This is a genomic window from Marinobacterium sp. MBR-111, from assembly GCF_040547585.1.
Classification (GTDB): domain Bacteria; phylum Pseudomonadota; class Gammaproteobacteria; order Pseudomonadales; family Balneatricaceae; genus Marinobacterium; species Marinobacterium iners.
This window is the reverse complement of record NZ_JBEPQA010000007.1, coordinates 112,823-168,340: the sequence shown is the minus strand read 5'-3', so window position 1 is coordinate 168,340 and position 55,518 is coordinate 112,823. Positions and strand designations below refer to the sequence as shown.

Genomic DNA, 55,518 nt, shown 5'->3' with positions numbered 1-55,518 from the left:
TTGGTTCGAGAAAGATGGCCCTCCGTTTATAGTTACCCCAAGATTAGTTTCGGGGCCATCTCATTATGCCCAAGACTGTAAGTCGCTTTCGATAACTCAGGACAAAGCTGCCTTTGATTTTCTCATCGGAACGCGCAGTCATGAAACTGCGAAGGGCTGCCGTAAAATCACCGAAGTCAGGATTCGTTGCCAAGCGCTGCACTTAATCAAGGAGAAACAGTATCGGTTTGTTGGTGGCTTCCAGCTCTTCGAATGCGGCTTCAACAACCTGCTTTCCTGCTCTCGGCTGACTGCCATGACAGCAGTTACAAACGCCATGGTCGGAGATGATTTGTCGCGCCAGAAATCGACATAGGCCATCTATATATCCTGTTCCTTCACCAGTGGCGCGATATCACGCTGGACAAATTCCGTCTTGCCCCGCTTGCGAGGTGCAACTACACCAACCTGATGGGCCGCTCGGCGAACTCGGTCGCCATGAAACTGTGCAACCTGGCCAGTCTCGATCCGGCGATCACCGCATCAGGCCGTAAGGGTCTGACAGGTGCCTCAAAACTGGACCGAGTCATCTGGGACGAATTTCATGCCGATTGGGAGGGACTGGTATTGGAAAGCAGCCGAATAAAAGCCGAACTGGAACAGACCTCAGGCGATATAACGGAAACTGAATCCGCCAGTGAGGAACTGATAGACGACTTTACAGGCGAAACCCGCCGTCAAATCGTGCAGCAACGCATCAAGCAGTCGTTTTTCCGCCGCGCTGTGCTGTCGAGTTATCACCACCGCTGCTGCGTCACCGGCCTCTCGGAACCACGCCTACTGATCGCTAGCCATATCGTCCCGTGGAGTCAAGACAAAACCAACCGACTCAACCCCAGCAATGGGCTTTGCCTATCTGCGCTATATGATCGGGCCTTTGATCAGGGATTGATGACGTTTGATGAGGATTGGCGGGTTGTGCTGTCGGCCCAACTCAAACAGCCAGAGCCTGCCATGCAGCGCTTTTTCCAGGCGGTCGAGGGGCAAAAGATTGTGATGCCTGAGCGGTTTAGTCCTGATCCCGGATTGATGCAGCAGCATAGGGATCAGATTTTTGTGGGAGGGAGACTGATCTGATGGACATGGGGTTTGTTCTGCTTTGCGCACAGAGCGGACATGAGTTGGGTTGAAAGCCACATGGCCTTCAACCTTAGCCGATTTTGCAAAAGTGCTCTTTAGCTCGTGTAACCGTAGGTTTCATGCTCGCACTGAGGCTCTGAGTTGTAGATAGGCTGCCTTGTTTTCATCTGTCACTGTGTCTCCTCTGTTCTGTGTTAGAAGAGAGTCCAGGTTTGTCATCATATACCGCTCAATAGCCGCACGATTATCAGTCATATAACGATTTAAATCAGACATTTTAGGTGGTGTGTTCAGTCTTTCTTGGCGGTCACTGTAATGTAGCAAAGCCAATTCATGATTTTCCCAAAAAGACTCTACAGCTTGAAAGTCAGGATGAATACGTCCATCATCCATTTGAGCCAGAGGCTTACCCGCCAGATAATTGTCCACCATATCCTGCAAGCTAAAATCAGAAAAGCCTACTCCTCCACCAAATCGTGTGTCGAACTCCGAGTAGAGACCGGAAACAAGAGTATTCATCTCTTGATATAAGATCTGATTTTCTTGCTTCATATACCTTTCTGCGGCCATTTCAAATAACCCGGAAATATCGTTCCATATTGTGTAGTCCTGTATTTCTTGAGCATCTGGGGCGTATTTGTTAAATTCAACCCATAGACCTGACATATCTTCATCCACGACCATCGCATTTTCATAGTCTTCGCTAGAAGGAAGTGAAGATCCGTACCAGACTTCCATTGGTCTGAATGAATTATCGATCTGGTCACTTCCATCTATCCAGGCATTTTTCATACGATCGACCAGCTGACGAACTTCATCTGCTACAGGTTCATCCTGGCTGGACAGCCATCCATCCAAATCGGAGGGAAACTCAACCAGTTTGGACAGGCTTTTTTCAAGCTCGGCTATTTTCTCTTGATTTCGATTCCAAAACAGCTCCACTGACTCGGCCACGTCCGGAGACATATTACTTGGCAATATAGGTTGACCATCCTCTTGATCAAGAGAGCCCCTGAATAGGGTACTGAACATCCCTGCGTCGAGATCAAGGTCTTCGAAAGAATCAGCTAACGTGAAAATCTGATCGAGATATTCGATTGTGAGTTGTCTACGCTCGGTTAGCCATTGCTGCTGATAATCCGCAGCCTGTAAACCTGTTGCTGTACCTTCCGTTTTGTATGCTTGCCATTGTGCGTTTTCGCGTTCGCTCCAGAAAGTGACTTCTGCCACCCAGTCCTGATCAGCATCTTCAGACAACAAGTTTTTAGTAGGACCGGCTCCCACCATAGTGTCCTGATCGATTAGGCCATCCTTCTTCAATGCCTGAAGCTCTTTAACCACACTTTTGGCAGGCTCATCAATGTTTAGATGAATTTCTCGTTTTGGACCATTGTAGATTCCCTTCCATGTTACCGGTGTAATATAAGACATATAGGCCTCCAGTCCTTAGTATTTTTTATGTATATATTTAATGGTCACTAACCAAACCAACCTTCCCCAGTAGCTTCTTTATATACCGGGCTTGCATTTTTATTTGTAAAATCGATCAATATTTCAAGAATCTTCGAAGGTTCTGTTCCTTTAGATTTCTCGGAATCGTAAAGCTCTTTCCTGGCTGTTTTAAATATAGCCGCGTTTCGATTAAAAGCAGCTTCAAAATCCTGGGTAACCAAGCGTCCAGAAGTTGCGAGCCTATGAGGACCATTCAGGTTTTCGCGGATAGACTCCAAACTAACAAACATGGTTGTTACCGAGTTCACCATCATGTTTGACATTTCGTCCGCAAAAGAAGAGTCTACATTCCCCTCGTTAATGAGTCTCTGTTGGGCCTCGGTCCTGGGTGGTATTTCGTTCAGAGTGGAAGCATTCTCCACAAAGGTCTTTACAGCACTGGAAATAGTCACTTGATCGGCATATTTTGCCGTATTGGCATCAGTGGCAGGCAGAACATTGCCGCTTTGCTTACCACCTACGGATGATTGAATGTCATTGTAGGTCAATACGTTATAGCCGGACTGAATGATCATATCGCGCTCCTTGCAAGTAATCTTAACGTTTATAAAGCACAATCCATGCCGTAATCCTTACGGATAAAGGAAATACCGTGAAATCGCTGAGTCGCGTTTTTTACTAACTTATCCCTCCCTTTTATCTTCAGATTCTAATGTCTGAAAGGGCCAGCAAGCACTGACCCTCTTCATGCCCGCACCTCAGACATCAGTTTGCTCAGCCAAAGCAAGGGCGTCATCTAACTCAACGCCCAAATAGCGGACAGTGCTATCCAGCTTCGAATGACCGAGTAGTAGCTGGACAGCCCTCAGGTCATGCGTACGCCTGTATATCAGAGTGGGTTTGGTTCTTCTCATCGTGTGTGTGCCGTAGTCACAGACATCCAAACCAACACTTGTAACCCACTGATCAACGATGCGGGCATACTGTCGTGTAGTCAGATGGCGGTTGGGAACGACCCTGCTGGGGAACAGAAAGTCACTGCTTATTAGCCGTTTTTGGCCGATCCAGTCGCGTAGAGACTCTCGGGTCTCCTCCGTGATTTCGAACTGTACTGGTTTACCTGTTTTCTTTTGGATGATGATGGCTCTACTCTGGATCGTTGTACCGTGGCTGATATCTTTGACTTTGAGATTCATCAAATCACAACCACGCAGCTTACTATCGATCGCGAGGTTGAACATCGCCAGGTCTCGGGTTTTGCCGGAAAGCTCAAGACGTATCCGAATGCCCCAAATTTCTTTCAGCTTCAGAGGGCGCTTTGGGCCCATCAGCCTCCCCTTGTTCCAAGGTGGGTTCAGGTGCCTCTCATCAATACTATAATTGCTCATTGTCTTATCCTCTTGATAATAGAGGGTAAGTATTGATCAAGATGGTCCAGTCCAGCTGTACAATGCTCCTTCTGCGTATAGGGCCCTGTGTACTCATATTGCAAGGTGTTATACTGCACTCAGGCAACTGCTAAAGAGGAGGTGCCACCATGGCAACAACATCGTTTGACAAGAGCTTTGTGGTCACGGATCAGGAATCCATTGATCGGATCCATTATGACTTGGCGCACCCCCGCCTGATCAAGGTTACCAAACGCGACTACAAGGCCGAAAGTGCGAAGGGTATCAAGTTATTAAAACGACGATTGTCCAGCTCGGAGACCTGCTGAGAGAGCTTGGGGTAACCAACTCAACCAAGCTTCTCGGCACTTTCTCCTGCCCTCGTAACCTTGATGTCGAAAACTTTCTGACCAGCCCGGGCAAAGCAATTCGCTTTGAAGAAACGGGTAATGCACGAACCTATCTGATTTTGGATGAAGCAACCGGCGACCTGCTGGCTTATTTCTCCGTTTCCTTTAAAGAGCTGATCCTTGAAGGTACAGGGCTCAGCAAAACCAAAATACGCTCACTTGACGGTATCAGTAAAAACGCGGAGCGCATCCGGTCCTTCCTGATTGGCCAGCTTGGCAAAAATATGGCTATTAACGGTAACCCTATTGGGCTGGCTGATATTTTAAACGAAGCCTATGCCGTCTTTGCAGCGGCAAAACAGTTGATAGGTGGTCGTGTCATTATTTTGGAATGTGAAAATATTCCAGAGCTGATTGCCTATTATGAGCGGCATGGTTTTGCATTGATTGAAACTGTTACAGGCGACTCAGATCTCAGAACACTCTATATCCATATCGTGGAGTGATCGCAGAGGATCGCAACTGCCGTTTGGTCCGCTTTGGGCCAACATCGGGATTCCTGGCAAATGAATCAGGGTCTGCTCGTCGGGGTAGCCCGTTCATATCCATTATGATGAGCCCATCCTGAGCCCGATACGCCGACCATCCGATAGTGTCCACCTATTTTTAAGTGGACACTTTTGATTCATTAGACCGACGGTGTGTGGTTGATGTCGTGCTTTTGGTCTGCGCAGAGCCTGCCCAGACAGCCAAAGCGCCATAGTGCACCATACCATGAGGATCGCCAGGTCAGGAGGCCCGCCACCAGTACGGCGGCAAGCTGAATAAGTCCTATCCAGACTATGATGGCGATGGATAATTGCCAAGTTGTGGTACAGACCCAAAGGGCCGCCAAGAGGTGCAGGCAGGCTACCGCTTGGAACAGGTACCGGCGTCGGCCGGGTTTTTGACACCGGCCGTACACTGCTTGGTAATGACTGTCGATCGCCATGGCAAACTGAACAAACCCCAGAAAAATCATGATAAAGGCGAGTATCATCATACCGTACTTGCTCCGGTTGCTATTGGTGCTCTGGAGTTGTTGTGGTGAGTACCGCCTTTGCCGTTTTTGATGCGTTTGAGTGTATGCTGTCGTACCCAGAAGGCAGACATGAGTAATCCAAAACCGGTTATAAGCGCGATCAGATCGAAGCCGATTCTTGGCCAGTCATGAGCTACCAGTCCAGCCCAGAGTCCTACGGGTGAGGTGAGTCCATCCAGGATGGGTATACAGATAAACAGAGTGGCCGCCAAGCTCAGCTGAATAAACCAACCGTGCTGTTTACGTGCCAAATATGCATGCAGCAGAGTTAGCAGCCAGGTCAGAAATAACACGCGTATTTCCCAAAGGTCACGAGACTCCATATCTGCTGGCAGCAAGCGATTTGCCCAAAAATAGCTACCTATGGCGACCATCAAACCAGCAATTGCAGCAAGATTAAGCATACTGACCAGTTCATACCCCACTGACCCCGCCTGTTTTCGAGTACGCTTGACCACCCATAAAACGGCACCGGTTGCGACCATGGCACTACCAAGTATGCCAGCGATGAAAAACAGCATACGGGTGAGCACATCGGCAAAGCGGGCTTCGTGTGTAACCTTCAATACAATGAACACAGCGGTTGCCAGAGAGCTCGCCATTGACTGCACGGCTGTTTCACCCAGGTTCGCATCTTTTTGCCGGTTGCCATTCAAGTCATAGGTCAGCTGGCGCCCGGTGCGTCCGCCGAACAAGCTGTCACGTGTAGCGTTGGTCACCTGAATACGGGCATTGGCTGTCATCGGTTGTTGTATGTTGAGGCTCGCAACAGGCCCGTCAAACAGGAGCTCGGCATCGGCGAGAATGCCGGCCAAATCCGGCCTCACCACTGCTGGCCTTGTGTGTGTTGAAGGGTTGACGTGCTCAAACTGGCTCGCTGCAACCGTCGTTGGGCGACCTCCGTTCTGAGTGCCTGGGTTACTGTTCCAGAACAGCAGCGTCGATGACAGCAGTACCAGCCCTGAGAACGTGATCATGATGTGGAAGGGAAGAGCCAGTACGCTGCCGATGACATGCCCATCGATCCAGGACACCGTGCGCTTGCGGGGACGGAAGGTAAAAAAGTCACTGAAGATCTTGCGGTGCATGATGACACCACTGATGATCGCGACCAGCATCAGCATGCTGGCCACACCGACGATCGCGCGCCCAACATCCCGTGGCATGGCGTAGAGTTCAAAGTGAAAGTCATAAAGGAAATTACCGCCGGCTGTTTCACGCAGGACCAGCACTTCACCGTTTGACGCATCGAGGAGCGCACGGGGCCCCCGCCGACGCTGCTCGGCCTCACCTTCGGCGATCCAAGATACCCCTGTTTTGGGGTTCCGCTCTGATGGCAAGCTGATGCTCCAGCTTTTCCCCCAGGGTGCCAGCAGCGCCAATCGGTTCCAGGCACTATTGGTTGCAGTCGCGGTATCAACCTTGTTGGCAATGTGGCCTTCAGGCTGCATCCAGTGAGTGATTTCAGTGCGATAAAATGAAAGTGTGCCGGTGACGAAGACGGCAAACAGCAGCCAAATCAGGATCAGACTGCTCCAGGTGTGTAGCCAAGTCATGGATTGGCGAAAAGGCCCTTTCATGCGGTTACTCCTCCCTGAATGGCAAACCATCCTGCCCAGAGCACTGCATTGCCGGCAGCAATAGCGAAAGCGGTTTTTAGATGACTGCGGAAGCCGAATGCAGCCAAAATCAGCAACAGGTAGATTAGAAAAAAGCTGATATTGACCAGAAATCGATGGTCACGAGGTTCTAGGTTAGCAAAATACGCCAGCCACAGGCTGATAATAGCGGCTAGAGCATAACCACCCACTGCGGCACTCACCACGCGTGTGGTAAGCAGTAGTTGTTCCTTCAAAGTTGCATACTCCGTAATCGCCTTCAGCTTGGCGAGTGTGGACTAATGGACGATACTTCAGTTGGACGGTGCTGCGTGATATTCCGCGAGGACTTGCTCCAGCCAGCGGGTAATTCTGTTGTCAGTCTGCTCCGGTTGAATATCTTCATCCAGAGCGAGTCCGAAGAAGGCTTTGCCATCCGGTGTCAATGCGCGTGAGGCTTCAAAGGTATAACCTTCAGTGGGCCAGAAGCCGACAAAGCGGGCGCCAGTGGTTGCCAGGCGTTCATGTAACCAACCCACTGCATCGAGGAAAAACTCACCGTAGCCGAGTTGGTCACCGAGACCATAGAGAGCCAAAGTTTTACCCTGCACCGGGAAGGCCGCAATTTCGTTATCACGTTCTTCCCAGTCCTGTTGAATACCACCGAAATCCCAGGTCGGTATGCCCATGATGATGAGGTCGTAGTCCGCGAGCAGATCAGCGGTCACCTCATTGATGTTGATCACCTCAGGCGTCAGTCCATGGGACTCCAGTACAGACGACATGCGATAGGCCGCATCTTCTGTATTGCCGGTGTCCGTACCAAAAATAATGGCTGTAAAGGGGAGTTCGTTCACGTTCAGATTCCATCAACAAGCGATGTTAGGGAGGGTGGTGCGAAGGTGCCTGCAGCGGGAGCCCGAAGGGGTAGGCTCATGGCTGCAGGCGGTTAAATCCGCGTAGGATTCCACACTTAGAAATCGACAGTTAATCCCATGTTGAGACGTCTGCCATCCAGCACGACCCCGTAGTCATCGTTGGTGACCTCCTTATCCAACAGGTTGTACACACCCGCCTTTACACGGGCAGAGGGTGTCAGTTGATACACCAGGCCGGCATCGACAAAACCATAGCCAGGCGTGCCATCGGACATGCTGGTGCGGCCCATGTAATCGGTGGTTTTGCCACGGTAGTTACCTTGCATCCACAGGTTCAACTGCTCAGACTGCTGCCAATCCAGACTGGCGTTGAACATGTGCTTGGGTATTTTGTTCAGAGGCTCGCCTTTGAACTCACCGGTTTTCTGCTCCGAGTCGGTGTAGGTGTAGCTGGTACTGAGTCCCAGTGTAGGTGTCAGCTCATAATCCAGTGTCACCTCAATGCCGTGCATCTCTGCTTCATCAATGTTTTTGCGAGTACTGAGGAAGTTATAGTTGTTGCCCTCGTAGGCACAAGCCCAGGTTGATGGATCGTTGCGGTCCCCGTTGGGAGATGTACAGAAGCGGTCCTCAGCAATTTTGTCTTTGTAATTGGTGTGGAACAGCATCAGACTGGTGTTGAGCCCTGTTGTCATACTGTCAAATACAAATCCCATTTCGTAGCTGACACTTTTTTCAGGCTCAAGATCTGGGTTGCCGATAATCAGGGCGCGGGGATGAGGCGCTGGTGAGCCACCACCGCCGGTACCCCGCCCAAACCCTGCCGTCGCCTCAGCCAGTCCAGGTTGTTTGTAGCCAGTGGAAATACCGCCTTTCAACGCCCACTCCGGTGTTAGGCGGTAATTGGCGTAGATGCGGGGTGAAAGGTGGCCGCCAAAAAGTTCGTCATCGTTGTAGCGCAAACCGGTTGTCAGATTGAGTTTATCAGTGAGCGACCAGTCTACCTCAGTAAAAACGGCCGCAATCCAGCGATCAACGTTCCTTACGGCGCCCGGAACATTGGATGTGAGCAGGCCATTGGTCTCGTCAGTAAAGTCCTCGATTTTGTACTGGCCACCAAAAGTGAGTGTATGGGCCCCCATAAAATACGTTGCTTGGGAGTTAAGAGTGGTTACTTCTTCCTTTTTTTCCCGGTCTTGAACCAGTTCAGAAATATCCTGTTGCAGGAAGGTGCTCAAGAAGAGATTGCCATAGCGGCCATCATGAGAAAGCACGTATACATCCTTGTCATAAGTACGTGTTGACCCAGTTTCCGTGCCAGCGACGCTTTTGCCAGGTGTTGTGGTGCTTTCCAGACGTGAAGAATCATAGCTAAAGGCAAATTCGTTCTGCTCATTCGGCGTCAGGAACAACTTGATACCACCTTGCTTGCGCGATGTATCCGGCTTACTTGCCGCCCCGTCGCCACCACCAGCAAAATCACTTTCATCCAAACCCAGCCAACTGCCATTCACCTGAGCGCTGAGAATACCTGGCAGAAGTGCACCAGCAGCGTACAAGTTGACCTGCTGCTCATCGTTGCTGAGGTCATTCATAGACTTGGTGTACTCGGTACTCAGTGTGCCTGACCACTGCTCACCGCCGCGACGCGTAATGATATTAATTACGCCACCCATGGCTTCAGAGCCATAGAGGGATGACATGGGACCGCGAATTACTTCAATTCTATCGATCATGGAAATAGGCGGCAGTGCGATTTGTTTGCCACCATCAGAGCCGTTGGTATTCACCGCACGGCCGGCTGAAATCGGTTTCCCATCAATCAGGTAAAGTGTGTAGCTGTCGTCCATCCCACGGATACTGATGTCCTGCATGTTGCCGCCGCCTGTCACATAGAGGCCTGGGATGTTCTTTACAGCATCCACAATGCTGTTATATGACTTCTTTTCCAGTTCTTCCCGGGAAATCACGGAGATACTTGCAGGCGCATCCATGATGTTCTGCTCGAAGCCAGCCGCAGTAACAACAACCTTATCCTGGTCGATGGGCTCAGCTGCCTGTGTTGAAACACTGATGGCTGCAGCTACCGCAACAGTCAATAAATGAGGAGGGAAGCGATACATACTCTGTCCTTAATACAATATTGAGAATGGTTATCGATACGGGTGAATGCTACCGTTACTGATAATTATTTACATATGTTAATGAATATATTTACATAACTTTACACTTCGTTCGGGAACTCATGAGTGCTCATGCTTCTTAGGAGGTAGATGGTGTTTCATTGTATGAGACTGTGTTGTTGGGGAACGACCTGCCGTCAGGGTCAGCCCTGAAACAAGGCCCCAACATTCCAGTTGCGATAAGGTGAGCCAGCAACTTGCTATGTACCCCATGAATCATCCGGTTGCTGTGGTATCCTCTTTGGATTCAGTATATGTATTCAGACATAAGGAAGTGCCGCCCTGCCCAGCTGCTTTGTGTTTGTCAGTCACTCACATTAGAATATGCAAAACGACTAATGAACAATCCAACGCAATAGTCACGCCGTAACTAATCAAATCGGTTCATTACTTTACCAAGCAGGAGCTTACTGTGCTGTCACAACGCTACACCCGTCTGGTCACCACACTACTGATGTCGATGGTCATGGTTACCCTGATGACGTTTGTGATCACCGCCATCAACACCGGTTTCACCGAAGGCTTCTCGTCACGTTGGGGCATGGCGATTCTGATTGCCTGGCCGATCGCGTTTCCGCTGATTTATGTGCTGCCCAAGCGCATGCAGATGCTGGCCGGTCGGATTTGCAGCCTGCCTCATTAAATCAGTGTACTGAGTTTGCCCCTCGAGCCTGCACCTTGCAGGCTTTAGTCCCCTTGGCACAGCCTAACCTTCGATCCATCCAACTGCCCTTTCTTATCACGTTGGCCCAGGCCAGAGCTTTTAATATATAAAAGCTATCGAACCATTAATTACGATTAATTTCACACATTCAAAGCCTCTCGATACCATAGCTCCATATTCGAAATGCACTGAACGCCGAACAGGAGATTCCACAGGACAGGCGGACGGTCGCAACATATAACTTTACCGAGAGATGACGCACATGTTGGATACCAATCTGAAGCAGCAGTTGAACACCTACCTGAAGAACATTGTTACCCCGATCGAGCTGACACTGACCACCAATGATAGCGACAAGTCCAAGGAACTGGCGGATCTGACACATGAGATCGCCGAGCTGTCTGACCAGATCAGTGTGAAGGCTGGCAGCGATCGTCGCGAGCCGAGCATGGCCGTTGGTGCCGCCGGTCAGGCACCGCGGGTCAACTTTGCCGGTATCCCCATGGGCCACGAATTTACCTCGCTGGTACTGGCATTGCTGCAGGCCGGCGGTCATCCGTCCAAGGCCGATGCCGCACTGCAGGAGCAGATCAGCAACCTGAAGGGCGAATTCCACTTCGAGACCTACATCTCACTGTCGTGCCAGAACTGCCCGGACGTGGTACAGGCACTGAACCTGATGGCGGTGCTGAACCCGAACATTACCCACACCATGATCGATGGTGCGCTGTTCCAGCAGGAAGTTGAAGAACGTCAGATCATGGCCGTGCCGTCCGTCTACCTGAACGGCGAACACTTTGGTCAGGGCCGCATGACGCTGCCGGAGATCATCAACAAGCTGGATACCGGCGCGGCCGAGAAGAAAGCGGCTGAGCTGAACGAGCGCGAGCCTTACGAAGTGTTGATCGTCGGCGGTGGCCCGGCCGATGCCTCGGCAGCGATCTACGCCGCACGCAAGGGCATCCGCACCGGTGTGGTCGCCGAGCGTTTCGGCGGTCAGGTGATGGATACGGTCGGTATCGAAAACTTCATCTCCGTGCCCTACACCGAAGGCCCGAAATTGGTCGCCAGCCTGGAACAGCACGTCAAGGAATATGAAGTCGAGGTGATCACCGAGCAGTCAGCGGCAAAATTGAAGAAAGGCGAGCTGATCGAGGTGGAGCTGGCCAGCGGTGCGACCCTGAAAAGCCGCAGCGTGATTCTGGCCACCGGTGCCCGCTGGCGTGAAATGAACGTACCGGGCGAGCAGGAATACCGCGGCAAGGGCGTGGCCTACTGCCCGCACTGCGACGGTCCACTGTTCAAGGGCAAGAGCGTGGCGGTGATCGGTGGCGGCAACTCCGGCATCGAGGCTGCGATCGACTTGGCCGGTATTGTTAAAGACGTGACCGTGCTGGAATTCTCCGACACCCTGCGCGCCGACAGCGTGCTGGTGAAGAAGGCGGAGTCTCTGCCCAACATCACCATCATCAAGCAGGCGATGACCACCGAAGTACTGGGTGACGGCAACAAGGTGATCGGCCTGAAGTACAAGGACCGCAAGACCGATGAGTCTCATGTGGTGGATGTGGCCGGCATCTTCGTGCAGATCGGTCTGGTGCCGAACAGCGAGTGGCTGAAGGACTCACTGGAGCTGACCGAGCGCGGCGAGATCGTCATCGACAGCCACGGCGCCACCTCCATGCCGGGTGTGTTTGCAGCCGGTGATGTGACCGCGACACCGTACAAGCAGATCATCATCTCCATGGGGTCTGGCGCAACCGCGGCCTTGGGTGCCTTTGATCACCTGATCCGCAACTGAACTCTATCTCTCTTCAGCGTTTTGCTGACTTGCACCGCCCTTCGGGGCGGTTTTTTTGTTTGTGGTCCGTCAAGAAATCAGTATGTTCTTCCGCTTGAGGTAGTGCTGAATATGATCAAAGGTCGCGATCACAAAATCGGCTTCCTCGATAATCAGATTGAGCCGCTCCAGGCGCTCTGCTGCCTGCTCGGGATAGTGATGTGCAAACTTGTTGCGCAACACAGCAGCAGTACCGAACTCTTCTGCTGAACGAATCGCACCCAGTTTTTCCATCAGCAGAGTCTTGTCCCGGTTGGATTTATCCGAAATATCTTCCTGTTCAACATAGGCAATCCCCCTGAACAAATGGTCCTGAATCATGGCTACCGTCTGGGAATACCTTAAAATCAAGGCATCAATGGATTCTTCCTGTTCATCCGTCAGATGTTCCAGCTGCGCCTCTGCCAGAGGGAACAGAGACCGGACCTTGTTTACGGAATAGGTCAGTTTGCCAATCCGTTGCTCGCAAGCTGCAATATTGGTTGCCAGAATGCGTTGTTCCTTGTTCAAAGCTGCACTCCTTCTCGTGCTATGGCGTGAATGGGCTCGTCCGGCGTATCACGCTGTTTTACCAGCAAATCAATATGGGTATCACAGGCACCGCTGATGCGGTATTCCAACAGTAGCCTTTGCTTCAGCGACAACGGTTGGCTGGTTTCAAAAAACAGATCAATATCCCCGCCACGGCGGTTTACATCCGCCCGGGAGCCAAACAAATAAATTGTCCCTTCAGGATCAACCGCTGTCAGCAACTGCCGAATGGCCTGCTCTTCCCGAGTCGTTAATCTGTATTGAGTTGCCATACGAAATGTCCTGCCTAAACCGTTCTGAAAGCAGTATAGCGACCTTTGCATTTGGCTTCACAGACGCAGCATCACCTGATCACCACGGCAGTCCACTTCCAAAGCGCTCAATCAGAAAGTCGCACAAAAGCTGCAGTCGTGGCGAGCGCTGTCGCGCCTGTGGATACACCAGCCAGACGCCGCTGTAGGGGTAACGGTACTGTTCCAGCATCGAGATCAGCTCACCACGTCGCAGGGCCGGCTCGACGTAATAATCAGGCAGTTGGGCGATCCCCAACCCTTTGCTGACCGCATCCAGCAACGCAGGGCCAGAATTGGAACGCCAGTTGCCGCTGGCTTTCAGCTCCTTGCGCTGGCCATTTTCACTGAACAGCCAGAAGCTGTTGGACCCCATCAGGCAGTTGTGTCGACCCAGCTCGGACAGTGTGTGCGGCATGGGGTGACGCTGCAGGTAGCCGGCGCTGGCACAGAGGTATTCGCGTCGGTCGCACAGTCGCCGCGCCAGCAGGGAGGAGTCTTTCAGCGTACCCATACGCACGGCCAGGTCATAACCTTCGCTGATCAGGTCGGTCTGGCGGTTGGTCAGGTGCAGGTCGAGGTTGATTTTCGGGTATTGCAGCATGAAGTCGTTCAGCTGCGGCGCCAGAAAGCGCTCACCGAAGGTGGTGGCGCAGGTCACTCTGAGCGTGCCCGAAGGTTCCGCCTGAAAGCTGGACAGCTCTTCTTCCGCCGCGCTGAAACCCTGCAGCAGTTCACGGCAGTGCTGAAAGTAGTGTTCGCCCGCTTCACTGAGGCGAAACTTCCGCGTGGTGCGATACAGCAATGGCGTGCTCAGTTCGGCCTCCAGTCGGGCTACCAGCCGGCTGATATGCGAGGGCGAAACCTTGAGTTTGCGTGCCGCCGCCGAAAAACTGCCCTGCTGTACTACCTCGACAAAGGCTTCGATTGCTTCCCAGTGCCGCATTCTATGTTCCCCGCCCGTCTGATATAGATCCTGTATGCCAGAATTATTGCAGCTGAGCAAAAATACTTTTCGATTGCTGTCATTATCACGGAGCAGATCTGGGGCTACACTTGAGCCATCACGTTTATCTCAAATCTGTATTCGACTCGGGAGATCACCATGAAGTCACGCGCCGCCGTTGCCTGGGAAGCGGGCAAACCCCTCACCATCGAAGAAGTGGACGTTCAGGGCCCCAAGGCCGGTGAAGTGCTGGTACGCATCGTTGCCACCGGCGTTTGCCATACGGATGCCTTTACACTCTCGGGTGCGGACCCTGAAGGGATCTTCCCATCGATTCTGGGCCATGAAGGTGCCGGTGTGGTGGAAGAAGTGGGCCCGGGCGTCACCACGCTGAAGCCGGGGGATCACGTTATTCCGCTCTATACTGCCGAGTGCGGCAAGTGCAAGTTCTGCCTCTCCGGCAAGACCAACCTGTGTCAGGCAGTACGCGCCACTCAGGGCCAGGGCCTGATGCCGGATGGCACCAGCCGTTTCTCCATCGGCGGCAAAACGCTGTTCCATTACATGGGTACATCCACCTTTTCCGAGTACACCGTGGTACCGGAGATTTCATTGGCGAAAATCCATGTCGATGCGCCACTGGAGAAAGTCTGTCTGCTGGGTTGCGGCATTACTACCGGTATTGGTGCAGTGCTGAACACAGCGAAGGTTGAACCGGGCTCCACCGTCGCGATCTTTGGTTTGGGCGGCATCGGTTTGTCCTGCATCCAGGGCGCCCGCATGGCCAATGCGGCGCGCATCATCGCCATCGACGTTAACGAAGACAAGTTCGAGATGGCACGCCAGTTCGGTGCCACCGACTGCGTCAACCCGAAAGACTTCTCCGATCCGATCCAGCAGGTGATCGTCGACATGACCGACGGCGGCGTGGACTACTCCTTCGAGTGTATCGGTAACGTTCAGGTTATGCGTTCTGCACTGGAGTGCTGCCACAAGGGTTGGGGTGAATCCATCATCATCGGTGTTGCCGGTGCCGGTGAAGAGATTTCCACCCGTCCGTTCCAGCTGGTGACCGGTCGCGTCTGGAAAGGCTCCGCCTTCGGTGGCGTCAAGGGCCGCAGCCAGCTGCCGGGCTACGTTGAGGACTACATGAACGGCAAGATCGAGATCGATCCGTTCATCACCCACACCATGGGTCTGGAGGACATCAACAAGGCGTTTGACCTGATGCACGAAGGCAAGAGCATCCGCTCGGTGATTCTGTTCGATCAGTAATCAAGGAGGGTCCCATGACTCAAGCAGCCCCCGAGCTGGTCGCCAGCAACAAATGCTTTGACGGTTGGCTCAAGCGCTACAAACACAGTTCGACGACGACCGGCACGGAGATGGTGTTTGCCATCTACCTGCCACCGCAGGCACAAACGCAGCCGGTACCGGTACTGTACTGGCTGTCGGGCCTGACCTGTACGGATGAGAACTTCATGCAGAAGGCCGGTGCCCAACGCGTTGCCGCCGAACTGGGCGTCGCCATTGTTGCGCCGGATACCAGTCCGCGTGGCACCGACCTGCCCGGCGAGCATGACAGCTACGATTTCGGCTCCGGTGCCGGTTTTTATGTGAATGCGACCGAGGCGCCCTGGTCTGCTCACTATCGCATGTACGATTATGTGACCGACGAGCTGCCGGCGCTGATCGAACAGCATTTCCCAGTAACCCAAAAACGCGCCATCAGTGGTCACTCCATGGGCGGTCACGGTGCGCTGATCTGTGCTTTGAAGAATCCGGGCCGATATGTATCGGTATCGGCTTTCGCGCCGATCAGTAATCCGACCAACTGCCCGTGGGGCGAAAAGGCGTTTTCAGGCTATCTGGGCACTGATCGCGAGGCATGGAAAGCCTGGGACAGCTGTGAACTGATAGCAACCGCGAAAGAACGGCTGCCGATTCTGGTGGATCAGGGCGAGGCGGATGATTTCCTGCAGGAACAGCTCAAGCCGGAAGCGCTGAAAGCAGCCTATGCGTCGGCGGGACATCCGCTGGAGCTGCGCATGCGCCCCGGTTATGACCACAGCTACTTCTTCATCGCCAGCTTTATCGAAGACCACCTGCGCCATCATGCCCGGGCGTTGAAACAGACCTGAGGATCGGCATAAAAAAACGCCGACTGCACAGGCATGTCGGCGTTTTTTACTACTTTGACGCTTAGAGCGCGGCCAGAACGGTCTCGGCGCTGCTCTTGTCGATGCCCTTCTCGTCCACGTTCAGCAGTTCTACCTTACCGTCGTTGACGATCATGGCATAGCGCTGGCTGCGCTTGCCGAACTGGATGCCGGACAGGTCCTGATCCAGGCCCATCGCAGAGGCAAATTCACCGATGCCGTCGGCCAGCATGATAATTTCGTCGGCGTTCTGATCCTTGCCCCAGGCGTCCATTACGAACACGTCGTTGACCGCGGTGCAGATGATGCTGTCCACGCCCTTGGCCTTGATCTCGTCAGCCTTGACCACAAAGCCCGGCAGGTGGGTCATGGAGCAACCCGGAGTAAAGGCGCCCGGTACCGCAAACAGTACCACTTTCTTGCCGGCGAAGAGGTCAGCGGTCTGAACCGCTTCCGGCCCTTCCTTGCCCATCACGCGCAGTTCTACATTGGGAATAGTGTCACCGATCTGGATGCTCATATGGTCTCTCCACAGCGTTATTGTTGACTGATTTACTCGGGATTGTAGCAGATCCTATTCATCAAGATAGTCAATCCAGCCACGCAGCAGACCGATAAAATCCTCCAGCCCCGACTCGCAGGCTTCATCGGCCAGACCAAAGCCTCCTTCCAGCTCATCCAGATCGCCTTCAGCCTGGAGCCAGACGCGTGCGCTTTCACTGTCCAGCTGCAGACTCAACTCTTGCCCATGCCAATCAAACTGCCCACGACGATCACTCAGCAGGGTTTCGGCTCGCTGCAGGATGCGTTCGGCTTCGCCCCGGTTATCACCCAGCGCCTCGCTCAGCCAGCGACCAAACAGCGCCTGTTCCATCTCGACGATCGCTTCGGGCTGATCGTAGAGGTCTCGTCTGAATTCGTATTCCATCGCGTTGTCTCACTCATGCATCCACTCGCGCCAGACGCGCGTAAGATGGAAATAGTACACCACCTGAACCGGGACCGGATGTCCCAGGAGATCCCATGACCGACATCCACAGCAAACTCCGCCGTGCTGCAGCAGTGCCCAGCAGCCGTTTTTCACGCATGGCCAGCCTGACCGGCCTGGCCGGGCGGGTGGCCGGCAATCTGGTTACCGAAGGCAGCAAGCAGTGGATGCAGGGCCGACGACCGGCGCTGTCCGAGCTGCTGCTCAGCCGCAAGAACCTGGAGCAGGTCGCCGATAAGCTGGCACGGATGCGCGGGGCGGCGATGAAGCTTGGCCAACTGATCTCCATGGACTCAGGGGCGCTGTTGCCACCGGAACTGGCAGCGGTACTGGAGCGACTGCGTGATGATGCGGTGATCATGCCCGCGGCTCAGCTGGTCGGCGTACTGGAAAGCAACTGGGGCAGCGACTGGGATCAGCGCTTGGCGCAGTTCAGTTTTGATCCGGTGGCCGCCGCCTCCATCGGGCAGGTACATAAGGGCCGCACCCATGGCGGACGCGAGCTGGCGATCAAGATTCAGTATCCAGGTGTACGTCGCAGCATCGACAGCGATATCGACAATGTTGTTTCCCTGCTGCGCCTCAGCGGTCTGCTGCCGCGGGAATTGGACATCGACCCGCTGGTGGCTGAAGCCAAGCAGCAGCTGCGGCTGGAGACGGATTATCTGCACGAGCAGCAACAGCTGCTGGCCTACGATGCGGCGCTGCTGGGCTTTCGTCATTATGATGCCCTGGCACTGCCCGGCGTCGACACCGAGTTATCCACAGAACAGATCCTGTGCATGGATTTCATCGAGGGGGTCAGTCTGAAACAGGCAGCCGCTGAACAGCCTGCGCTCAAGGATCATATCCCCGCCCTGCTGCTGGAGCTGTTCTTCTGCGAGCTGTTTCAACTGCACTGCGTGCAGACCGATCCCAACCCGGCCAACTACCAGTACAACCTGCAGCAGGACCGGCTGGTATTGCTGGATTTTGGCGCCGTGCGCCGTTTCTCGATCGACTTTGTACTGCAGTATCACCATGCCATCTGTGCCGCCACCGATCGTAACCAGACGGAACTGGCGCAGGCACTGGAAACGCTAGGCTTTTTCAGTCAGCGTCATGATGCCGCCAACCGCCAGGTTGTGCTGGACATTTTCATGGAAGCCACTGAACCGCTGCGCACGCCGGGGGCCTATGATTTTGGCAACTCAGATCTGGCCCAGCGGATTCATCAGCGCGGCATGGCGATCAGCAGCGACCCGGACGCCTGGCATACACCACCGGCAGATGTGCTGTTTCTGCACCGCAAGATGGGCGGGCTGTTCATGCTCGCCTCCCAGCTCGGTGCCAACGTCGATGTGCATGTCATCTTCAATCGCTATCGGGAGCTTTCATGAGCCTGTTGAGTTCGTTCGATTCCCCCATCACTGCTGTACTGATCGGTGCCAGCGGCGGCATTGGCCAGGCGGTGCTGGCACAGCTGCTGGACGAACCTCGGGTCAGCCGGGTATACGCTTTCGCTCGCCGGATTCCCGAGCCACTGAAGCAACAGGCGGAACGCAATCCGGATCGGCTCAGCCTGCACCCCATCGACTTGAGTCAGGAAGGCTCCATCATCGCCTGTGCCGAACAGCTCAAGGACGTAACCCCAAATCTGGTATTGATCACCTCGGGGCTTTTGCATTCAGAGGAGAGTCTGCCGGAGAAAAGCTGGCGCAACCTGGAGAGTGACTACTTCCAGCAGCAGATGCAGATCAATGCGTTGGCACCGGCCTTGCTGGCCAAACATCTGATCCCACTGCTGCCGAAGGATCAACGAGCAGTATTTGCGGCGCTGTCGGCACGGGTAGGCAGTATCGGAGACAACCGGCTCGGTGGCTGGTACAGCTACCGAGCCAGCAAGGCGGCGTTAAATATGCTACTGCGCTGTACCGCTATTGAAGCCAAACGGCGCTGGCCCAAACTGGTGGTGGCGGGGTTGCATCCAGGCACTGTGGATACACCGCTGTCAGAACCGTTCCAGGCCCGTGTACCGGAAGGAAAATTGTTTACGCCCGAGTTTTCGGCCCGCTCACTGCTGCAGGTGATCGATGGCCTGACACCAATGGATTCAGGCAATGTGTATGCTTGGGACGGTCAGCTGATTCAGCCCTGATGCGGTAGCGGGGACCTCAACCTTCGTCTGAAACCGGCTTCCAGCGGATGGTGACATCGCGAACACCCCAGTCGAGCGCGGCCCCAACATCCTCGCCCATGTAAATGTCGATCTTGCGCTCCCAACGGGGGTGCATCTTATCCAGTACCCGGTAGGTGCCCGGCAGGCCTTCGATCTGTACCTGCATGTTGTAATCCAGGCCTTCTTCCAGCAGATCACGTGACACGGCAATCGCTTTCATTCCCGGTTTCAAGCGATCACCCCAGGCGGCAATCGCCGGGTTCCCCACCGTTTGCTCAGGTACCGAGTTATAAGCGGACGCCCTGACATCAAGTGCATGCTGCTCAGGTGCCGACTCGGCACAGCCCGAGAGCAGCAACCCACCGGCGAAGAGCAGACACTTGTATGAAGAAGATGGCATTTATCACCCTGATCGAATCTTTTGCGTGACTTTACCACTAACCGGGGGTATATAGCATCATCTATGTTATGGAGGATACCCCTGTGTATTCACCGCCCGAACTTGATCTCGACCTGACCCAAAGCCTCTACGATAAGATCGCTGACGCACTGGTTGAGCAGGGCTATATCATTCTGCCCTCTGCCTTGCCTGAATCACTTGGCCATGCGCTGCGTCAGCACCTGCAGGCAATGGATGACGAGCAGTTTCGTCGCGCCGGTATCGGTCGTGAACAGGATCACCAGCTGCACGGCGAGATCCGCCGTGATCAGATCCGTTGGCTGAGCCATCAGTCACTGATCGAGGCACAGTATCTGCGGTGGATGAACGATTTGCGTGAAGGGCTGAACCGGCGGCTATTCATGGGGCTGTTCGATTATGAGGCTCACTTCGCCCACTATCCTGAAGGCGCGTTCTACAAACGGCACCTGGATGCCTTCCGTGGCCAAACCAACCGCGTGCTGACAACGGTGTTTTACCTCAACCCTGACTGGCAACCTGAGCTTGGGGGCGAACTGTTGATCTGGCCGACCCACGACAGCGAAGAGGTGGTCGAAAGGGTGGTGCCCCAGATGGGCACACTGGTTCTTTTCCTCAGCGAGCGTTTTCCGCATGAAGTGCTGCCGGCACGTGCCGATCGCTACAGCATCGCCGGCTGGTTCCGGGTCAATACCAGCATCAACAACCAGATCGACCCGCCCCACTGAGCCCTACAACAGTTTAAGCGGCGGCTGTTGCAACGCGCTCAGCTGTTCGCGCAACTGCAGGATATGCTCACCCCAGTAGCGTTCGGTGTTGAACCAGGTGAAGTTGTGCGGAAAAGCCGGGTCTTCCCAGCGCCGGGCAAGCCAGGCACTGTAATGCATCATTCTCAGTGTGCGCAGTGCCTCTACCAGATGCAGCTCACGCGGATCAAAATCAGCGAACTCACTGTATCCCGCGATCACCTCGGCCAGCTGCAGCTGTTGCTGCACGCGGTCATCGCCGGTCAGCAGCATCCACAGGTCCTGAATCGCCGGGGCCATGCGCGCATCATCAAAATCGACAAAGTTGGGCGTATCATCACGCCAGAGAATGTTGCCGCCATGACAGTCGCCATGCGCGCGAATCAGCTTCACCTCACCGGCGGCGGCAAAGCAGGCCTCGATCCCGTCGAGCAGATCGGCGCAGAGACTGGTGTACGCCTCACGCAGTGAAGACGGAATAAAGCCTTCACTGATCAATGCCACACTGTCACGACCGTAGGTCTGGATATCCAGCGCCGGACGGTGCACGAAGGGGCGCACAGCTCCGACCAGGTGGATTCGCCCCAGAGTCTGCCCCAGCTGATACAAATGGTCGGGGTCATCCAGCTCCGGTGCGCGCCCACCTCGGCGCTTGAACAGGGAGAACCGATAATCCTTGAAATGGAACAGGCTTTCACCGGCACTGTTGGTCAAGGGTGCTACCACCGGAAGCTCCTGCTCAACCAGCTCAAAACAGAACTGATGTTCTTCCAGGATCTGTTCATCACTCCAGCGCAAGGGGCGGTAAAACTTGGCGATCAGTGGTTCACTTTCTTCTATACCCACTTGATAGACACGGTTCTCGTAGCTGTTCAGTGCCAGAATACGGCCATCACTGAGGTAGCCCATCGACTCCACCGCATCAATCACAGTATCGGGCGTCAACTGGTAGAACGGTTGGAGATTTTCTTGCTGCATGAGTCACCCCGAGTCAGATAGAACGGCATTCCAGTATCATCATTTGCCACTTAGGAATCGCTAGGATGACTTGGTATGCAAAGATAAACCACCTTGATTTATTGTGAACCTGCTCTTTTACCAGGAAAGATCAGGTTCTGTAATTGCAGGAAATGCCATATGTCACATCAGTCCAACGGCACTGAAGGTATAACCGAATGGGAAGGTGTACAATAATGGACCTCAACTTAAAACAGGGAGATAGTTATGAAAGCAGCATCCATTCTGCTGTTGGCAGCGGGAATTGGCACCATGAGCAACGTTACCGGCGTTCAGGCGTCTTCTCTTGTTGAGGCCTCCGACCCGGAGAAGATCGTTCAACTGGCCCGAGGCTTCGGTTCCGCCACTTTGGGAACAGATGACTATGGTGACCCGCTTATTACGGGCCGGATTGACAGTAACAAATATGGTATCTATTTCTACAATTGCGAAGACAACAAAGACTGTGAAAACATCGTATTTTCCGCTGCCTGGGCTGACCAGCCTGTATCCTTGCAGAGAATCAATGAGTGGAACGAGACACAGCTTTTTGGCACGGCTTACCTGGACGAAGACGGCGACCCGAACATCGACATGCCCGTTAATTTGAAATATGGCGTCAGCAGCAGCAACTTCGATGACACTATCGACTGGTGGATGCTGACCATGAAGGAATTCGAAAAGTACATCCAGGACAACTGACCCACTATAGCTGACGCTGACTCATCCAGGAATGAGTCAGCGTCAGGCTTCGGATACAGGTGTCAGGTCCTGCTGCATCTCCTGCAGAATCCAGTCACGAAACGCCTGCATGCCATAGGTGAGCTGGCGCTTCTCCTGATAGACCAGATAGAACGCCCTCGGCTTGTCCAGCGTGATATCAAACGGCACCACCAGCTGTCCCGCTTCCAGTTCGCGCTGCACCAGCGCCCGGTCAGCCAGTGATACACCTATCCCTTCAATGGCCGCCGACACGGCCAGTGCGGTACTGGAGAAAGACATGGTTCGGGTTGATGTGTTGGCTCTGACGCCCAGCTGCTGCAGAATCTGCTGCCATTCCTGCCTCCGTCCACTGACGTGAATAAGCGTTCGCTTGAGCAGATCTTCAGGACTGTTCAGCCCCTCTGCCAACTTGGGGCTGCACACCGGCGTCGAGACCAGATAGCGCAGAAAATGGATATCCACCCCCCGCCAGTTGCCTTCGCCGTAATACACCGCCATATCGGTATCGGAGTGTTCGAAATCGATAAAGCCAGTGGTGGAACTGAAGCGCAGCTCCACGTCCGGGTACTGCTCCTGAAACCGGGTAATGCGCGGCACCAGCCAGCGGGTCAAAAACGCAGGCGCTACGCTGATGTTGACCGCACTCAGGTTCGGTGATGTCATCAAACGCCGCGTTGCACTTTCAATTTCATCCAGCGCCAGCTGTACGGAAGGAAGGTAGCGCTCGCCGGCCGCGGTCAGACTGACCTTGCGTTTCTCGCGCCGAAACAGCTTCAAGCCCAAAAATTCTTCAAGCAACTTGATCTGATGACTGATCGCAGACGGGGTCACGAACAGTTCCTCTGCAGCTTCGTTGAAGCTCAGGTTTCGCGCGGCAGACTCGAAACTGCGCAGGGCGTTGAGCGGTGGCAGACGGCGGATGGTGGCGCTCCTCTTATAGTTTAGTTTTTTTCAACTATAGCCTGAAAAACAATCTTTTGTGGCAATGCAGCATAGACCTTAGTATAACGCCTGAAAATTAACCCCCATTTGAGGAGCTCTACTCGAAAATGTCCGACTTCAATCGCATGGTAATGACACAAAATGGAATGGTAGACGTGGATTACTATGTTGAACAAGCTCGCCGTGAGCGTGCTGAATTCATCATGCAGGGAATCGCGTCACTGTACCGCCGCGTTGCTCGCCTGTTGAAACCGCGTCGTCCGCTGGCAGGTGCCACCGCGCTGGTTAACTGAGACAGAGTAGACTGTGGAGCGGGTCACAATCCCGCTCCTGCATTCACTTCAGCGACATCCAGTTCCTGAATCGCGGCTTTCAGCGCTGCAAAACAGTCGGCATCGATTGCCGTGTGCAAGTTCTCCGCCATCATCTCCAGTGCCTGTGCTACCGGAATGGCTCCTCGATAGGGGCGTTCAGCCGTAATGGCATCGAAGATGTCTGCGGTTGTGATAATCCGGGTTTCCCGCGTGATCTGTTCTGCCTTGAGCTGTTTGGGATATCCCTTGCCATCCAGCCGTTCATGGTGAGCGCCAGCCACCTGTGCCAATTCGCTGAATACGCCAATACGCGACAGAATCTCTTCCGTAAAGCGGGCATGATTCTGTACCTGTTGCCATTCATCCGCATCCAGCTTGCCAGGTTTATCGAGAATGCTGTTGCTCACACCCAGCTTACCGATATCGTGCAGCAGTGCACCACGTCGAAGCCAGCGGCGCCGTTGCGGCTCAATACCCAACTGCTCGGCTATCAGATCGGTATAGAGCGCCACTCGCTCGCTGTGACCGGCGGTGTAGGGACTTTTGGCATCCACTACCTGACCAAAGGCTGCAGCCACTCGGTCCAGGTAGTCTTCATTCACCTCAATTTCATGTCCTGCCGGCGACAGAGCCAGCACGCGTTCAGGCAGCTCTGGGCTGGCCAGCATCGACCAGAAGTCAGCCGACTCTGCTGCCTGCTCAAGGGCTTTCACCAATGCCGGATCAAACCAGTGGCCGCTGCGCGCTCGCGCCTCATCCAGTGCTGCATCAGGCCCGGCCGCGGCATGGAACACCTCCACCACCTGCGCCAGTAGCGCCACGCGTGAATACAACGGAATGGCCTCACCGGACCGCTGTTCAGGCTGACCTGTTCCGCTCCAGTGTTCATCCAATGAATGAATACCGGCCGCTACCGACTCACTGAAACCCAGATCACGCGCAATGGACGCACCCCGTTCGCAGCGGGTCGCAATCAGCTCAGTGGCAATGGATTCACCGTTGCGGGCAATATTCAACAGCCGCTTGAAACGTTCGGCAACACCGGCATCACGCCCGGTATGCTGCAGCAGAAACCTGATCACCTGCGTCAGGCTACCGTTAACCCATTTAAAGTCACGCTTGAAGCCAAGATCATCCGTGCCATATAGCTGACAGATACGCGCGGCATTGCTGCTGCAGCCCAAGTCTTTCAGTAAAAGCGTGTAATACAGCTCCCAGCGTGCAGCGTCATCCAGGCCCAGCTGATCCGCCAGATGCATACCAATCCAGCAACAGCGCATGCAATGCCCCGGTGGTTGCCCCTCGGTCATGTCCAGCGCATGCGACAATGCACTGATCAGCTCTGACAGTTTCATGCCGGTGGTACCGGCCAGATTCCAGCGTTCCATTCACCGCTCCAGCAACATGTCTGGTACTCAGTATACGCACAGAGCAGCGGGTTGAGTCACCCTGCCCGCAACTCGGCCCGCGTCCACTGACGCCAGCGAGCATTCACCCAAAGCGACAACAGGATAACCGCGCCACCGATCAGCAAACGCGGGATGTCCGCATCCCGATTCCAGATCACGAGGTTGACGACCAGCCCGGCCGGCACCAGTGCATTATTCATGATGCCCAGCGTACCGGCATCCACCTGAGTCGCACCCTTGTTCCAGAAGAAGAACCCCAGCCCTGAGGCCACCAGCCCAAGCCAACTCAACACTGTCCAGTGTGTTGTCGTCTGAGGCAGACGTTCCATGTTACCCAGCATCAGAAAGGCGGGCAGTACCAGTGCAAACGCTCCGATAAAGAAAAAGCCAAACACCTGCCAGAGATTTTGCCCATCAGGATAATAGTGCCGCACCAAATGAGCATAGCCGACCTGACCCGCCGCAAAGGCAAGATTGGCCAACTGCAGAATCAGAAAACCGGTAATAAACGCCTCGCTGACACCATCGTAGCGGATAATTGCCGCGCCCAGCACAGCGACCAGCGTCGAGATAATGGGCCCGAAGCTGAAACGACGTTTCAGTGCGTTATCCACCAGTGCCACATAGAGCGGCGTGAAAATGGTGAACAGCAGCACCTCCGGCACACTGAGATATTCAAACGAGAGATACAGACAGGTATAGGTCAGCCCGAATTGCAGCGCCCCAACCAGCGTGACACCGACCATAAACCCGGGTGTAAAACGGGCAGGACGCAGCAGCGGGATAAATATCATCCCCGCCAGCACAATGCGAGTCAGGACTGAAAAGTAACTGTCCACCTGACCGGCGAGATACTCACCGATCAGGCTGAAAGACACCGCCCACAGCAGCGTGACGGCAATCAGGTAGTTCATTCATATGCTCCAGCATGATGGCATTACGCCGCAAGCATACTGGATTTTATCCCTTGAGCAGACCTGCTTGGTAGCAAGCGGTTCAACTTTGCGAGCGCGGCTGCATTACCAGCTCGGCCCATGACTGGGTCGATGTCAGATCCGGCCCTGTCACCTTGCCGGCCTCTTCCACTGCGCTGCTCTGTGTCTGCACACGCTGCGGGGCATGTGGATTGATTACATGCGGCACCTCTTCAGTATTGAACATGACCAGCCGAGGCGGACCACTCATCAAAAGGGGCTGCAGGACCTGAGGTAAGCCGGCAAAAGTCAGTATAACTGTCAGGATCATAATTAGACGCAGCATGGACGTTCTCCTTGAATCGTTTCTGAACAAGCAACATCAAAAGCTGTGCCATATTAATCAAAGCCATTTAATATCAATTGGTTACAAAAAAAATCAAGCGAAGATCATAAGCGTTCGGGGTTTGGCAGAAGGCAATACTGCCAAAAGTGTCGCAGAATACTTGACATATTGTGACGTAAAGAACCTATTTATTTAAAATCAATGACTTATGTCGTATCTTTTTAGCAACACACATTTACCCAACGTCCAGAAAGACAAAACCCGGCCTGAGCCGGGTTCTGGGGTATCGCATGTGCGCTTCGATCAGTTGATCTTTGCGTCCAGTTCTCCGCGCTCGTAACGCTCGGACATATGCTCCAGCGAGATCGCCTTGATCTTGCTGGCATGACCGGCGGTACCGAAGGCTTCGTAACGGGCGACACAGATCTCGGTCATCGCCTGCATGGTGGCCTTGAGGAATTTGCGCGGGTCGAACTCGGCCGGGTTTTCGGCCAGGAAGCGACGCACGGCACCGGTAGACGCCAGACGCAGGTCGGTGTCGATGTTGACCTTGCGCACACCGTACTTGATGCCTTCAACGATCTGCTCCACCGGTACACCGTAGGTTTCCGGAATCTCGCCACCGAACTGGTTGATCACCGCCAGCCATTCCTGAGGAACGGAGGAGGAACCGTGCATCACCAAGTGGGTAGTGGGGATACGTTCGTGGATCGCACGGATGCGGTCAATTGCCAGAATATCGCCTGTCGGCGGCTTGGTGAACTTGTAGGCACCGTGGGAGGTACCGCATGCGATCGCCAGCGCATCCACGTTGGTGGCCTTGACGAAGTCGGCGGCTTCATCCGGATCGGTCAGCATCTGGTCGTGGGTCAGGATACCCTCAGCGCCAATACCGTCCTCTTCACCGGCCTGTCCGGTTTCCAGCGAGCCCAGGCAGCCCAGTTCGCCTTCAACGGAGACACCACAGGCGTGCGCCATCTCAACAGTACGACGGGTGACGTCGACGTTGTAGGCATAATCGGTCGGGGTCTTGCCGTCTTCGCCCAGAGAGCCGTCCATCATGACTGAGGAGAAGCCCATGGCGATGGAACGCTGGCAGACTGCCGGGCTGGTACCGTGGTCCTGGTGCATGCACACCGGCACGTCCGGGAACTCTTCGATCGCCGCCAGAATCATGTGGCGCAGGAAGTTGGAACCGGCGTACTTGCGCGCACCGGCAGAGGCCTGAACGATCACCGGCGAGTCGGTCTTGGCCGCCGCTTCCATGATCGCACGCATCTGCTCCAGGTTGTTGACGTTGAACGCCGGAATGCCGTAGCCATATTCGGCGGCATGGTCCAGCAGCTGACGCATGGAGATCAAAGCCATGGTTTCACCCTTTGAATTGGTTCATCAAAAAATCTTATTTGGCTGCACGCTGTTCCAGCATGGCAACCGCCGGCAGTACCTTGCCTTCCACAAACTCCAGGAAGGCACCACCGCCAGTGGAGATGTAAGAGATCTTATCAGCGATGTCGTATTTATCCACCGCAGCCAGCGTGTCGCCACCACCAGCGATGGAGAAACCGGCGCTGTTAGCGATCGCCAGTGACAATGCCTTGGTGCCTTCGCCGAACTGATCGAACTCGAACACGCCGACCGGTCCGTTCCAGATAATGGTGCCGGCGCTGGTCAGCAGAGCAGCCAGGTTCTTGGCAGATTCGGGGCCAATGTCCAGAATCATTTCGTCGTCGGCTACGTCGTCAGCGGACTTGATCACCGCTTCAGCGGTCTCGGCAAATTCCTTGGCAACAACGACATCAACCGGCAGCGGGATGTTGACTTTTTCCATCAGCGCCTTGGCCGCCGGAATCAGATCATGTTCGCACAGGGACTTGCCCACCGGCTTACCAGCTGCCGCGAGGAAGGTGTTGGCGATACCGCCACCGACGATCAACTGATCGCACTTCTCGGACAATGCATTCAGCACTTCCAGCTTGGTGGACACCTTGGAGCCACCAACGATGGCAGCCATCGGACGAGCCGGGTTGTCCAGCGCCTTGGCCAGCGCATCCAGTTCATTGGCCAGCAGCGGACCTGCGCAGGCGATGGGAGCGAATTTGCCAACACCATGGGTCGAGGCCTGAGCGCGGTGGGCAGTACCGAAAGCATCCATCACGTAGACATCACACAGTGCCGCCATCTTTTTCGACAGCTCTTCGTTGTCCTTTTTCTCGCCCGGATTGAAGCGTACGTTTTCCAGCAGGACCAGTTCACCTTCACCCACTTCAAAGCCGCCGTCCAGCCAGTCCTTGACCAGCGGTACCGGACGCTGCAGCAATTTGCTGATATGTTCGGCCACCGGCGCCAGCGAGTACTTTTCTTCGTATTCGCCTTCGGTGGGGCGGCCCAAATGGGACATTACCATCACTTTGGCACCGGCTTTCAGTGCCACTTCGATGGTGGGCAGAGAAGCACGGATACGGGCGTCGGAGGTCACTTGACCATCCTTGACCGGAACATTGAGATCTTCACGGATCAGCACGCGCTTGCCGGCCAGATCCAGATCAGTCATCTTCAAAACGCTCATCAGAGGGATTCCTGTTTCTTGTTAGTTCAGTCAATCAGTCCTTGAGCTGCAGCCAGTACCGGGAGAGATCCAGCATCCGGTTGGCAAACGCCCATTCATTGTCAAACCAGCACAACAGCTTCAGCAGTCGGCCACAGGACACCCGCGTTTGGGTACCGTCAACCACCGCCGAACGGGGATCCGTATTGAAATCCACCGACGCATGCGGCTCTTCGGTATAGCCCAACAGCCCGGCCAGTTCATTGTCGGCCGCTGCGCGCAGCATGGCGTTGATCTGTTGCGGGTTGGTATCCTGCTGCAGGTTCACCGACAGGTCCATTAGCGAAACGTTGATGGTCGGCACCCGCACGTGCAGACACTCGAAGCGCCCGGCCAGATGCGGCAACAGACGATCAATTCCACGGCTCAAGCCGGTATCCACGGGGATAATCGACTGCATGGCACTGCGCGCCAGCCGCAGGTCACTGCGGTGATAGCTGTCGATCACCGGCTGATCATTCATCGCCGAGTGGATGGTAGTCGTCACCCCACTTTCGATGCCGAAGTGGCGATCCAGCAGATCCAGCACCGGCACCACACAGTTGGTGGTGCATGAGGCCGCCGAGGCGATGCGGTGTTCTGCCTTGAGGCTGGACTCGTTAAAGCCAAATACCACTGTGGCATCGATATCCGCCTGCGCCGGGTGCGAATACAGCAACCGCTTGGCACCGCTGGCCAGATGACGCTCGGCATCGGCTCGAGTGCGAAAGGCGCCGGAACATTCCAGCACCAGGTCCACATCCAGCTCGCCCCAGGGAATCTGCTCGGGCTCTGCCAGGCTGAATACCCGGATACGGTCACCGTTGATCAGCAGGGCTTCGCCATCGTTTTCGACAGAACAGGGAAAGCGCCCATGAGTGGTGTCATAACGGGTCAGGTAGGTGAGCGTGTCCAGATCCGACAGCTCATTGATCGCCACCACCTGCAACTGGTGCTGCAGGCCGCGTTGATAGACCGCCCTGAGCACGCCCTGGCCGATACGGCCATAGCCGTTGATCGCGATTCTGTAGCTCATCCGGCGCTCATGCTGACCAGAACTGCAACAACATGCCGCCGGGCGCACAGAGTGCCCGGCAGTACGTTTTGCAGCGGTTTACAGCAGGCCTTCAACAGTGCTGACCACATTCTCGACGGTGAAGCCGAAGTGCTTGAACAGGTCGCCGGCCGGGGCGGATTCGCCGAAGCTGCGCATGCCGACGATGGCGCCGTTCAGGCCCACGTACTTGTACCAGAAATCGGCGTGAGCCGCTTCCACGGCAACGCGAGCGGTAACGGCGGCGGGAAGTACCTGCTCCTTGTACGCCGCATCCTGCTTGTCAAAACGCTCGGTACAGGGCATGGAAACTACACGGACCTGCTTGCCCTTGGCGCTCAGTGCATCGGCTGCGTCCATGGCCAGACCGACCTCGGAGCCGGTGGCGATCAGGATCGCATCCGGAGTACCGGCGCAGTCACGCAGGATGTAGCCACCGCGTTCAATGGCGTCGATCTGAGCCGCATCGCGGTTCTGGTGCGGCAGGTTCTGACGCGAGAAAATCAGCGCGCTGGGGCCGTCGGTGCGCTGCACGGAAGACTTCCACGACACGGCGGATTCCACCGCGTCACAGGGACGCCAGGTTTCCATGTTCGGGGTCAGACGCAGGTTGGCGATCTGCTCGATCGGCTGATGCGTCGGGCCATCTTCGCCCAGACCGATGGAGTCATGGGTGTAGACGAACAGCACACGCTGTTTCATCAGGGCGGCCATGCGCACCGCGTTGCGGGCGTACTCCATGAATACCAGGAAGGTGGCGCCGTAGGGAATGAAACCTCCGTGCAGGGCAATACCGTTCATGATCGCGCTCATGCCGAATTCGCGCACACCGTAGTGGATGTAGTTGCCGTTGGCATCATTGCGGCTCAGGCCCTTGGAGCCGGACCAAAGCGTCAGGTTGGAACCGGCCAAATCGGCAGAGCCGCCCATAAATTCCGGCAGCATCGGACCGAAGGCTTCGATGGCATTCTGCGAGGCCTTGCGCGAGGCGATGGTGTCGCCCTTCTCGGCCACCTGGGCGATCCAGGCATCCGCCTTTTCAGCGAAGTCGGCCGGCAGGTCGCCGGACAGACGGCGCAGCAGTTCTTCGGCCAGTTCCGGGTACGCGGTCTGATAGGCGCTCAGTCGCTCATTCCAGTCATTTTCGGCGTTGGAGCCAGCTTCACGCGCATCCCAAAGCTCATACAGCTCTTCGGGGATTTCAAATTCAGGATGTGCCCACTGCAACGCGTCACGCGCCAGCATGATCTCATCATGGCCCAGAGGCGCACCGTGGCACTCTTCCTTGCCCTGCTTGTTGGGCGAACCGAAACCGATGATAGTCTTGCAGCAGATTAGGGTCGGCTGCTCGGTGTTTTCACGAGCATTCTCGATGGCAGCACGAATCTGGTCGCTGTCGTGACCATCGATGTCACGGATCACTTGCCAGCCGTAGGCTTCGAAACGTGCCGGAGTATCGTCAGTGAACCAGCCTTCCACTTCGCCGTCGATGGAGATGCCGTTGTCATCCCAGAACGCGATCAGTTTGCCCAGACCCAAAGTACCGGCCAGAGCACAGGCTTCGTGAGAGACCCCTTCCATCAGGCAGCCATCGCCCATAAAGGTGTAAGTGTAATGGTCGATGATGTCGTGACCGTCACGGTTGAACTGGGCCGCCAGCGCTTTTTCGGCAATCGCCATGCCCACGGCGTTGGTGACACCCTGACCCAGCGGACCGGTGGTGGTTTCAACACCCGGGCAGTAGCCGTATTCCGGATGACCGGCAGTCTTGCTGTGCAGCTGGCGGAAGTTCTTCAGATCATCGATGCTGACATCGTAGCCGGTCAGGTGCAGCAGCGAGTAGATCAGCATGGAGCCATGGCCGTTGGACAGCACGAAGCGGTCACGGTCATACCAGTGCGGGTTGCCGGGGTTGTGCTTCATGAAGTCGTTCCACAACACTTCGGCGATATCCGCCATGCCCATGGGGGCACCCGGGTGACCGGATTTTGCTTTCTGTACGGCGTCCATGCTCAATGCGCGAATGGCATTGGCAAGTTCTCGGCGAGAGGACATCAATCTACTCCTGGGGCTGGACCCAACCTTGAGGTTTACGGAATCGGAATATAAAGGCGCAATTTTCGCCCAGATAGCGACCAGCTTCAAATCCATTTGTGCAAATGGAGTGTTTTTCATGCAGTCATCGCAAAATTTTCAGCCAAAATCGAACCAGATGTTATGCACAAGCCCGGCGCTGACGTTAAAATGTGCGGTTTATTCAACCCAAACCGTATCAGCCCGGCATCGCCCCGGCTGCTCCTAACCACTGCGTGAGGATTATTACCGGAAATGAGCGAATATAGCCTGTTCACCTCCGAGTCCGTGTCTGAAGGGCACCCGGACAAAATTGCCGACCAGATCTCCGATGCCGTCCTGGACGCCATCATCGCGGAAGACAAGTATGCCCGTGTTGCCTGTGAAACCATGGTCAAGACCGGTGTGGCGATCGTCTCCGGCGAAATCAGCACTTCGGCCTGGATCGACCTGGAAGATCTGGTACGCGGCGTGATCTGTGATATCGGCTACACCTCTTCTGACGTGGGTTACGATGGTGAAACCTGCGGCGTGATCAACATCATCGGCAAGCAGTCCGTCGATATCGCCCAGGGCGTTGACCGCAGCCGCCCGGAAGATCAGGGTGCCGGTGACCAGGGCCTGATGTTCGGTTACGCCTCCAACGAAACCGACGTACTGATGCCCGCACCGATCACTTTCTCTCACCGCCTGGTGGAACGTCAGGCCGAAGCGCGCAAATCTGGCCTGCTGCCATGGCTGCGTCCCGACGCCAAGTCTCAGGTGACCTGCCGCTACGAAAACGGCCAGCCGGTCGCAATTGATGCAGTGGTACTGTCGACTCAGCACAACCCGGACGTATCCCAGGCCGACCTGCAGGAAGCGGTGCAGGAGCTGATCATCAAGCATGTGCTGCCGGCCGAATTGCTGCACAAGGGCACCCAGTACCACATCAACCCTACCGGCAAGTTCGTCATCGGCGGCCCGGTGGGCGACTGTGGTCTGACTGGCCGCAAGATCATCGTCGATACCTACGGCGGCATGGCCCGTCACGGTGGCGGCGCCTTCTCCGGCAAGGACCCGTCCAAGGTGGACCGTTCCGCCGCCTACGCCGGTCGTTACGTGGCCAAGAACATCGTTGCCGCCGGCCTGGCTGACCGCATCGAGATTCAGGTCTCCTACGCCATCGGCGTGGCCGAGCCGACTTCCGTGTCCATCAACACCTTCGGCACCGGCAAGATCAGCGATGACAAGATCATCGAACTGGTACGCGAGCACTTCGATCTACGTCCGTACGCAATCACCCGCATGCTCGACCTGCTGCACCCGATGTACCGCCAGACCGCGGCCTACGGCCACTTCGGTCGCGACCCCTTCGAGATGACCGTGGGTAACGATACCTTCACGGCCTTCCCGTGGGAGATGACCGACAAGGCTGACGCTTTGCGTGCGGCGGCTGGTCTGTAAGTTCGATCGACTCCAAGGCGGTGAGGCCAAGTCTGGCTGACCGTCTGCCGCCAGGACGGCGGCAGCCGAGCCCCCATGGATGGGTTCACGGCGTGTCAGACAGGCTTGGCCTCACCGACCCGAAGAGTCTTTTGCCGAGATAGCCTTTCGGCCTTCCCACCACAACTGGCATCCCCCACCTGCCCTGCGCCATAATAGCGGCTGAACTTTCAGTCAGCAGGACCGCTATGCGTATCCCCCGGGTATATGAACCCCAGCCTTTGGCCCCCGGCCTCTGTATCGACCTCGGCGATACCACCATCCAGCATGTCATCCGCGCCCTGCGCCTGCGCGAAGGCGATCGCATCTGCCTGTTCAACGGCGATGGTCATGAATACCCTGCCGTACTGACACAGGTCGACAAGCGCTCGGCACAGGCGACACTGGAACCAGGGCTGACACCGACGGTCGAATCGACATTGCAGATTCATGTCGGTCAGACACTCTCCCGCGGTGAGCGGATGGATTATGCAGTACAGAAAGCCACCGAGATGGGTGTCAGTCGCATTACACCGCTGACCAGCGAGCGCTGCGAGGTCAAACTCAAGGCCGAGCGTGAAGACAAGCGTCTGCGTCACTGGCAGCAGGTAGCGATCAGTGCCTGCGAACAGAGCCAGCGTACCCGGGTACCCGAAATCGCCGAAGTCAGCCCGCTGCTGGACTGGATTCAAACCGTTGAAGCCGATCTCAAGCTGGTGCTGCATCACCACACGGCTCGCCCACTGCAGACGATGGAAGCGCCCGACTCGGTTGCGCTGTTGATCGGTCCCGAGGGCGGCTTGACCGAAGCCGAAGTGGAAGCGGCACTGGCTGCGGGCTTCGAACCGGTCGCCTTTGGCCCTCGAGTGATGCGCACCGAGACCGCACCAGTTGCGGCCTGCGCCATTCTGCAGTATCTCTGGGGCGATCTGGGTTAAGATTGAACGCACATTCAGCACAGGAATTTTTCAGATGACGATTAAAGTCGGCGTGGTGATGGACCCCATCGAGCAGATCACCTACAAAAAGGACAGCTCACTGGCGATGCTCTGGGCTGCGCAACGCAAGGGCTGGGAGCTGCACTACATGGAGCAGCAGCACCTGTTCCTGCGTGACGGCAAGGTGAAAGGGCAGATGGCACCGCTGAAGGTGGCCATGGACCCGGACAACTGGTTTGAGCACGGCGAGTATGTGATCCGCGACCTGGCCGAGCTGGACGTGATCCTGATGCGTAAGGACCCGCCGTTCGATAACGAATTCATCTACAGCACCCACCTGTTGGCGATGGCGGAATCCGAGGGTACCCTGATCGTCAACCGTACCGGCAGTCTGCGTGATTTCAATGAAAAGTTGTTTGCCACCCACTTTCCGCAATGCTGCCCGCCGGTACTGGTCACACGCCGGGCCGATCTGTTGCGCCAATTCCACGCCGAGCACAAGAATGTCATCTTCAAGCCACTGGACGGCATGGGCGGTTCGTCCATCTTCCACATTCGTGAAGACGGCACCAATCTGGGCGTCATCATCGAGACCCTGACCGCCCACGGCACCCAGACCATCATGGCGCAGAAGTACATACCCGAGATCAAGGACGGCGACAAACGCATCCTGATGATCAACGGTGAGCCTGTACCCTATGCGCTGGCCCGTATTCCCATGGCCGGTGAAACCCGTGGCAACCTGGCCGCCGGCGGTCGTGGCGAAGGCCGCCCACTAACGGATCGCGATCGCTGGATCTGTGAACAGGTCGGCCCAACGCTGAAAGAAAAGGGCCTGCTGTTCGTGGGTCTGGATGTGATCGGCGACTACCTGACCGAAATCAACGTCACCAGCCCCACCTGCATTCGCGAGCTGGATCAGCAGTTTGATCTGGACATCGGCATGCAGCTGATGGACTGCATTGATGAGGTATTGAAAACACGATGATCAAAAGGGGCACGCACCTGCCGCTTTGGCATATTATGAACAGAGATCGCTTCGGCTTCATGCTGTTCATTGCCACAGCAGTACACGGTGTGCTCCTGCTTGCCCTGGGCTTCTCGCTCCCTGAACGAGAACCTCCGCGCCAGACACTGGATGTCACCCTGGCGCAGTATCCGCAGCAGGACGCACCGGACAAGGCCGACTTCATTGCCCAACATAACCAAATGGGCAGCGGGAGCAATGATGACGCCACCACGCCGGCTACCACTGAAATGGCGCCACTGGCCAGTGAAAAACCTCAGGAGCAGGCCGCTCAGCGGGCACCTGCACCGCCAGAACCTGAGCAACCCCCGGCACCGGAACCCGAGCCGGGCAACAGCCCCGAACAGCAGGAGAGCCAGGCACAGGGCCAGAAGGCTATTGTCGCCACTCAAAGCGAGCAAAAGCCCCGCGCCAGCGAGCCGAAGCCACAACAGGCCGCGGCTGCTGCTCCACCGGTCAACGCCAACTCCTCTTCATTGCTAAACCGGGCTTTGGAAATGGCCAGCCTGCAGACACAGCTGGATCTGGAGCGTGAAACGCGTGCCAGAAAGCCTCGTGTCCTGCGCCTGACATCAGCTTCTACCCAGGCACATTCCTATGCCAGCTATCTGGATAACTGGCGTCGCCGAGTCGAGACCGTGGGCAACCTGAACTACCCGGAGCAGGCCCGCAATCAGGGACTGCAGGGCAAACTGCGGCTGCTGGTGGCTCTGCGCCCTGACGGCAGTGTCGAAAACATCGAAATCCTGCAGTCCTCCGGCCACCGAGCACTTGATGAGGGTGCCATTCGCATCGTACAGCTGGCCTCCCCGTTCCAGAGTTTTCCCATTGAGCTGCGTAAGGAAGTGGATCGACTTGAAATCATTCGTACCTGGAAATTTGAGAAACAGACACGGGTGTACTAAGCCTTAACCATACCCAAGCGGCGAAGAGAGATTCACCATGTCCCACACACTTACCTCACTTCGTGATCATTTCCTGATCTCCATGCCGCATCTGCATGATGAGACCTTCACCCAAACCGTTGTCTACATCTGCGACCACAGCGAGTACGGCGCCATGGGGATTGTCGTCAACCGCCCCAGCGGTATTCGCCTGTGTGACCTGCTGTCACACCTGGAGCTGGAAGACAACACCGGACTCTGGTCCGAACGCCCGGTTTTCAATGGCGGTCCGGTACGGGATGATCGCGGCTTTGTACTGCACCGCACCGAACCGCAGCAGCAGTGGCTATCCAGCCATCCCATCAATGACGAAATCAGTCTGACCACTTCGCTTGATATTCTGGAGGCGATCGCACGCAACGAGGGACCCGATACCTTTCTGGTAGCCTTGGGCTACGCAGGCTGGGGTCCAGAGCAACTGGAGCAGGAAATGTGCGACAACCTCTGGTTAAGCTGTCCGGCAAATTCAGATATACTTTTCCATCTGCCGCTGGAAGACCGCCTGCAGGCGGCTGCCGCGACTCTGGGTATCAATCTGAACCTGTTGCCGGCCCATGCCGGACACGCCTGACTGAACGGACTTGATGAGCAGCGACACCCAACAGGTGCTGGGGTTTGACTTCGGCACCACACGCATAGGTCTGGCCATCGGCCAGAGCCTGACCGCCACTGCCACCCCGATTGAGCCAGTGCGGGCTCGCGACGGCATGCCTGACTGGTCACAACTGGATGCAGCCATTGCCGAGTGGCAGCCTGACGCACTGGTAGTGGGCATTCCACTCAATATGGACGGCACCATCTCCGAAATGGCACGCCGCGCACGCAAGTTCGCCAACCGGATTCAGGATCGCTACCAGCTGCCCTGTTATCTCTGTGACGAGCGCCTGACCACCGCAGAAGCCAAACGCATTCACCTGGACGCCGGCGGCGGCACCAACTTCAAGCAGGAATCGGTCGACGGTATCGCCGCCCGTCTGATTCTGGAGGACTGGTTCAACAGTCCCGACCGCATTCCCAGCCACACCCGACTGGAGGACCTCTATGGTATCGGGAACACTGAGTGTTGATGCACTGCTCGACAAGATGGCGAGCGAAACCCGCGCCCTGATCACCCGTCGCGATCTCAAGGACCCGCTGATGATCGGCATCCGTACCGGCGGTGTCTGGCTGGCAGAGCGCTTGCACCGGCAGCTGGAACTGACCAGCCCGCTGGGCGTATTGGATATCAGCTTCTACCGTGACGATTTCACTCAGGTGGGCATCAACCCGAAAGTACAGCCCAGCCAACTGCCCTGCGCCACCGAAGGCCGGGACATTCTGCTGGTGGACGATGTCATCATGAGTGGCCGCACCATTCGCGCCGCCTTGAACGAACTGTTTGACTATGGCCGTCCCGCTTCCGTCAGCCTGATTACCCTGCTGGATCTGCAGCGCCGTGAGCTGCCAATTCAGGCCGATGTGATCGGCGGCACTCTGGCACTGGGACCGGACCAGCTGGTCAAGCTGAACGGCCCGGAACCCCTTACCCTGACCATCCGTCAGCGTGATTGAACCGACAAGAGACTGCATCCATGTTTGAGGCCAATGACCCGAACTCCATTCAGCTGACCGCTGACGGTCAGCTGCGGCACTTCCTCACCACCGAGGGGCTGCCGCGAGAGCTGTTGATCGAGATTCTCGACACAGCGGATTCCTTCGTCGACATGGGCGAGCAGCAGGTGAAGAAAGTCCCGCTGCTGCGTGGCAAAACCGTTGCCAACCTTTTTTTCGAAAACAGCACCCGTACCCTGTCCACCTTTGAACTGGCCGCCAAACGCCTGTCGGCGGACGTGTTGAACCTGAACATCAACACTTCGTCCACCAAGAAAGGGGAAACCCTGAAGGACACGTTGATGACCCTGCAGGCGATGCACTCCGACATGTTTGTTGTTCGCCATGCCGACAGCGGCGCCGCCCATTTCATCGCCCAGCACGTGACACCCAATGTTGCCGTGATCAACGCCGGTGATGGCCGTCACGCCCACCCGACTCAAGCGATGCTGGACATGCTTACCATTCGTCGTCACAAAGGGGAATTCGCCCCGCTGAAGGTCGCTATTGTGGGTGATATTCTGCACTCCCGCGTAGCCCGCTCGCAGATCCATGCCCTGCGCACCTTGGGCGTACACGAGATACGCGTCATCGCGCCCAAAACCCTTCTGCCGCGCCACATTGAGGCACTGGGCGTTAAGGTGTATACCGAGATGGCATCAGGGCTGCGCGATGTGGATGTCATCATGATGCTGCGTTTGCAGAAGGAACGCATGCAGAGCGCCCTGCTGCCGAGTGAAGCCGAGTTCTACAAGCTCTACGGCCTGAACCGCGACAAACTGGCCTATGCCAAGCCGGATGCGGTGGTGATGCACCCCGGCCCGATCAATCGCGGCGTCGAGATCGAGTCCGAGGTCGCCGATGGCCCGCGCTCGCTGATTCTGGATCAGGTAACCAATGGCATCGCCGTACGTATGGCTGTCATGTCCAAAGCGATGAGCGGTCAGCTGTCCCAGCGAGCCGCCACTGACAATGCATCACGGGAGGCCTGAGTTGATGAATATTCTGATTTCCGGTGGCCGCGTGATCGATCCGGCTCAATCGCTTGACCAGATCACCGACCTGTATATCAGCCAGGGTGAAATTTGCGCCATTGGCGCCGCTCCCGAAGGTTTTCATGCCGATGAGGTGATCAATGCTGAAGGTCAGATCGTCTGCCCCGGCCTGATCGACCTGTGCACTACCCTGCGCGAGCCGGGCCAGACCCGCAAGGGCACCATCGCCAGCGAAACCGCCGCGGCCGCGGCCGGTGGCATCACCACGCTTGTCGTGACGCCCGACACCAGTCCGATAGTGGAAACCGCTGCCGTGGCCGAATTGATCCAGGATCGCGCCGCCGATATCGGCTTTGCCCGAGTCCTGCCCATGGGGGCTCTAACCCAGGGCTTGCAGGGTGAACAGCTCGCACCGCTGCACGGACTGGCCAGCTCCGGCTGCATCGCCTTTACCAACCTGCGCCGTCCCTTCGGTAACAGCCAGATTCTCCTGCGCTGCCTTGAATATGCGGCCACCCACGACCTGCTGGTGGTGTTCCAGGCACAGGATGCTGCACTGGCTGCGAACGGTTGCATGCATGACGATACCACCAGTACCCGGCTGGGCCTGAACGGCATTCCCGAAGCGGCCGAAACCATCGAGGTATCACGCTGCCTACTGCTGGTGGAACAGACCGGTGTGCGCGCCCACTTCGGTCAGCTCTCCTGTGAGCGCTCGGTACGGATGATCGAAGCCGCCCGTGAGCGCGGTCTGCAGGTCAGCGCCGATGTGGCGATCCAGAACCTGTTGCTGACCGATGAAAGCGTCAACGGCTTCAACTCGGCCTATCATGTGCAGCCGCCGCTGCGCAGCCAGCTTGACCGAGCCGGGTTACGCCAGGGACTGGTTACCGGCACCATCAGCGCCATCTGCTCCGACCATCAGCCGCATGACCCCATCGCCAAACAGGCACCCTTCGCGGCAACCGAGCCCGGTATGAGCGGTCTGGAAACCCTGTTGCCGCTGAGTCTTCGACTGGTGGAACAGCAGTTGCTGGAGCTGCCGCAGCTGATTGAGTCACTGACGATTGCCCCTGCCCGCATTCTGGGTCTGGATGCCGGCACACTGGAAGTGGGGTCCCAGGCCGATATTTGCGTGTTTGATCCTGCAACCGAGTGGACTGTGAGCGAGGACAGCCTGAGGTCCGCTGGCAAGAACACACCATTCCTCGATCAGACACTTAAGGGACAGGTCAAAGCCACCCTGATGGATGGCCGCATCGTGTTCCGGCGTTGAGGCCGCCAGGCACTCTGAAAACAAAAAAGGAGCACGCCCATACGGCTGCTCCCTTTTTTTGACTGCCCAACCATCATGTATCTGTAAGAGATTACATCCCCTTCACGTCCACATTGCCCTTCAAATTCAGACTGTCATCTTCATCCTGCAGCGTGAAACTTGGCATATCGTCCGCCGCACCATCGGCCTTGCCACTGGTTTCTTCATCCAGCTTGATCATCAGGCGCAGGTCGTTGGCCGAGTCGGCGTGAGCCAATGCCGCTTCGTAGGTGATGATACCATCGCGGTACAGCTCGAACAGCGCCTGGTCGAAGGTGCGCATACCCAGGTTGGTAGACTTCTTGATCACATCCTTGATCTCGTGCACCTGACCCTTGCGGATATGATCCTGGATCAGCGGCGAGTTGATCATTACTTCAATTGCCGCACGACGCCCCTTGCCATCCACGGTCGGCAGCAACTGCTGCGCCACAATCGCCTTCAGGTTAAGTGACATGTCCATCCAGATCTGGTCATGATGCTCGGGCCCAAAGAAGGAGATGATGCGATCCAGCGCCTGGTTGGCGTTGTTGGCGTGCAGGGTTGCCATGCACAGGTGGCCAGTTTCGGCGAACTGCAGGCCGAATTTCATGGTTTCAGCCGAGCGAATTTCACCCATCAAAATCACGTCAGGTGCCTGACGCAGCGTGTTTTTCAGTGCCACGTCAAAGGATTCTGTATCGATCCCCACTTCACGCTGAGTGACAATGCTCTTTTTGTGATTGTGGATATATTCGATTGGGTCTTCGATGGTGATGATGTGACCAGCGTGATTATCGTTACGATAGTCGATCATCGACGCCAGAGAGGTAGACTTACCGGTCGAGGTACCACCCACGAACAGAATCAGTCCACGCTTGGTCATGGAGAGCTCACGCAGCACGTTCGGCAGCTTCAGTTCATCCATGGTGGGAATATGGTTGTTGATGGCACGCAGCACCATCCCCGGCGTATTGCGCTGCATGAATGCACTGACACGGAAACGGCCAATGCCGGGCGCACTGATGGCGAAGTTACACTCGTTGGTGCCTTCAAATTCGGCCAGCTGTTTGTCGTTCATGGTGCTGTACACCAGAGCGCGTGTCTGGCTGGGTTTGAGTGTTTCCTTGGTCAGCGGCCGGATGGTGCCGTCTACCTTGATCGATGGGGCGGCACCTGCTGTGACAAACAGATCCGATGCCCCCCGGTCCACCATTACCTTCAGCAGTTGAGTAAAATCCACTGTATTGCTCCTGTTGAATCAGGCTCAGAATGAGCTGGGGGTCTTCGCCTTTTCACGGGCCGTTTCACGCGAGATCAGGCCCTTCTGAACCAGTTCAAGCAACGACTGATCCAGCGTTTTCATGCCGTAGGCGGCACCTGTCTGAATCGCCGAGTACATCTGCGCCACCTTGTCTTCACGGATCAGGTTACGTACTGCAGCAGTACCGATCATGATTTCGTGCGCCGCGACACGTCCACCCTTCGGTTTTTTCAGCAGAGTCTGAGAGATAACCCCCTGCAGTGACTCCGACAGCATGGAACGCACCATGTCCTTTTCCGCCGCCGGGAACACGTCAATGATACGGTCGATGGTCTTAGCCGCCGAAGTGGTGTGCAGGGTGCCGAACACCAAGTGACCGGTTTCCGCTGCGGTCAACGCCAGGCGGATGGTTTCCAGGTCTCGCATCTCACCCACCAGGATCACGTCCGGGTCTTCACGCAGCGCCGAACGCAGCGCGTTGGCAAAACTGTGAGTATCACGATGGACCTCACGCTGGTTGATCAGGCACTTCTTGCTTTCGTGGACAAACTCGATCGGGTCTTCAATGGTCAGAATGTGGTCGGAGCGGGTATCGTTGACGTAATCGATCATGGCCGCCAAGGTGGTGCTCTTACCGGAGCCGGTAGGACCGGTGACGAGGACCAGACCACGAGCCTGTTCCGCCAGATCCTGAAACACCTTGCCCATGCCCAGGTCATCCAGCGTCAGCACCTTGTTGGGTACAGTTCGGAAAACCGCCGCCGCGCCCCGGTGCTGGTTGAAAGCGTTAACACGGAAACGGGACAGCTTGGGAACTTCGAACGAGAAATCCACTTCCAGATTCTCTTCATATTCCTTACGCTGTTTGTCGTTCATGATGTCGTACACCAGCGTGTGCACCTGTTTGTGCTCCAGTGCCGGCAACTTGATTCGGCGCACATCACCGTCTACACGGATCATGGGCGGCATGCCGGAGGTCAGGTGCAAGTCGGATGCGCCCTGTTGTACGGCAAATGACAAAAGTTCTGTAATATCCATAATCAGTCGAGATCCGCAGCAGCTTCCTTTAAACTTTACTGTTCTAGCAGAATAGGTACAGCCTGCCAATGACAGTCGTCAGTATTCATACAGCCTTATGTTAGCAGACAAATATTCAGCCGTACGCCAGCAGATCAGGCTGGCATGTGAAAATGCCGCACGCAGCCCTGACAGCGTATCACTGCTGGCCGTGAGCAAAACGCGCAGTGCCGATGAAGTACGCGAACTGAGCCACTGTGGCCAGCGTGCCTTTGGCGAGAACTATCTGCAGGAAGCACTGGACAAGATTGACGCCCTGTCTGACCTGGATCTCGAGTGGCACTTCATCGGCCCGATACAGTCCAACAAGACACGCCCGATTGCCGAGCACTTCGATTGGGTACACAGCGTGGATCGGCTCAAAATTGCCAGCCGCCTTTCAGAACAGCGTCCGGTACAGCTGCCACCTCTGAACATCTGCCTGCAGGTGAATATCAGTGATGAGGCAAGCAAGTCCGGCTGTACACCAGATGAGTTGCCCGCACTGGCCGACGCCGTTGCCCGGTTGCCGAATCTGCGCCTGCGTGGTCTGATGGCAATCCCGAAACCGGAAGATAATCCGCAGCGCCAGCGAGCGGTCTTTGCACAGGTGAGGCAGTTGCTGGAGCAGCTGCAGCACACTCAACCTGCGCTGGACACATTGTCGATGGGGATGTCAGCTGACATAGAGGCAGCCATACTGGAAGGCTCGACCATGGTACGTGTCGGTACCGCCTTGTTTGGTCCACGCAACCCGCCTTCAACCCGTTAAGCCACCTACAGGATTGAGACAGACATTATGAGCCAGTCACCCGTAATTGCATTCATCGGCGCCGGCAACATGGCCCGCGCCATCATCGGCGGACTGTTGGAAAACGGCTTTGCTGCCGCTGACCTCTGGGCCTCCGAGCCGGATACCGAGCGGTTGCAGGATCTGGCCGAGCGTGGCCTTAATGTGACCAGCGACAACCGTGCCGCGGTTGCCGCCGCCGATATTGTAGTGCTGGCAGTCAAGCCACAGGTGATGAAGGCCGTTGTCACTGATCTGGCAAGCGCTGTTCAGTCTCGTCAGCCGCTGATGGTATCGATCGCCGCCGGTATCAGCCTGGATGCGCTTGATCGCTGGCTTGGCGGCGAGATCGCATTGGTGCGCTGCATGCCCAACACTCCATCACTGGTACAAACCGGTGCCAGTGGCCTGTTTGCCAACAGCCGTGTCAGTGCCGAACAACGCCAGCAGGCCACCACCGTGCTGGAAGCGGTCGGCATCGCACTTTGGGTACAAAGTGAGGCTGAGCTGGATGCCGTTACCGCCATATCAGGATCAGGCCCGGCCTATTATTTCCTGATGATGGAAGCAATGACCGCTGCCGGTGTCAAACTGGGTCTCAGCGAAGAGACCGCGCGCGGCTTGACTCTTCAGACCGCCCTGGGTGCCGCACGTATGGCCAGCAACAGTGAGGTGAACCCGACCGAGCTGCGCCGCCGCGTCACCTCGCCCAACGGTACGACTGAACGCGCCATCAAAACGTTCCAGGCCGAAGGTTTCGACGCACTGGTTGAACACGCACTCACCGCTTGCCGTGACCGCTCTGTGGAGCTGGCCGGTGAGCTGTGCCAAGACTGATTACCGAGACAGGAGCCATTATGGGACAGGACCCGATCACCCTCATCATTCGCACGCTGGGTGAGATTTATGTCTTCATGCTGGTGCTGCGCTTTCTGCTGCAGCTGGCCAGAGCTGATTATTACAATCCGATATCCCAGGCCGTGGTACGCCTGACACAACCACCGGTGCGTCCGTTGCAAATGCTGCTGCGCCCGCGTGGTCGCTTTGATGCCTCGCCACTGATTGTTGCACTGGTGGTCAAGGCCGTAACGCTGCTGCTGATCTTTCAGCTCGCCGGCGCACTGGCCCAGGCATCGATCAATCCATTGCAGCTACTGATCTTCTCTGCCGTCGGGGTGATTGATACCATTCTGACAATTTATTTCTGGGCGGTGATTGGTGCCGTCATCATCAGCTGGATCTCGCCTGACAGCTATCACCCAGCACCACAGCTTTTGCTGCAGCTGACCGAGCCCCTGTTTGCACTGGCGCGCAAGGTAATCCCGCCGATTGGCGGACTGGATCTATCGCCGATTCTTATTTTTCTGGTGATCCAGATCCTGCAGTCCCAGCTGGGTCGACTGCTGGCGTTCTGAAATCGATTGAGAGACAAAAATGCCCGCTGTAATCCCTGAAGATTCCGTTGGTCTGGTTACACCTCGGAAAATCCATTTCGATCAGCCACTGGCGCTGAGCTGCGGCCGCAGCCTTGAACGGTGGGACCTGATGGTGGAAACCTACGGTGAACTCAATGCCGATGCATCCAACGCCGTGCTGATCTGCCATGCCTTGTCCGGCCACCACCATGCCGCCGGCTACCACGACATGGATGAACGCAAGCCCGGCTGGTGGGATTCGGCCATTGGCCCCGGCAAAACCATCGACACCAACCGTTTTTTTGTGGTCAGCCTTAACAACCTGGGTGGCTGCCACGGCTCCACCGGCCCGAACAGCCTCAACCCTGACACCGGCAAACCCTATGGCCCCGATTTCCCGATCATGACGGTTCTGGATTGGGTCAACAGTCAGGCACGGCTGGCGGACCGGCTCGGCATCACTCAGTGGGCCGCTGTGGTCGGCGGCAGCTTGGGTGGCATGCAGGCCCTGCAGTGGTCGATCAGTTACCCCGAGCGACTGCGCCACTGCGTCGTGATCGCTTCGGCTGCCAAATTGAGTGCCCAGAACATCGCGTTCAACGAGGTTGCCCGGCAGGCCATCAGCAAGGACCCGGAGTTCCATAACGGCCACTATTATGAGGAAGGCGTTGTGCCGCGTACCGGGCTGATGCTGGCTCGCATGGTGGGCCATATCACCTATCTGTCGGACGATGGCATGCGTGAAAAATTTGGCCGTGAACTGAAAGACGGTAAGCTCAGTTTCGACTTCAACCCGCAGTTTGAAGTGGAGTCATACCTGCAATATCAGGGCGAGCGATTTTCATCCTCCTTCGATGCCAACACCTATCTGTTGATGACCAAGGCGCTGGACTACTTCGATCCAGCCGGTGAACAGGGTGACAACCTGGCCGCGGCCCTGGCACCGGCCCGCTGCAACTACCTGGTGGTTTCCTTTACCACCGACTGGCGCTTTTCACCAGAGCGCTCACGTGAGCTGGTGGATGGTCTTATCGCCGCCGGCAAGCCGGTCAGTTATGCCGAAATTGACGCACCACAGGGGCACGACGCCTTCCTGATTCCGATTCCGCGCTACATGGAGGTGTTCGGTGGCTACATGAACCGCATCGCCAACAGTCTGACACCGGCCGAAGGAGAACTGAATGCGCGCTGATCTGGAAATTATTGACGAGTGGATTCAGCCCGGCTCACGGGTGCTTGACCTGGGCTGCGGTGATGGTGAGCTGCTGGCGCACCTCGTGCAGCACAAACAGGTCAGTGGCTACGGCCTTGAGATCGACCACGACAATCTGACCACCTGTGTCGAGCGCGGCGTCAGCGTGATCGAGAAGGATATCGACGATGGCCTGACCAGCATTCGCAACAACAGTTTCGACTACGTAATCATGACCCAGGCATTGCAGAGCATGCACCGCCCGGATCTCATCATCGACGAGATGCTGCGTATAGGACGCGAGTGCATTGTAACCTTCCCCAACTTTGCACACTGGCGTGCGCGTGGCTATCTTACCTTCAGGGGCAAGATGCCGGTTTCAAAGTTTCTGCCCTACACTTGGTACAACACACCGAACATTCATTTCTGTACTTTCAAGGATTTCGAGCAACTGTGTGTTGACCGCAATATCGAAATCCTGGAGCGGACCGTGGTTGACCACGCCCATCGCCATCGCTGGTGGATAAAGCTGTGGCCCAACATGCTGGGCGAAATCGCCATCTACCGCATTACCCGCTGACAGGAGGCCTGACATGAACCTGATTACCACCCACCTGACCCGGCTGCTATTGAGCAGCACACTGCTGCTGAGCACGACGGCTCTGGCGGAACAGATGATCTCTGATGGCCGTTATGAAATTCATTACAACGCCTTCAACTCCAGCTTCATCACCCCTGAAGTGGCGCAGCTCAACAATATTACCCGAAGCAAATACCGCGCTTTGGTGAATGTGTCGGTACTGAAGTTTGAGGAGGATGGCAGCAAGACACCGGTCACCGCTATCGTGAACGGGCAGGCCGCCAATCTACTGGGGCAGGCTCAACAGATGGAATTTCAGAAGATCGACGAAGGCAATGCGCTGTATTACATCGGCAGTTTCCGCTTTACTGAGGAAGAGCGTCTCAAAATCAGCCTGGAAGTACAGCCTGATCCGAATGAGTCTCCCTACAATATTGAATTTGAACAGACCTTTTACACGGATTGAATGAGTACATGATCAACAAAATCGTGCTGGCCAGCGGTAATCGCGGCAAGTTGAAAGAGTTCAACGAAATCTTTGCACCGCTGCAGATCGACGTAATGCCCCAGTCCGACTTTGCGGTGCAGGATGCCAATGAGACAGGCCTCAGTTTCGTCGAGAACGCCATCATCAAGGCACGACATGCCGCTCGGGTTACCGGCCTGCCGGCACTCTCTGATGACTCAGGGCTGGAAGTGGATGCGCTGAATGGTGCACCGGGGATCTACTCGGCGCGCTACGCCGGCGCCGGCTGCGGCGATGACGAGAACAACCGTAAGCTGCTGCAGGCGCTTGAACAAGTGCCCGCCGAGCAGCGCAGTGCCCGCTTCCAATGCGTGCTGGTGTTCATGCGTCACGCAGAGGACCCGACCCCTCTGATCTGTCAGGGAAGCTGGGAAGGTGTCATTCTGGATACTCCACGCGGTCATAATGGTTTCGGCTATGACCCGCTGTTTTTCGTTCCCGAACTCAACTGCGCCAGCGCCGAGCTCAGCTCGGAGCAGAAACAGAAATACAGCCACCGCGGCAAAGCGGTGCGCCAGTTCATCGAACAGATCGGCCCCTGGCTCAAGCACGCATGAGCCTGCCGCCTCTGTCGCTCTACATACACGTCCCCTGGTGTGTACGCAAATGTCCCTATTGTGATTTCAACTCCCATGCCGCTCCAGAGCAGCTGCCGGAAGATGCCTATGTGCAGGCCCTGCTGGATGATCTGGACAGCGAACTGCCACTGATACAGGGGCGGCCCTTGCAGTCCATCTTCATCGGTGGCGGTACACCCAGCCTGTTCAGCGCACAGGCCATCGGACAGATCCTGCAGGGTGTTGCTGCCCGAACACCGTTTGCCGACGATATCGAGATCACTCTGGAAGCCAACCCCGGCACCTTTGAACTGGCCCGCTTTGAGGGTTTCCGGAACGCTGGCGTCAACCGCCTTTCCATCGGCGTGCAAAGCTTCAATGCCGAGCATCTGCAGCGCCTCGGACGCATTCACAATCCGATCGAGGCCTTTGCCGCGGCTCGTGCCGCAGTGGAAATTTTTCCGCGGGTCAATCTGGATTTGATGCATGGACTACCGGAGCAGACACCGGCCGAAGCCATGGATGATCTGCAGCAGGCACTGGAGATTAACCCCGGTCACCTGTCCTGGTATCAGCTGACCATCGAACCCAATACCGAGTTTCACGCCCGCCCACCGAGCCTGCCACTGGATGAAGCGCTGTGGGAGATTCAGGAGCAGGGGCAAGCACTACTGGAAAAGACCGGCTACCGGCAGTATGAGATCTCAGCCTACGCTCGGCCTGGACAGCAGGCTCGACACAACCTGAATTACTGGCAGTTTGGTGACTACATCGGTATCGGTGCGGGAGCCCACGGAAAAATCAGCCGTTTCGATGCCACGGGCCAGCTGCAGATTCAACGCCGCCACAAGCAGCGACAGCCCAAGGCCTATCTCGACCCGGCACGCCGTCTGGCGGGCAACGAGCCCATCGCACTGGAGGACCGCCCCTTCGAGTTTATGCTCAATGCCCTGCGCTTGAGCGAAGGAGTATCTTCAGACTTGTTCAAAACACGAACAGGCGTTAGCCTGTCTTCAGTTGAGACCCTGTTACAGCAGGCACGGCAACGCGAACTTCTGATCAATGACACAACCCGGCTGGCACCAACCCCCCTGGGACGCCTGTTCCTGAATGACCTGCTGTCCCTGTTTCTGAACTGAGGATTGCGTTAATACACTGCCCCCTGCGTTAGTCCTGTCACCTGACACTGGAAATCCGCGCATATGACCATAAAAAAGAAATTGGGCACCCTGATCGCACTCATACTGATTGGCTTTATCGGCATGGGCGCGATCATTTTCCACACATTGGGGCAATACCGTGACCTTGTACTGATCAGTGAGACCCTGGCCCATGTGGAGGCTCGCAAACAGGATCTGCGACGCTACGAGAAGGATTTTCTAGCACGACACGACGCACGCTATCTTGAGCACTTCAGCAACACCTACAGTGAGTTCAAAACCCAACTGAGTCAGTTGAGACAATTGCTGCCAGAACCGGAGCTGCAGGATAAACTCGACACACTCGCCAATCGCATGCAGATTTACGACCGCTCTTTCGCCGCGGTCAGCGAGCTGCGAACCGAAATAGGACTGGACGAAAAATCCGGCCTTCTCGGTCAGCTTCGGGGGGCAATTCATGCTGTTGAAGATGAAATCCGATCAGCTGACAACAGCGAACTGCTCAGCACCCTGCTGATGCTGCGTCGCCATGAGAAGGACTTTCTTCTGCGTCTGGACACCAAATATCTTGATCGTTTCCTGAAAGAAATCTCTCTGTTCAACCAACAGATCGATCGGCTAATGCCGCCGTCTCAGCGTGCTTCCATGGAACCACTATTGGTGCAGTACCGTGACCAGTTTCAGCGTCTGGTCGATGCCTACGTCCAGCTGGGCTTGACCGTAGATAGTGGCCTGATGGGCCAGATGCGCCAGGCGGTCAAAAGCACCGATGAGCTGCAGATCAAACTTGAAGAGCATCTCAACCATCGTATGGAGCGTGAACAGCAACGCTTGATGACCACCGCATTGATTGCCATGACACTGGCCATCCTGGCGACAGTGATTCCGGCGCTAATGTTGGGGCGCAGCATCCTGCGTCCCATCAATACGTTGGCCGCCACGATGAAGCGGGCCAGTGACGAGCACGACCTGACATTGAGAATAGCCTCCGATGGCAAGGACGAAGTCGGTCGGATGGCGCAGGATTTCAACAGCATGATGGACAGCTTCCGCGCACTGATCGCACGGGTCGCCGGAACCTCTGGGCAACTGGCCACGGCGGCCGAACAACTGTCCGCGACAACCCGGGACACCTCGACAGGACTTAACCAGCAGCAGGCACAGGTACTGCAGGTTGCCGCCGCCGTACAGGAAATGGAAAGCTCCATGCAGGAGATAGCCGGCAACACCGAAAACACGGCTGCAACCGCCTCGCGGGCACAACAGGATGCCAGCGACAGTGCCACCCGTGTGCGCGGCAACATCAGTGCCCTGCAACTGATGGCCGAAAAGGCACGTGAAACCGCAGGCGTCGTCGATCAGCTGCGCTGCGAAAGCGACAGCATCGGCACCATGCTGGATCTGATCAAGGATATTGCCGAGCAGACCAACCTGCTGGCGCTGAACGCCTCCATTGAGGCAGCGCGGGCCGGTGAGCAGGGCCGTGGCTTTGCAGTCGTTGCCGATGAGGTGCGCACCCTTGCATCCCGCTCACAGCAGTCTGCCGCTGACATTGAGAGGCGCATTCGCAGCCTGCAGGAGCAGACCCACAACGTCAGCCGGTTAATGCAGGAAAGCGTCAGCAACAGTGAACAGAGTGCAGCAGAAGCCAGTGCCACCATTGACGCCCTTGATACCATCATTACGGGCGCTGCCAGCATCGTCGACATGACCACTTAAGTGGCATCGGCCACCGAGGAGCAGGCCGCGGTGGCTGCCGAGATCACACGCAACATCGAGCATATCCGCGGCATTATGACGACCGCAAATGACCAGGTGGGGCAGAATGCGGATGCCAGCCACATGGTGGCTGAGCAAGCCAGCGAGCTGCAGACGGCTGTTTCCCGTTTCCGCACCTGAACGGTGTCAGAGCGTCACTCGGCTCTCGCCCTGTGACGCAAGCCGCTGCACCTCAAAGGGAATCTTCGACAGACAGCTGACACACGCATCCGCACGAGCCGGCTGTGGCCAGTTTTGCCCTGGCAGATTCACCCAAATTGTCCACATGCCTACCTGCCGAGCCGCCTGCACATCATTGATCGGGTGATCACCCACATGTACCACCTGCTCCGGCCGCAACCCAGTATGTTCCAGCGCTTTCTCGAACATGCCTGGGTGCGGCTTGGCCGAACCGACCCCATCGGCGTTGTACTGGAAATCAAACAAACTGCCGATCAGTGTCTGACCTACATCGGCATTACCGTTGCTCAGCGCACCGATCACATAACCATCCCGGCGCAGTTGTTCCAGCATCGCCTGGGCGTGCTCAAACAGTTCAACCTGATGGCGGGCACGGATAAACACATCAAAGGCCGCTGCCGCCATCTGCCGAGCCTGATCATCAGAATAACCGGCACTCAGGCACCCCTGTTCCAGCAGGCGCAGGCGCACCTGAGTCATGCTGTGCGCAATATCCGGCTCCTGCTGCAGCAATCGCTGACGCATGGCCGAACCTTCGGCCAGATCGGCCAGCACATGGTTTTGAGTAAACAGCGGCGCATTCTGTTCCAGCCAATCCCAGAGCTCACGGTTTGCCTGATGGATCACCGGGTCGACCGCCCAGAGGGTATCGTCCAGGTCGAAGGTTACGCACTTAATCATCCGTTTTCTGCCTTGCCCGCGGGTGGGCCTGTTCGTAGACCTCCATCAGATGCTGGAAGTCGAGATGAGTGTAGATCTGGGTGGTGCTGATATTGGCATGCCCGAGCAGCTCCTGCACCGCACGCAGGTCACCGCTGGATTCCAGCAGGTGACTGGCAAAACTGTGACGCAGACGGTGCGGATAGACCCGCCCCTGCGTGCCCTGTTGTTCACCGCGCTTGCGCAGGCGTTGCTCTACCGCACGTGTAGTCAAGCGCTTGCCTCGCTGGCCTGTAAACAGTGCCGTTTCATCCGGCGCGGCCAGCCCCTGCCTCACCCCCAGCCATTGGCGTATCGCCTGTACCGCCAATCGACCAATCGGAAGCTGGCGCATCTTGTTACCCTTGCCCGTTACCACAAGGCTGGCATCAGCCAAATCGATATCGCGCATGTTCAGGCTAACCAGTTCAGATACACGCAAGCCGGACGAATAGATCAATTCCATCATGGCTCGATCGCGAATATCCAGCGGTTCGTCCCCTTCCACCTCCAGCAGTGCCGATACCTGTTCGGTATCCAGTGTCTGCGGCAGACGACGTCCTGCCCGAGGGGCCTGCACAGCCAGTGCCGGATTACTCTGTACCCAACCTTCACGCGCCAGAAAACGGTAGAAGCTGCGGGTTGCCGACAGCAGTCGCTGCAGGCTGCGGCCTGACAGGCCCTGACCATGCAATCCTGCAATGGCGCGGCGCAGCACCGGCTCGGTCAGCTGGTCCCAGCACTCGTGGTGGGTGCGGCTCAGCTCGGCATGGAGGGTTTCAAGGTCGCGACGGTAATTCTTGAGGGTGTGCGGGGAGAGCTGACGCTCCACCCGCAGGTAGTGCAGAAAGGTATCGGGCCAGTCATGTACGCCCGGAGCCGCCATGTCAGCCCCGCTGTTCCTGAAGAATGCGGAAGATGATGCGGCTGAGGACCTCCCCCACATAACTCAGAAACAGGGTACCCTGACTGCTCTGGAAGTAATTGGGATCATAACTTCCGATCGCCAGCAGGCCGAGGGTATCACCCTTAACCAGCGGTACCACTGCCGCAGACTGTACCTTGACCGCGCGGTCCTGAAACAGGAAACGGTTCATCGCCTCCGACAGCTGACCGCAGCTGGGCAGATTGGTCTCGATCAGCGGCTGCACCAGCGAGTCTTCGGCTCGTGCCAGGGTACGGATGCTGTTGCTCTCCAGCGAACGCTCACTGAACAGCAGCAGTGCGGTTTCATCACCATAGAAATCGTGGCACAGACTCTCTTCAACCGCCACAGCCACATCATCCAGGGTCCAGGCCTCCAGCAGCGCCAGCACCATGCGCTTGGTCTTCTCGAACTGCACATCATTGTGACGTGCGGCATCGATCATATCGGCAAGATGACCGTGCAACAGCTGGTTGCGCTCACGCAGCAACGAGGTCTGGCGTTCCACCAGAGACACCGTCGTCCCACGCTGATGCGGGACATAGAGCTTTTCCAGCAGCCAGGTGTGTTCGGTAAAGAAATCCGGATGACTCGCCAGATAGTCAGCGACCTGTTCGGCGCTCAGCGTGGGTGCCTCCAGCACATTGCTTGCATCATTCATAAGTAGATCTGTCCTTCGTAAACGGTTGCTGCCGGGCCGGTCATGCGCAATGACGAGCCTTCACCCGGCCAGCGGATGCGAAGCTCACCACCAGGCAGGTGTACCAATACCTCTTCATCGAGCAGCCCACGCAAACGCCCAGCCACCACAGCGGCACAGGCCCCCGTACCACAGGCCAATGTTTCCCCGGCGCCACGCTCATACACGCGCAGGCGAATCTCGCCCCGATTGATCACCTGCATGAAACCGATATTGGCCTTTTTCGGGAACCGCGGATGGGCTTCAAGTGCCGGCCCCAGCGTTTCCACCGCCGCCGTATCCACATCATCCACCAACAGCACACCATGGGGGTTCCCCATGGAGACAACGCTCAATTCAATCGTCTCGCCATCAACCCCAACTGGATAGACAACCGCCTGCTGCTCGGCGCTGAACGGCACCTCGGCGGGACGCAGCTCGGGTACACCCATGTCCACATCCACCTGACGGTCAGGCAGCAGATACAGAATGGCCTGACCGCGAGCCGTCTCCACATGGATTTCGTCCTTCACGGTGAGCCGACGCTCGCGCACGAAACGACCGAAACAACGAGCGCCATTACCGCAGTGTTCCACCTCGGAACCGTCTGCATTGTAAATGCGGTAACGGAAGTCCATGTCCGGTCGGCTTGGCGGCTCCACCAGCAGCAGCTGATCGAAGCCGATGCCGGTATGGCGATCGGCGAGTTTGCGCACGATTTTGGGTGTCAGACGAACCCGCTGTGACAGCGCATCGATCACCATGAAATCGTTACCCAAGCCGTGCATTTTGGTAAAGCGAACCAGCATGATGCTTAGACTCCGTCAGGCTTCAGGCAACAGCTGTTCGCCGCGCATCAGATCATTAAGCGTTTCGCGCGCACGGACCAGGCAGGCCTGATTGTCGTCTACCATCACCTCCGCCGGGCGCGGACGCGTATTGTAGTTGGACGCCATCACAAAACCGTAGGCGCCCGCGGAACATACCGCCAAAAGATCACCTGGCTGCAGGTTCAGCTGACGATCCTTGCCGAGGAAGTCACCGGTTTCACACACGGGGCCCACCAGATCCCAGTGCTTGCTTTCGCCCTCGTCACGCAGCTCGACCGGAATGATCTCCTGATAGGCACCGTACAGAGACGGGCGGATCAGGTCATTCATGGCACCATCAATGATGGCAAAATTCTTGTCACCGGTCTGCTTGAGGAATTCGACCCTTGTCAGCATGACACCGGCATTGGCAGCGATGGAACGACCCGGCTCGAAGATCAGTTTGTAATCACGCCCTGCAAGCTTTTGCAGTATTGCGGCAATGTATTCACCCGGTGCCGGCGGTGTTTCATTGGTATAGCAAACCCCAAGCCCGCCCCCAAGATCCAGATGGTGGATATGAATTCCTTCCTTCGCCAATGTATCCAGCAGCGCCAACAGACGATCGATGGCATCAAGGAAGGGGCTGACGTCGGTCAGCTGGCTGCCGATGTGGCAATCCATACCCACCACGTCCACATGCTCCAGCGCCGCAGCGCGGCGATAGACATCAGCGGCCGTATCGATATCGATGCCAAACTTGTTCTCTTTCAGCCCCGTCGATATGTAGGGATGTGTGCCCGCATCCACATCCGGATTGACGCGGAAGGAGACCGGTGCCTTGACGCCCATCTCCCCGGCGACCGCATTGACGCGATCCAGCTCTGCATCGGATTCGATGTTGAAGCAGAGAATACCCACTTCAAGCGCGCGACGAATTTCGGCGGGCTGCTTGCCGACACCGGAAAACACCACTTTGCGCGGATCGCCGCCGGCACGCAGCACGCGCTCCAGCTCGCCGGCGGAGACGATATCGAAACCGGCACCCAGACGCGCCAGTACGTTCAGCACCGCCAGGTTGGAGTTGGCCTTGACGGCGTAGCACACCAGCGCATCACGCCCCTCAAGTGCCTGGGCGTAATCCAGATAGGCCCGCTCCAGCGCATCGCGGGAGTAAACGTAGGTCGGGGTACCGAACTCTTCAGCGATGCGGCTCAGAGCCACTTCTTCGGCGTGCAGGCGGCCGTTGCGGTATTCAAAGTTATCCATGGACACTCTCGTTGTGACTGATGTGGTGAGCCGCCGTCTCGTCCGGCAGATAGAGCGGGCCCTTCTGACCACAGCCCGACAGCAGCAGAGCGCCCAGCAGAAGTGCGGGCCAGCAGCGTTTCAGCATCATCAATCCCTTTTTAATCGGTTGACCACCCACCAAGGGCAGTGTTTAACCGGCAATTATACCCTTAGCCACGGGGGCTGAGTACCGCTGCAGGCTGAGTTATACTCATCGC

The 55,518-nt window shown here is 56.4% G+C and carries 62 protein-coding genes; 31 read left to right on the top strand and 31 right to left on the bottom strand.

Annotation, left to right across the window (positions count from 1 at the left end; all coding sequences use genetic code 11):
* The first annotated feature begins 477 nt into the window (after positions 1-477).
* The gene (locus tag ABIE61_RS07575; RefSeq protein ID WP_354408143.1) at positions 478-1,116 is read left to right on the top strand and encodes an HNH endonuclease; all 639 of its coding nucleotides are present in this window, start codon (positions 478-480) and stop codon (positions 1,114-1,116) included.
* Between the two features lie 120 nt (positions 1,117-1,236).
* Here the strand turns inward: ABIE61_RS07575 and ABIE61_RS07570 are convergent, their stop codons facing one another.
* From ABIE61_RS07570 to ABIE61_RS07560, 3 genes are all read right to left on the bottom strand, one after another.
* Complete coding sequence (locus tag ABIE61_RS07570; protein WP_354408140.1) at positions 1,237-2,550, bottom strand: hypothetical protein; 1,314 nt, start codon at positions 2,548-2,550, stop codon at positions 1,237-1,239.
* Positions 2,551-2,597: 47 nt separating this feature from the next.
* Entirely contained in the window at positions 2,598-3,146 is a 549-nt protein-coding gene (locus tag ABIE61_RS07565; RefSeq protein WP_354408137.1) for a hypothetical protein, read from the bottom strand.
* Between the two features lie 183 nt (positions 3,147-3,329).
* Complete coding sequence (locus tag ABIE61_RS07560) at positions 3,330-3,959, bottom strand: tyrosine-type recombinase/integrase (protein WP_354408134.1); 630 nt, start codon at positions 3,957-3,959, stop codon at positions 3,330-3,332.
* A gap of 149 nt (positions 3,960-4,108) precedes the next feature.
* On the opposite strand from ABIE61_RS07560, the gene ABIE61_RS07555 reads away from it, so the two are divergent.
* Positions 4,109-4,288 (top strand): hypothetical protein, encoded by a 180-nt coding sequence (locus ABIE61_RS07555; RefSeq protein WP_354408132.1) that lies wholly within the window; start codon positions 4,109-4,111, stop codon positions 4,286-4,288.
* 140 nt (positions 4,289-4,428) lie between these two features.
* Positions 4,429-4,815 (top strand): hypothetical protein, encoded by a 387-nt coding sequence (locus tag ABIE61_RS07550; protein WP_354408129.1) that lies wholly within the window; start codon positions 4,429-4,431, stop codon positions 4,813-4,815.
* Positions 4,816-4,997: 182 nt separating this feature from the next.
* Here the strand turns inward: ABIE61_RS07550 and ABIE61_RS07545 are convergent, their stop codons facing one another.
* The 5 genes from ABIE61_RS07545 to ABIE61_RS07525 all read right to left on the bottom strand — a co-directional run bounded on the left by ABIE61_RS07545 (position 4,998) and on the right by ABIE61_RS07525 (position 9,989).
* A complete protein-coding gene (locus tag ABIE61_RS07545; protein ID WP_354408127.1) occupies positions 4,998-5,351 on the bottom strand; it encodes a DUF3325 domain-containing protein in 354 nt (117 codons plus the stop codon).
* Complete coding sequence (locus tag ABIE61_RS07540) at positions 5,348-6,970, bottom strand: PepSY-associated TM helix domain-containing protein (RefSeq protein ID WP_354408124.1); 1,623 nt, start codon at positions 6,968-6,970, stop codon at positions 5,348-5,350. The genes ABIE61_RS07545 and ABIE61_RS07540 overlap by 4 nt, the downstream gene beginning before the upstream one ends.
* On the bottom strand, positions 6,967-7,245 hold the full coding sequence (locus ABIE61_RS07535; RefSeq protein WP_354408122.1) for a hypothetical protein: 279 nt from the start codon (positions 7,243-7,245) through the stop codon (positions 6,967-6,969). Before ABIE61_RS07535 ends, ABIE61_RS07540 begins: the two co-directional genes overlap by 4 nt.
* Positions 7,246-7,302: 57 nt before the next feature.
* Positions 7,303-7,845, bottom strand: coding sequence for a flavodoxin (locus tag ABIE61_RS07530; RefSeq protein WP_354408120.1), 543 nt, complete (start codon positions 7,843-7,845; stop codon positions 7,303-7,305).
* 116 nt (positions 7,846-7,961) lie between these two features.
* A complete protein-coding gene (locus tag ABIE61_RS07525; RefSeq protein WP_354408117.1) occupies positions 7,962-9,989 on the bottom strand; it encodes a TonB-dependent receptor domain-containing protein in 2,028 nt (675 codons plus the stop codon).
* Positions 9,990-10,461: 472 nt separating this feature from the next.
* Between ABIE61_RS07525 and ABIE61_RS07520 the strand changes: the two genes are divergently transcribed.
* Together ABIE61_RS07520 and ahpF are read left to right on the top strand one after the other, a co-directional pair.
* Entirely contained in the window at positions 10,462-10,692 is a 231-nt protein-coding gene (locus ABIE61_RS07520) for a DUF2798 domain-containing protein (protein ID WP_242530050.1), read from the top strand.
* Between the two features lie 283 nt (positions 10,693-10,975).
* A complete protein-coding gene (gene ahpF / locus ABIE61_RS07515; RefSeq protein WP_354408115.1) occupies positions 10,976-12,514 on the top strand; it encodes an alkyl hydroperoxide reductase subunit F in 1,539 nt (512 codons plus the stop codon).
* Between the two features lie 69 nt (positions 12,515-12,583).
* On the opposite strand, the gene ABIE61_RS07510 is transcribed toward ahpF, so the two are convergent.
* From ABIE61_RS07510 to ABIE61_RS07500, 3 genes are all read right to left on the bottom strand, one after another.
* A complete protein-coding gene (locus ABIE61_RS07510; RefSeq protein WP_354408112.1) occupies positions 12,584-13,063 on the bottom strand; it encodes a hypothetical protein in 480 nt (159 codons plus the stop codon).
* Positions 13,060-13,356 (bottom strand): nucleotidyltransferase domain-containing protein, encoded by a 297-nt coding sequence (locus ABIE61_RS07505; RefSeq protein WP_354408110.1) that lies wholly within the window; start codon positions 13,354-13,356, stop codon positions 13,060-13,062. Before ABIE61_RS07505 ends, ABIE61_RS07510 begins: the two co-directional genes overlap by 4 nt.
* 79 nt (positions 13,357-13,435) lie before the next feature.
* Positions 13,436-14,320 carry a LysR family transcriptional regulator gene (locus ABIE61_RS07500; RefSeq protein WP_354408107.1) on the bottom strand — a complete coding sequence of 295 codons (885 nt, stop codon included), beginning with the start codon at positions 14,318-14,320 and terminating at the stop codon, positions 13,436-13,438.
* A 159-nt stretch (positions 14,321-14,479) separates the two neighbouring features.
* On the opposite strand from ABIE61_RS07500, the gene ABIE61_RS07495 reads away from it, so the two are divergent.
* The gene (locus tag ABIE61_RS07495; RefSeq protein ID WP_206837262.1) at positions 14,480-15,595 is read left to right on the top strand and encodes an S-(hydroxymethyl)glutathione dehydrogenase/class III alcohol dehydrogenase; all 1,116 of its coding nucleotides are present in this window, start codon (positions 14,480-14,482) and stop codon (positions 15,593-15,595) included.
* A gap of 14 nt (positions 15,596-15,609) precedes the next feature.
* Positions 15,610-16,461, top strand: a complete 852-nt coding sequence (gene fghA / locus ABIE61_RS07490; protein ID WP_354408104.1) for an S-formylglutathione hydrolase — start codon at positions 15,610-15,612, stop codon at positions 16,459-16,461.
* Between the two features lie 61 nt (positions 16,462-16,522).
* Here the strand turns inward: fghA and ABIE61_RS07485 are convergent, their stop codons facing one another.
* Both ABIE61_RS07485 and ABIE61_RS07480 read right to left on the bottom strand, forming a co-directional pair.
* Positions 16,523-16,999, bottom strand: coding sequence for a peroxiredoxin (locus tag ABIE61_RS07485; RefSeq protein ID WP_354408103.1), 477 nt, complete (start codon positions 16,997-16,999; stop codon positions 16,523-16,525).
* Positions 17,000-17,053: 54 nt separating this feature from the next.
* On the bottom strand, positions 17,054-17,407 hold the full coding sequence (locus tag ABIE61_RS07480) for a YacL family protein (RefSeq protein WP_206837272.1): 354 nt from the start codon (positions 17,405-17,407) through the stop codon (positions 17,054-17,056).
* 95 nt (positions 17,408-17,502) lie between these two features.
* Between ABIE61_RS07480 and ABIE61_RS07475 the strand changes: the two genes are divergently transcribed.
* Entirely contained in the window at positions 17,503-18,846 is a 1,344-nt protein-coding gene (locus ABIE61_RS07475; protein WP_354408100.1) for an ABC1 kinase family protein, read from the top strand.
* A complete protein-coding gene (locus ABIE61_RS07470; RefSeq protein WP_206837277.1) occupies positions 18,843-19,604 on the top strand; it encodes an SDR family NAD(P)-dependent oxidoreductase in 762 nt (253 codons plus the stop codon). Before ABIE61_RS07475 ends, ABIE61_RS07470 begins: the two co-directional genes overlap by 4 nt.
* 16 nt (positions 19,605-19,620) lie before the next feature.
* Here ABIE61_RS07470 and ABIE61_RS07465 read toward each other — a convergent pair whose 3' ends face one another.
* Entirely contained in the window at positions 19,621-20,025 is a 405-nt protein-coding gene (locus ABIE61_RS07465; protein ID WP_091825864.1) for a 3D domain-containing protein, read from the bottom strand.
* An 83-nt stretch (positions 20,026-20,108) separates the two neighbouring features.
* On the opposite strand from ABIE61_RS07465, the gene ABIE61_RS07460 reads away from it, so the two are divergent.
* On the top strand, positions 20,109-20,771 hold the full coding sequence (locus tag ABIE61_RS07460; RefSeq protein ID WP_354408097.1) for a 2OG-Fe(II) oxygenase: 663 nt from the start codon (positions 20,109-20,111) through the stop codon (positions 20,769-20,771).
* Between the two features lie 3 nt (positions 20,772-20,774).
* On the opposite strand, the gene ABIE61_RS07455 is transcribed toward ABIE61_RS07460, so the two are convergent.
* Positions 20,775-21,767: a serine/threonine protein kinase gene (locus ABIE61_RS07455; RefSeq protein ID WP_354408095.1), complete on the bottom strand. Its 993-nt coding sequence runs from the start codon at positions 21,765-21,767 to the stop codon at positions 20,775-20,777.
* Positions 21,768-22,013: 246 nt separating this feature from the next.
* Between ABIE61_RS07455 and ABIE61_RS07450 the strand changes: the two genes are divergently transcribed.
* Entirely contained in the window at positions 22,014-22,487 is a 474-nt protein-coding gene (locus ABIE61_RS07450) for a YbjN domain-containing protein (RefSeq protein WP_206837287.1), read from the top strand.
* 42 nt (positions 22,488-22,529) lie between these two features.
* Here ABIE61_RS07450 and gcvA read toward each other — a convergent pair whose 3' ends face one another.
* Positions 22,530-23,420, bottom strand: a complete 891-nt coding sequence (gcvA, locus tag ABIE61_RS07445; protein ID WP_354408187.1) for a transcriptional regulator GcvA — start codon at positions 23,418-23,420, stop codon at positions 22,530-22,532.
* A 137-nt stretch (positions 23,421-23,557) separates the two neighbouring features.
* Here gcvA and ABIE61_RS07440 point away from each other — a divergent pair, with 137 nt between their 5' ends.
* Positions 23,558-23,743, top strand: a complete 186-nt coding sequence (locus ABIE61_RS07440; RefSeq protein WP_091825876.1) for an RSP_7527 family protein — start codon at positions 23,558-23,560, stop codon at positions 23,741-23,743.
* Positions 23,744-23,766: 23 nt separating this feature from the next.
* Here ABIE61_RS07440 and ABIE61_RS07435 read toward each other — a convergent pair whose 3' ends face one another.
* From ABIE61_RS07435 to tkt, 7 genes are all read right to left on the bottom strand, one after another.
* Positions 23,767-25,152: an HD-GYP domain-containing protein gene (locus ABIE61_RS07435; protein ID WP_354408091.1), complete on the bottom strand. Its 1,386-nt coding sequence runs from the start codon at positions 25,150-25,152 to the stop codon at positions 23,767-23,769.
* 56 nt (positions 25,153-25,208) lie between these two features.
* Positions 25,209-26,087: an EamA family transporter gene (locus ABIE61_RS07430; protein WP_206837292.1), complete on the bottom strand. Its 879-nt coding sequence runs from the start codon at positions 26,085-26,087 to the stop codon at positions 25,209-25,211.
* Between the two features lie 82 nt (positions 26,088-26,169).
* Entirely contained in the window at positions 26,170-26,433 is a 264-nt protein-coding gene (locus tag ABIE61_RS07425; protein ID WP_206837295.1) for a hypothetical protein, read from the bottom strand.
* A gap of 303 nt (positions 26,434-26,736) precedes the next feature.
* A complete protein-coding gene (gene fba, locus ABIE61_RS07420; RefSeq protein WP_091825889.1) occupies positions 26,737-27,801 on the bottom strand; it encodes a class II fructose-bisphosphate aldolase in 1,065 nt (354 codons plus the stop codon).
* A 34-nt stretch (positions 27,802-27,835) separates the two neighbouring features.
* Positions 27,836-29,002: a phosphoglycerate kinase gene (locus ABIE61_RS07415; protein WP_206837298.1), complete on the bottom strand. Its 1,167-nt coding sequence runs from the start codon at positions 29,000-29,002 to the stop codon at positions 27,836-27,838.
* Between the two features lie 34 nt (positions 29,003-29,036).
* Positions 29,037-30,056, bottom strand: a complete 1,020-nt coding sequence (locus ABIE61_RS07410; protein ID WP_354408087.1) for a type I glyceraldehyde-3-phosphate dehydrogenase — start codon at positions 30,054-30,056, stop codon at positions 29,037-29,039.
* Between the two features lie 78 nt (positions 30,057-30,134).
* Positions 30,135-32,129, bottom strand: a complete 1,995-nt coding sequence (gene tkt / locus ABIE61_RS07405; protein WP_354408084.1) for a transketolase — start codon at positions 32,127-32,129, stop codon at positions 30,135-30,137.
* A 273-nt stretch (positions 32,130-32,402) separates the two neighbouring features.
* Here tkt and metK point away from each other — a divergent pair, with 273 nt between their 5' ends.
* The 9 genes from metK to ABIE61_RS07360 all read left to right on the top strand — a co-directional run bounded on the left by metK (position 32,403) and on the right by ABIE61_RS07360 (position 40,381).
* Complete coding sequence (gene metK / locus ABIE61_RS07400) at positions 32,403-33,593, top strand: methionine adenosyltransferase (RefSeq protein WP_206837307.1); 1,191 nt, start codon at positions 32,403-32,405, stop codon at positions 33,591-33,593.
* A gap of 227 nt (positions 33,594-33,820) precedes the next feature.
* Positions 33,821-34,549, top strand: coding sequence for a 16S rRNA (uracil(1498)-N(3))-methyltransferase (locus ABIE61_RS07395; protein WP_354408081.1), 729 nt, complete (start codon positions 33,821-33,823; stop codon positions 34,547-34,549).
* A 34-nt stretch (positions 34,550-34,583) separates the two neighbouring features.
* Entirely contained in the window at positions 34,584-35,537 is a 954-nt protein-coding gene (gene gshB, locus ABIE61_RS07390; RefSeq protein ID WP_354408080.1) for a glutathione synthase, read from the top strand.
* 35 nt (positions 35,538-35,572) lie between these two features.
* Positions 35,573-36,481, top strand: a complete 909-nt coding sequence (locus tag ABIE61_RS07385; protein ID WP_354408078.1) for an energy transducer TonB — start codon at positions 35,573-35,575, stop codon at positions 36,479-36,481.
* A 37-nt stretch (positions 36,482-36,518) separates the two neighbouring features.
* Positions 36,519-37,091 carry a YqgE/AlgH family protein gene (locus ABIE61_RS07380; protein ID WP_091825912.1) on the top strand — a complete coding sequence of 191 codons (573 nt, stop codon included), beginning with the start codon at positions 36,519-36,521 and terminating at the stop codon, positions 37,089-37,091.
* Positions 37,092-37,104: 13 nt separating this feature from the next.
* Complete coding sequence (ruvX, locus tag ABIE61_RS07375) at positions 37,105-37,587, top strand: Holliday junction resolvase RuvX (protein ID WP_206837318.1); 483 nt, start codon at positions 37,105-37,107, stop codon at positions 37,585-37,587.
* Positions 37,562-38,071, top strand: coding sequence for a bifunctional pyr operon transcriptional regulator/uracil phosphoribosyltransferase PyrR (gene pyrR / locus ABIE61_RS07370; protein ID WP_091825917.1), 510 nt, complete (start codon positions 37,562-37,564; stop codon positions 38,069-38,071). The genes ruvX and pyrR overlap by 26 nt, the downstream gene beginning before the upstream one ends.
* 20 nt (positions 38,072-38,091) lie before the next feature.
* Positions 38,092-39,102, top strand: coding sequence for an aspartate carbamoyltransferase catalytic subunit (locus tag ABIE61_RS07365; RefSeq protein ID WP_091825920.1), 1,011 nt, complete (start codon positions 38,092-38,094; stop codon positions 39,100-39,102).
* 4 nt (positions 39,103-39,106) lie between these two features.
* Positions 39,107-40,381, top strand: a complete 1,275-nt coding sequence (locus ABIE61_RS07360) for a dihydroorotase (protein WP_354408073.1) — start codon at positions 39,107-39,109, stop codon at positions 40,379-40,381.
* Between the two features lie 91 nt (positions 40,382-40,472).
* On the opposite strand, the gene ABIE61_RS07355 is transcribed toward ABIE61_RS07360, so the two are convergent.
* Positions 40,473-41,642: a PilT/PilU family type 4a pilus ATPase gene (locus tag ABIE61_RS07355; RefSeq protein ID WP_206837326.1), complete on the bottom strand. Its 1,170-nt coding sequence runs from the start codon at positions 41,640-41,642 to the stop codon at positions 40,473-40,475.
* Between the two features lie 24 nt (positions 41,643-41,666).
* Positions 41,667-42,701, bottom strand: coding sequence for a type IV pilus twitching motility protein PilT (locus ABIE61_RS07350; RefSeq protein WP_354408071.1), 1,035 nt, complete (start codon positions 42,699-42,701; stop codon positions 41,667-41,669).
* A 97-nt stretch (positions 42,702-42,798) separates the two neighbouring features.
* Here ABIE61_RS07350 and ABIE61_RS07345 point away from each other — a divergent pair, with 97 nt between their 5' ends.
* From ABIE61_RS07345 to ABIE61_RS07300, 10 genes are all read left to right on the top strand, one after another.
* Entirely contained in the window at positions 42,799-43,491 is a 693-nt protein-coding gene (locus ABIE61_RS07345) for a YggS family pyridoxal phosphate-dependent enzyme (RefSeq protein WP_354408068.1), read from the top strand.
* 27 nt (positions 43,492-43,518) lie between these two features.
* Positions 43,519-44,346, top strand: a complete 828-nt coding sequence (gene proC, locus ABIE61_RS07340; protein WP_206837331.1) for a pyrroline-5-carboxylate reductase — start codon at positions 43,519-43,521, stop codon at positions 44,344-44,346.
* A 20-nt stretch (positions 44,347-44,366) separates the two neighbouring features.
* Entirely contained in the window at positions 44,367-44,924 is a 558-nt protein-coding gene (locus tag ABIE61_RS07335) for a YggT family protein (RefSeq protein ID WP_206837334.1), read from the top strand.
* 19 nt (positions 44,925-44,943) lie between these two features.
* A complete protein-coding gene (gene metX / locus ABIE61_RS07330) occupies positions 44,944-46,116 on the top strand; it encodes a homoserine O-succinyltransferase MetX (RefSeq protein ID WP_091825939.1) in 1,173 nt (390 codons plus the stop codon).
* Positions 46,106-46,696 carry a methionine biosynthesis protein MetW gene (metW, locus tag ABIE61_RS07325; RefSeq protein ID WP_206837337.1) on the top strand — a complete coding sequence of 197 codons (591 nt, stop codon included), beginning with the start codon at positions 46,106-46,108 and terminating at the stop codon, positions 46,694-46,696. The genes metX and metW overlap by 11 nt, the downstream gene beginning before the upstream one ends.
* Before the next feature lie 13 nt (positions 46,697-46,709).
* Positions 46,710-47,162: a DUF4426 domain-containing protein gene (locus tag ABIE61_RS07320; protein WP_206837340.1), complete on the top strand. Its 453-nt coding sequence runs from the start codon at positions 46,710-46,712 to the stop codon at positions 47,160-47,162.
* An 8-nt stretch (positions 47,163-47,170) separates the two neighbouring features.
* Positions 47,171-47,779 carry an XTP/dITP diphosphatase gene (locus tag ABIE61_RS07315; protein ID WP_354408063.1) on the top strand — a complete coding sequence of 203 codons (609 nt, stop codon included), beginning with the start codon at positions 47,171-47,173 and terminating at the stop codon, positions 47,777-47,779.
* Positions 47,776-48,918: a radical SAM family heme chaperone HemW gene (gene hemW / locus ABIE61_RS07310; RefSeq protein WP_354408060.1), complete on the top strand. Its 1,143-nt coding sequence runs from the start codon at positions 47,776-47,778 to the stop codon at positions 48,916-48,918. Before ABIE61_RS07315 ends, hemW begins: the two co-directional genes overlap by 4 nt.
* Positions 48,919-48,981: 63 nt before the next feature.
* The gene (locus tag ABIE61_RS07305) at positions 48,982-50,658 is read left to right on the top strand and encodes a methyl-accepting chemotaxis protein (RefSeq protein ID WP_354408059.1); all 1,677 of its coding nucleotides are present in this window, start codon (positions 48,982-48,984) and stop codon (positions 50,656-50,658) included.
* Positions 50,659-50,838, top strand: coding sequence for a hypothetical protein (locus tag ABIE61_RS07300; protein WP_354408056.1), 180 nt, complete (start codon positions 50,659-50,661; stop codon positions 50,836-50,838).
* A gap of 6 nt (positions 50,839-50,844) precedes the next feature.
* Here the strand turns inward: ABIE61_RS07300 and ABIE61_RS07295 are convergent, their stop codons facing one another.
* Genes ABIE61_RS07295 through lptM form a run of 6 tightly spaced genes read right to left on the bottom strand, consistent with a single transcriptional unit; the run spans position 50,845 to position 55,406 of the window.
* Positions 50,845-51,579, bottom strand: a complete 735-nt coding sequence (locus ABIE61_RS07295; protein WP_354408054.1) for an HAD family hydrolase — start codon at positions 51,577-51,579, stop codon at positions 50,845-50,847.
* Positions 51,572-52,483, bottom strand: a complete 912-nt coding sequence (gene xerC, locus ABIE61_RS07290) for a tyrosine recombinase XerC (RefSeq protein ID WP_354408051.1) — start codon at positions 52,481-52,483, stop codon at positions 51,572-51,574. The genes ABIE61_RS07295 and xerC overlap by 8 nt, the downstream gene beginning before the upstream one ends.
* A 1-nt stretch (position 52,484) precedes the next feature.
* Positions 52,485-53,183, bottom strand: a complete 699-nt coding sequence (locus tag ABIE61_RS07285) for a DUF484 family protein (protein WP_091825958.1) — start codon at positions 53,181-53,183, stop codon at positions 52,485-52,487.
* The gene (dapF, locus tag ABIE61_RS07280) at positions 53,180-54,010 is read right to left on the bottom strand and encodes a diaminopimelate epimerase (RefSeq protein ID WP_206837355.1); all 831 of its coding nucleotides are present in this window, start codon (positions 54,008-54,010) and stop codon (positions 53,180-53,182) included. The genes ABIE61_RS07285 and dapF overlap by 4 nt, the downstream gene beginning before the upstream one ends.
* 15 nt (positions 54,011-54,025) lie before the next feature.
* A complete protein-coding gene (gene lysA, locus ABIE61_RS07275; protein WP_354408048.1) occupies positions 54,026-55,279 on the bottom strand; it encodes a diaminopimelate decarboxylase in 1,254 nt (417 codons plus the stop codon).
* Complete coding sequence (gene lptM, locus ABIE61_RS07270; protein WP_206842283.1) at positions 55,272-55,406, bottom strand: LPS translocon maturation chaperone LptM; 135 nt, start codon at positions 55,404-55,406, stop codon at positions 55,272-55,274. Before lptM ends, lysA begins: the two co-directional genes overlap by 8 nt.
* Positions 55,407-55,518 lie beyond the last annotated feature (112 nt).

What these genes read in the sequence shown, in the direction of transcription:
- ABIE61_RS07575 (WP_354408143.1), top strand. Translation starts at nt 478, where the DNA reads ATGAAACTGTGCAACCTGGCCAGTCTCGATCCGGCGATCACCGCATCA.
- ABIE61_RS07570 (WP_354408140.1), bottom strand. Translation starts at nt 2,550, where the DNA reads ATGTCTTATATTACACCGGTAACATGGAAGGGAATCTACAATGGTCCA.
- ABIE61_RS07565 (WP_354408137.1), bottom strand. Translation starts at nt 3,146, where the DNA reads ATGATCATTCAGTCCGGCTATAACGTATTGACCTACAATGACATTCAA.
- ABIE61_RS07560 (WP_354408134.1), bottom strand. Translation starts at nt 3,959, where the DNA reads ATGAGCAATTATAGTATTGATGAGAGGCACCTGAACCCACCTTGGAAC.
- ABIE61_RS07555 (WP_354408132.1), top strand. Translation starts at nt 4,109, where the DNA reads ATGGCAACAACATCGTTTGACAAGAGCTTTGTGGTCACGGATCAGGAA.
- ABIE61_RS07545 (WP_354408127.1), bottom strand. Translation starts at nt 5,351, where the DNA reads ATGATGATACTCGCCTTTATCATGATTTTTCTGGGGTTTGTTCAGTTT.
- ABIE61_RS07540 (WP_354408124.1), bottom strand. Translation starts at nt 6,970, where the DNA reads ATGAAAGGGCCTTTTCGCCAATCCATGACTTGGCTACACACCTGGAGC.
- ABIE61_RS07525 (WP_354408117.1), bottom strand. Translation starts at nt 9,989, where the DNA reads ATGTATCGCTTCCCTCCTCATTTATTGACTGTTGCGGTAGCTGCAGCC.
- ahpF (WP_354408115.1), top strand. Translation starts at nt 10,976, where the DNA reads ATGTTGGATACCAATCTGAAGCAGCAGTTGAACACCTACCTGAAGAAC.
- ABIE61_RS07505 (WP_354408110.1), bottom strand. Translation starts at nt 13,356, where the DNA reads ATGGCAACTCAATACAGATTAACGACTCGGGAAGAGCAGGCCATTCGG.
- ABIE61_RS07500 (WP_354408107.1), bottom strand. Translation starts at nt 14,320, where the DNA reads ATGCGGCACTGGGAAGCAATCGAAGCCTTTGTCGAGGTAGTACAGCAG.
- ABIE61_RS07495 (WP_206837262.1), top strand. Translation starts at nt 14,480, where the DNA reads ATGAAGTCACGCGCCGCCGTTGCCTGGGAAGCGGGCAAACCCCTCACC.
- fghA (WP_354408104.1), top strand. Translation starts at nt 15,610, where the DNA reads ATGACTCAAGCAGCCCCCGAGCTGGTCGCCAGCAACAAATGCTTTGAC.
- ABIE61_RS07485 (WP_354408103.1), bottom strand. Translation starts at nt 16,999, where the DNA reads ATGAGCATCCAGATCGGTGACACTATTCCCAATGTAGAACTGCGCGTG.
- ABIE61_RS07480 (WP_206837272.1), bottom strand. Translation starts at nt 17,407, where the DNA reads ATGGAATACGAATTCAGACGAGACCTCTACGATCAGCCCGAAGCGATC.
- ABIE61_RS07475 (WP_354408100.1), top strand. Translation starts at nt 17,503, where the DNA reads ATGACCGACATCCACAGCAAACTCCGCCGTGCTGCAGCAGTGCCCAGC.
- ABIE61_RS07470 (WP_206837277.1), top strand. Translation starts at nt 18,843, where the DNA reads ATGAGCCTGTTGAGTTCGTTCGATTCCCCCATCACTGCTGTACTGATC.
- ABIE61_RS07465 (WP_091825864.1), bottom strand. Translation starts at nt 20,025, where the DNA reads ATGCCATCTTCTTCATACAAGTGTCTGCTCTTCGCCGGTGGGTTGCTG.
- ABIE61_RS07455 (WP_354408095.1), bottom strand. Translation starts at nt 21,767, where the DNA reads ATGCAGCAAGAAAATCTCCAACCGTTCTACCAGTTGACGCCCGATACT.
- ABIE61_RS07450 (WP_206837287.1), top strand. Translation starts at nt 22,014, where the DNA reads ATGAAAGCAGCATCCATTCTGCTGTTGGCAGCGGGAATTGGCACCATG.
- ABIE61_RS07440 (WP_091825876.1), top strand. Translation starts at nt 23,558, where the DNA reads ATGTCCGACTTCAATCGCATGGTAATGACACAAAATGGAATGGTAGAC.
- ABIE61_RS07435 (WP_354408091.1), bottom strand. Translation starts at nt 25,152, where the DNA reads ATGGAACGCTGGAATCTGGCCGGTACCACCGGCATGAAACTGTCAGAG.
- ABIE61_RS07430 (WP_206837292.1), bottom strand. Translation starts at nt 26,087, where the DNA reads ATGAACTACCTGATTGCCGTCACGCTGCTGTGGGCGGTGTCTTTCAGC.
- ABIE61_RS07425 (WP_206837295.1), bottom strand. Translation starts at nt 26,433, where the DNA reads ATGCTGCGTCTAATTATGATCCTGACAGTTATACTGACTTTTGCCGGC.
- fba (WP_091825889.1), bottom strand. Translation starts at nt 27,801, where the DNA reads ATGGCTTTGATCTCCATGCGTCAGCTGCTGGACCATGCCGCCGAATAT.
- ABIE61_RS07415 (WP_206837298.1), bottom strand. Translation starts at nt 29,002, where the DNA reads ATGAGCGTTTTGAAGATGACTGATCTGGATCTGGCCGGCAAGCGCGTG.
- ABIE61_RS07410 (WP_354408087.1), bottom strand. Translation starts at nt 30,056, where the DNA reads ATGAGCTACAGAATCGCGATCAACGGCTATGGCCGTATCGGCCAGGGC.
- tkt (WP_354408084.1), bottom strand. Translation starts at nt 32,129, where the DNA reads ATGTCCTCTCGCCGAGAACTTGCCAATGCCATTCGCGCATTGAGCATG.
- metK (WP_206837307.1), top strand. Translation starts at nt 32,403, where the DNA reads ATGAGCGAATATAGCCTGTTCACCTCCGAGTCCGTGTCTGAAGGGCAC.
- ABIE61_RS07395 (WP_354408081.1), top strand. Translation starts at nt 33,821, where the DNA reads ATGCGTATCCCCCGGGTATATGAACCCCAGCCTTTGGCCCCCGGCCTC.
- gshB (WP_354408080.1), top strand. Translation starts at nt 34,584, where the DNA reads ATGACGATTAAAGTCGGCGTGGTGATGGACCCCATCGAGCAGATCACC.
- ABIE61_RS07385 (WP_354408078.1), top strand. Translation starts at nt 35,573, where the DNA reads ATGAACAGAGATCGCTTCGGCTTCATGCTGTTCATTGCCACAGCAGTA.
- ABIE61_RS07380 (WP_091825912.1), top strand. Translation starts at nt 36,519, where the DNA reads ATGTCCCACACACTTACCTCACTTCGTGATCATTTCCTGATCTCCATG.
- ruvX (WP_206837318.1), top strand. Translation starts at nt 37,105, where the DNA reads ATGAGCAGCGACACCCAACAGGTGCTGGGGTTTGACTTCGGCACCACA.
- pyrR (WP_091825917.1), top strand. Translation starts at nt 37,562, where the DNA reads ATGGTATCGGGAACACTGAGTGTTGATGCACTGCTCGACAAGATGGCG.
- ABIE61_RS07365 (WP_091825920.1), top strand. Translation starts at nt 38,092, where the DNA reads ATGTTTGAGGCCAATGACCCGAACTCCATTCAGCTGACCGCTGACGGT.
- ABIE61_RS07360 (WP_354408073.1), top strand. Translation starts at nt 39,107, where the DNA reads ATGAATATTCTGATTTCCGGTGGCCGCGTGATCGATCCGGCTCAATCG.
- ABIE61_RS07350 (WP_354408071.1), bottom strand. Translation starts at nt 42,701, where the DNA reads ATGGATATTACAGAACTTTTGTCATTTGCCGTACAACAGGGCGCATCC.
- ABIE61_RS07345 (WP_354408068.1), top strand. Translation starts at nt 42,799, where the DNA reads ATGTTAGCAGACAAATATTCAGCCGTACGCCAGCAGATCAGGCTGGCA.
- proC (WP_206837331.1), top strand. Translation starts at nt 43,519, where the DNA reads ATGAGCCAGTCACCCGTAATTGCATTCATCGGCGCCGGCAACATGGCC.
- ABIE61_RS07335 (WP_206837334.1), top strand. Translation starts at nt 44,367, where the DNA reads ATGGGACAGGACCCGATCACCCTCATCATTCGCACGCTGGGTGAGATT.
- metX (WP_091825939.1), top strand. Translation starts at nt 44,944, where the DNA reads ATGCCCGCTGTAATCCCTGAAGATTCCGTTGGTCTGGTTACACCTCGG.
- metW (WP_206837337.1), top strand. Translation starts at nt 46,106, where the DNA reads ATGCGCGCTGATCTGGAAATTATTGACGAGTGGATTCAGCCCGGCTCA.
- ABIE61_RS07320 (WP_206837340.1), top strand. Translation starts at nt 46,710, where the DNA reads ATGAACCTGATTACCACCCACCTGACCCGGCTGCTATTGAGCAGCACA.
- ABIE61_RS07315 (WP_354408063.1), top strand. Translation starts at nt 47,171, where the DNA reads ATGATCAACAAAATCGTGCTGGCCAGCGGTAATCGCGGCAAGTTGAAA.
- hemW (WP_354408060.1), top strand. Translation starts at nt 47,776, where the DNA reads ATGAGCCTGCCGCCTCTGTCGCTCTACATACACGTCCCCTGGTGTGTA.
- ABIE61_RS07305 (WP_354408059.1), top strand. Translation starts at nt 48,982, where the DNA reads ATGACCATAAAAAAGAAATTGGGCACCCTGATCGCACTCATACTGATT.
- ABIE61_RS07295 (WP_354408054.1), bottom strand. Translation starts at nt 51,579, where the DNA reads ATGATTAAGTGCGTAACCTTCGACCTGGACGATACCCTCTGGGCGGTC.
- xerC (WP_354408051.1), bottom strand. Translation starts at nt 52,483, where the DNA reads ATGGCGGCTCCGGGCGTACATGACTGGCCCGATACCTTTCTGCACTAC.
- ABIE61_RS07285 (WP_091825958.1), bottom strand. Translation starts at nt 53,183, where the DNA reads ATGAATGATGCAAGCAATGTGCTGGAGGCACCCACGCTGAGCGCCGAA.
- dapF (WP_206837355.1), bottom strand. Translation starts at nt 54,010, where the DNA reads ATGCTGGTTCGCTTTACCAAAATGCACGGCTTGGGTAACGATTTCATG.
- lysA (WP_354408048.1), bottom strand. Translation starts at nt 55,279, where the DNA reads ATGGATAACTTTGAATACCGCAACGGCCGCCTGCACGCCGAAGAAGTG.
- lptM (WP_206842283.1), bottom strand. Translation starts at nt 55,406, where the DNA reads ATGCTGAAACGCTGCTGGCCCGCACTTCTGCTGGGCGCTCTGCTGCTG.